Below are 57671 nucleotides of genomic sequence, written 5' to 3' on the forward strand. Positions count from 1 at the left end.
GACGAGGGCGAGGCGGAGGTGGGTGGGTGGTTGTTGGGTTTCGGTGGCGGTGAGGAGCATGTCGAGGAGGGTGGGGACGCTGTTCCAGATTGTGATGTGGTGACGGTTGGTCAGTTCGAGCCAGGCTTGGGCGTCCCGGCGTTGGTCTTCGTGGATGAGGACGAGTGCGCCGCCGGCTGAGAGGGGGCCGAAGATGTCGTAGACGGAGAGGTCGAAGTCGAGTGCGGAGACGGCGAGTACGCGGTCGTCGGGGCCGACGGTGTAGCGGTCGTTGATGTCCTGGACGGTGTTGAGTGCGGCGTGGTGGGTGATTTCGACGCCCTTGGGTTCGCCGGTGGAGCCGGAGGTGAAGATGACGTAGGCGAGCGCGTCACCCGCCACCGCCACCGGACCCGCCAACGGCTCGTACTCGTCGCAGTCCGCGACGGACAGCACGGCGACCCCTTCGGGCGCCTGTTCCTGCCGCGCCGTGCTGGTCAGCACGCAGTCGACCCCGGCGCCACGGTAGAGCCGCGCGCGCCGTGCGGCGGGCTGGTCCACCCCCACCGGCACGTACGCGGCGCCGGCCGCCAACACGCCCAGAACCGCCGCGAGTTGATCCGGACCCTTGGGCAGGTGCACCGCCACCGCGCTGCCCGGACCGACGCCGTACGCGCCGAGCAGCGCGGCGATCCGCCTGGCCCGGAGCGCCAGTGCGCCGTAGCCGAGCCGACCGCCGAGCCGACCGCCGGGCGCGCCGTCCCAGAGGCAGGCCGTCCGGTCCGGCTCCCGCTCGGCGCGCGCGAAGAACGGCTCGTGCAGCGCGCTGCTCGGCAGCGGCCCGGCCGTGGCGTTGACGCGGGCCCGGACGGCGCGCTGCGCCGCAGGCAGCAGGTCGGGTACGGGCGCGTCCCAGTCGGAGTCGGCGAGCCAGTCCAGCAGGCGTCCGTACGCGGCGAACATCGCGTCCAGGACACCGGACGGCAGCAACTGCTCCACCGCGTCCCAGTCGTAGTGCAGCCCCTGGGCCGAGTCGTAGACCTGGTTGTCGAGCCAGGTCTGCGGGGTCTGCGAGACCCCCCAGACCCGGGGCAGCAGCCACTCGGCGAGGTCGAGCGACAGGCCGCGAGGGGTGCCCAGCGCACTGGTGAACACCACCGGCATCGCACGGTCCGGTACGCCCTCGGACCTGGCCAGCTCGCGTGCCACCCGGACCGCCGACCAGGCGCGGTGGCTCAAGTCCCTTCCCAGGCGCTGCTGCAGAGCGCGTGCCCGGTCGAGGAAGCCGGCGCCCGGCTCGGGCTGGTAGGCGACGAGCAGCAGTGAGGTGAAGTCGCCCACGATGTCGTCGACGGCCGGATGGACCTCCTGCCGGTCGAACAGCGTCAGGTTGACCGTGAGATCGGTACGGGTACTCCAACGCCCGAGCACCTCGGCATAGCCGGCCAGCAGGACGGCCGACGGCGTCAGTCCGTGCGCCCGGGCCTGTGCGGCGACGGCCTGCCAACGGGCCGTCGGCAGCAATCCCGACCGTCGGACGAAGTGTGGCGCGGTGACCTCCGACGGGTGGGCGGCGAGCGGCAGTTGGGGCGCCGGCGGCAGGTCGGTGAGCCGGTCCGTCCAGTACCGCTGGGCGGCGTCCAGCTCGGTGGGGGAGGGCGCGATTTGCAGCAGGTAGTCGCGGAACGACAGGCCGTCGACCGGCGGGAGCGAGGCGTCCGGAGCCCGGTAGAGCTGATCGAGCTCGGTGAGCACGATCATCATGCTGCGCCCGTCGAGCACGATGTTCTCCAGGCTCACCCCGAGCCGGACGCGCTGCTCCCCGTCCTGCTGGTAGACCAGCGCTCGCAGGTCGATCAGCGGCCAGTGAGCCGGGTCGCGAACCTGGTGCGACATGGCCGCGCGGAACGCGGCGAGTGCCTCCTCGGCGGTCCCGGAGAGCGCCCGCTCGACCGGGATCGTCACCTGGGGGACGTCAGCGAGGATGCGTTGGTCGCCGTGCTCGTCGAAGACGGCCCGCAGCATTTCGTGACGCTCGATCAGCTGGTTCCAGGCCGCTTCGAGACGGCCGAGATCGAGCCCGGTGCCGTCGAACTCGACGTAGTAGTGAGCGCCCACCCCGCCCAGCGGCAGACTGGCGGCGCGGCCGGTCCAGTAGGCGCGTTGCACGTCGGTGGGTGGGAAGGGGTCGTGACGGTGCTCGGGATCGGCGACGACGGTGGTGACCGGTCCGTCCGATACGCGGGTCACGCGTGTGGCGAGATCCTTCAGGACAGGGGACGAGAACACAGCGGACAGTTCCACGGACAGCCCGGCGTTGCGCAGTCGGCTCACCAGGCGGGTGGCCAGCAGCGAGTCACCGCCCAGGCTGAAGAAGCTCTGCTCGCGGCTCACCCGGGTGAGGCCGAGCACCTCGCACCAGACAGCGGCCACCGCGATCTCCACCGGACCGCTCGGCGGCTCGCCGGCCGTCGGGTCGGCGGGCCCGGCGGCGGGTAGCAGGCGCGCCAGCTCCGGGTGGTCGACCTTGCCGTTGGCGGTGAGTGGTAGGGCAGTGGTGCCGAACACCTGGTCCGGGATCATCGCGGCAGGCAGTCGGGCGGCGAGCCAGTCCCGGATCTCGGCCTCGGTGGGCAGCCCGGCGGCCGGGGCCCTGGTGGCGCGCAGCAGTACGTGCCCGTCGGGGAGGGCCGTCGAACCCTGGCCGCCGCCGGGGTGGGCCGGGGACGGGTCGAGGCCGGTCTCCGCCAGCAGGCGGCGCCAGTCCGCGACCGGCAGCAGCGGGGTGCGGCGTTCACGGCGGGCCGGGTCGAGCCGGGTGAAACCGAGGGTCGGCAGGGCGGCGGCGATCAGGGCGAGCGGCGGGAGTACCGTCCGCTCCAGCGCCAGCAGTAGCCCGCCGGGCGCGAGCAGCAGCGCGGCCAGCCCCACGCCGGTCGCCGGGTCGGCGTACGCGTGCAGGGCGTTGTCGGTCACCACCACGTCGAATCGGCTCAGAAGCTCGCCCGTCAGTTGATTGTTCGTCAACTGACGGTAGGTGAACTCACCTGGGAGATTGGCAAGTAGCTCCGCCGCCGCTCCGAGTCTGGTACTGGACTCGTCGAGCAAGGTGTAGTGGTGGCGGCCGTGTTCGGTGGCCAGTCGCAGTGCGGTGCGCCCGCCACCGGCTCCGAGTACGGCTACCTCCAAGGCTGGCACCCCGTTGGGGAGTTCGGCGGCCAGCGCGTCCAGCGCGCGATCCGCGCCGGGAGAGCAGGCGGCGAGCGATTCGGGCGCCAGCAGCGGGTCGTCGACCAGCGTGAGGGGATCCAACTCGCCTCGTACGGCGGCGGCGAGGTCCGCCAGCCGCTGCTCGAGCCGCTCCGCGACCGTGGCGAGCTTTCCGGTGAAGGGCACCGGGGTGGGGTCGGGACGGCGGGTGATGGCGTAGCCGTGCGGAGACCGCGTAAGCACACCACGGGTGGCGAGCCAGTCGAACCAGAGCCGGAGCAGCGGCTGCCACTCGGGCAACGCGCCCCAGTTCCGGGCCAGTTCGGCGAGTGGGGTGGGTGTGGAGGTGACTCCTGCTTCAGCGGCTGCGAGGCGGGCGAGGAAGGACTCGACCACGCGGGCTTCGGGGTCGGTCAACTCGGCTTCGGTCAAGTCGGCTTCGGTCCACTCCACTTCGAGGGCGTCAGGTTCGGGTCCGTCCACCGTCCGCGGGCCCGGCACCGAGCCGCAGGCGGTGTCGACAGTGTCGGCAGGGTCGACGGGTTCGACGTGGCCGGCTGTGCGGCCGGGCCCGGCCTTCGGCGTGGCCACCGCCACCAGCCGCTTGGCCGCGCCGTCGCCGACCGTGAGGACCGTGCACCGGCCGATCGCGGGGTGCGCCTGGAGCGCGGCCTCGACCTCGCCCAGCTCGGTGCGTACGCCACGGATCTTGACCTGGCGGTCGATCCGGCCCAGGAACTCCAGCGTGCCGTCAGGCCAGTACCGTCCCCGGTCACCCGTCCGGTACCAGCGGCCACCCTCGTGGGTGACGAACCTGTCCGCCGTGAGTGCCGGGTCACCGAGGTAGCCGAGTGCCACGCCCGCGCCTCCGATCCACAGCTCGCCGGCCACCTGGTCGGGGCGGTCGGCGCCGTTCGGTCCGACCACCCGGAAGCGCTGGTTGCGCAGGGGGAACCCGTACGGGACGGACGTCCAGGTCGCGGGGATTTCGGTCACCTCGAACAGGTTCGACCAGATCGACGCCTCGGTCGCACCGCCGAGGGCGACGAAGCGGCAGGTCTTGCTGGTCTGCTGGGCGAGCCGCCCGGGCAGGTCGAGGCCGATCCAGTCGCCGGACACCAGCGCCAGCCGCAGCCGCAGCCGTTCCGGGTCCGGTTCGACCCCGGTCGCGGTCGCGGTTTCGGTTGCGGTGAGCAGCATGTCGAGCAGGACCGGCACCGAGTTCCAGATCGTCACGCGATGACGCGCGATCAGCTCGGCCCAGGCCAGGGGGTCGCGCCGCTGCGCCTCGCCTACGAGCACCAGGGCGCCGCCGGCCGACAGCAGACCGAAGATGTCGTAGACCGACAGGTCGAAGTCGAGCGCGGAGACACCGAGCACCCGGTCGGCGGGACCGACCGCGAAGCGTTCGCCCAGGTCATCGATGGTGTTGACGGCCGCGTCGTGGGCCACCGAGACGCCCTTCGGCTCGCCGGTGGTGCCCGAGGTGAAGATCACGTAGGCGGGCGCATCGGCCGGCACCGGAACGGGCCCCGCGAGCGGCGGGTGCTCGCACGCCGTCGCGATGTCGAGCGCCGACACTGCTACCGGGAGGCCGTTGTCAGCACCGGGCCCGGCCACCAGCAGCCGGACACCGGCTCGTTCCAGGATCCGTTGCCGCCGCCGGGCGGGCTGGTCGATGCCCACGGGTACGTACGTGCCGCCGGCGGCGAGCACCCCGAGCACCGCCGCGATCTGATCGGCACCCCGGGCAACCGAGACGGCCACGGCTTCGCCGACCTGTAGTCCGCGCTCGCGCAGCACGGCGGCCACGCCGAGCGCACGCCGCGCCAGCGTGCCGTAGCTCATCGCCGAGTCGCTGTTGCTGCCGCTGTCGCTTTCGGTGCCCCAGAGCAGTGCGGGGCTGTCCGGCTGCTGCACGGCGCGGTCGAAGAAGCCCTCGTGCAGGCGACGGCCCGAGCGTGGCATGGCGGTGGCGTTGGCACGCGCGCGGACGGCCAGCTGCCGGGGCAGCGGGGCCGGTCGGGCGGGCCCGGTCCAGCCCGCCTCCTCGGCGTCCTCGGCGTCCTCGGCTTTCTCGGAGGCGAGGCGGTCGACCAACTCCCGGTAGCTGTCGAACATGTCGTCGACCAGCCCGGCTGGGAAGAGGTCGTCGACCGAGTCCCAGCACAGCTCGACGCCACCCCGCGACTCGTACACCTGGTGGTCCAGCCATACCTGTGGGGTCTGCGAGATCATCCAGCCCAACTCGCCGATGGTCGACCGTACTTCGCTCTCGACGAGTTCGTCCCCCAGAGTGCAGGCGAATACGACGGGTGCGCGCCTCGGCTCGCCCCCGTGGGCACGGGCCAGGTCGCGCAGCACCTCCACGCCGGAGTAGGCGCTGTGCGCGGCGGCGGCTCTGAACTCGGCCTGCAACGAACGGGCGCGCTCCAGGAACGGCACTTCGGTGGAGACGTCCACTGTGAGCAGCAGAAGATTGGTGAAATCGGCCACCATGCCCTGGACGGCCGGGTGGACCGCGTCGCGGTCGAACAGCGGCAGGCTGAGCAGGAATCGGGGGCTTTCGCTGAACGCTCCGAGCACCTCGGCGTACGCGGCGGCGAGCGCCATCGCCGGAGTCGTACCGCCCTGGCGCGCGCGGTGGCTGAACCGTTGCCAGGCGTCTGGCTCCAGGCGGTGCCGTCGCCGGGTGAAGCGAGGCCTGCCCAGCCGGGCCGGGTCGGCGGCCAGTGGCAGGCCCGGCCCGTCCGGGAGTTCGGCGAGGCGGCCCTGCCAGTACGCCTGCGCTTCCCGGTGCGCTTCGGCGCGGTGGGCCGAGCGGTCGGCGAGGTAGTGCGCGAAGCAGAAGTCGTCTGCCGGCTCGGGGAGTTGAGGGGAATCGGGTGAGCCGTAGGCGCGGGCGAGGTCGGCCAACAGGATCCTGATGCTCTCGACATCCGCGACCAGCAGATCGATACCGAGGTGGATGCGGGTGGCGCCACCGGGCAGCAGCGAGAGCTGGACATCCAGCACCTCGCCCAGCTCCACGCGGAGCCGCTGGTGCGAGAGGGCGTCCCGGACGGCTGCCAGCCGCTCGGACGCCGGCTGCTCCGGCAGGTCCCGGAGCTCGTGCACCACCAGGCCGGGCCACCGGCCGGTCGGCATGATCTGCTGACTGCCGTCCGCCAGGAAGCGGGCCCGGAGCATGCCATGGCGGGCGATCACGGCGCGTACGGCGGTTTCGAGCCGCTCGGGGACGATGCCCGAGCCGTCGAACTCGAAGTAGGCATGGCAGCCCACCGAGCCGAGCACCTGGTCGTCGCGCCGCCCGATCCAGTAGGCGTGCTGAACCGGCGTCAACGGGAAGGGCGCGACCGGATCGACCTCCGCGACGCCCGTCCCGCCGACCCTGGCCGTCCCGTCGGCCGTGCTGCTCCCGCCGACCCCGCCCGTCCTACCGACCCCGCCCGTCCCGCCGACCCCGTCCGTCCCGTCCGCTGCGGCGGACGCGCTCTGCGACCGTGGTTCCGGCACGTGCGCGTCGGTCAGGGCCGACCACTCGGCGATCGTCGGGCATTCCGCCAGCGTGAGGAAGGTGACCGGGACGCCCTGTCGGCGCAGCCAGCCGGCCAGGCTCATCAGCCGGATCGAGTCCATGCCGAGCTCGGCCAGGTTGGCGGTGTCCCCGAGGTCCTGCGGCCTGCAGTCGAGCAGGCCGGCGACCGCATTTCTGATTGCGTCCGGTGCAATCGATTGGCGGAGGGCCGGTAGCGCCTCATGTTCGGTGGCCGAAATCCCATGCTGCGGTGAAAGCATCCCTCGCCCATCGCTCGGATAGCAGTGTACTTGTCCTACTGCGCCACATCGAAGGTTGTCCGTCCAGAAACTAATACACCAACCTTCCCGCTTCCGGCAAAAGCTGTCCCCGTGTGCGGTGCTGAATGAAAATGGCGCTAAAGTGTGGCGGGGCCCGCCAGTTGGATTGTGGACGACTGCATGCGGCCTCTCAATGCGGCTACTCATGGAATATTCGGATAAGTGGGATGAAATCCAGAGCGGGCACCCTTGATGCACTACTGCGCGAGCAGGCCGGGCGGCGCCCCGATCGGCCGGCGCTGGTCTCGCCCGCCGGGCACGTCACCAGCTACGGCGAGCTCGACCGCGCCGTCGGGCGGCTGGCCGGGCGACTGGCCCGGCTGGGCCTGGTGGCCGGCGACCGGATCGTCGTTCAACTCCCCAACTGCGTCGAATTCATACTTCTGATCTTCGCCCTTTTTCGCCTGGGGGTGATTCCGGTCCTCGCCCTGCCGGGGCATCGTAGAAGCGAGATCGATCATCTGTGTAAGATGACCGAGGCGGTGGGCTACGCCATCCCTCGCAGGCATGCCGGATTCGACTTCATTCCCCTGGCGGAGGAGGTGCGCCGGGGGAATTACGGGCTGCGCCATATCCTGGTCGAGGGGAACACGGACAGACCTCTCGCCGCGCATTCCGACGACGTATTCCTACTTCAGGGTGATACCGATCTCCCGCCCGGTCGGGAGGAAACCGAATTCCCCGGACCGAACTCGGCGGACCTGGCGCTGCTCCTGTTGTCGGGTGGGACGACGGGTACGCCGAAACTCATTCCCAGGACGCACCGGGACTACGTCTACAACGTCACGGAGAGTGCCGCACTGTGCGGCCTGGACGAGGCCGGCGTCTACCTGGCGGCGCTGCCCGTCGCGCACAACTTCGCTCTCGGCTGCCCGGGCGTGCTGGGCACGCTGGCGGTCGGTGGCACGGTCGTGCTCGCCCCGGACGCGGCCCCGGACCAGCTGTTCCCGCTGATCGAACGGCAGCGGGTGACGGTGTCCGCGCTCACTCCGCCACTGCTCACGCTCTGGCTGGCGGAGGCCGCCTGGACCGAGGCCGACCTGTCCAGCCTGCGCCTGCTGCAGGTCGGTGGCGCCAGGTTGAGCCGGGCCGACGCCGCGCGGGTCGGGCCGGAGTTGGGCTGCCGGCTCCAGCAGGTGTTCGGCATGGCCGAGGGCCTGCTCTGCTTCACCCGGCCCGATGATCCCGAGGAGACCGTGTTCTCCACCCAGGGCCGCCCCCTCGCGGCAGCGGACGAACTCCGGGTGGTGGACGGCGACGACCACGAGGTCGCGCCCGGTGACGTCGGCCGGCTGCTCGTACGCGGCCCGTACACGATCCGGAGCTACTACCGGGCACCCGAGTACGACGCCACCGCCTTCACCACGGACGGCTACTACCGCACGGGCGACCTGGTACGGATCACTCCGACCGGCCACCTGGTCGTCGAGGGGCGGGTCAAGGACGTCATCAACCGGGGCGGCGAGAAGGTGCCCGCCGCCGAGGTCGAGGACCACCTGTCGGCCCACCCGCTGATCGCCCAGGTCGCGCTCGTCGGTATGCCGGACGGACTGCTCGGTGAACGGACCTGTGCGTACGTCGTACCGCAGGGCACCCCGCCGGCCCTGGGTGAGCTGGCCGCCTTCCTGCGCGGCCGGGGGCTGGCCGCGTACAAGCTGCCCGACCGGCTCGAGGTCGTGGACGTGCTCCCGCGTACCGGCGTGGGCAAGGTCGACAAGCGCGAACTCGCGACCGGTATCGCCGCGAAACTGCGTGCGGAACGCCTCGCGCGCGCGTGAATCCGACCGTGCGTGCATCCGACCAGCGTGATCCGACCGCGCGTGAATCCAACAGAGCGAAGAGCCGTGAGGGAGAAGCCATGACTCCACGTCAGCACTACCGGGAGACCGAGGTCGACGCACCGCACGACCCGCTGCTGGTGGCCGCGCGACTGGCCAGGTCGCACCGGGGCGAGACCCAGGTCGTCCATGAGCGGGGCGACACCTGGAGCTTCGGGGTGGGAACGCTGGCGGAGATCGTGGTCGACCGGCAGCTCGTCCACTACGTCTGCGGCGCGGACCGGCGCAGTATCGTCTGGCACGGCCGGCCCCTGCCCGTGGTCGCCGCCCTGCTCGACGGGCTGCCGGTGGAGGGCTGGCGCGCGTACGGCTGGGCGGCGTTCGACCTGGCGGCCGCCGAGGCCGGCGGGTTCCCGGACGGATTTCCTGATGGTACGTCAACTCCGCTTCTGCACCTGATTGTCCCAAGGGACGAGGTCAGGTTGACGGCCGGTCGGGCGCTGCTCCGGACCACCGGCCAGGACGCACCGGCCCGGCTCGCCGCGCTGATCTCCGAAACGCCGACCGGTCCCGGCCCGGCGGGGGGTGTGCCCGGGCTCGATCTGGCTGCCGACGGCGGCCAGTACCGGAAGTTGGTGGCCGAGGTGCTGGCCGACATCGCCGCCGGATCGGTCGACAAGGTCGTGCTCAGCAGGGTCGTCCCGGTGCCCGGCGCGATCGACCTGGTGGACACCTTCGTACTCGGTCGGCTCAACAACACCCCGGCCCGGTCGTTCCTGCTCGACCTGGGCGGCCTGCGGGCGGCCGGCTTCAGCCCGGAGCTGGTCGTCACGGTCTCCGCCGACGGCCTGGTACGGACCCAGCCACTGGCGGGCACCAGGGCCCGCACCGACTCCGCCGCCGAGAACCAGCGGCTGCGCGCCGAACTGCTCGGCGACGCGAAGGAGATCCACGAACACCGGATCTCGGTGGAGGCCGCGCGCGAGGAGCTCGGCACGGTGTGCGAGGCCGGCAGCGTCACGATCGACGAGTACATGGTCGTCAAGGAGCGCGGTACCGTGCAGCACCTGGCCTCGGGGCTCTCCGGCCGGCTCTCGGCGGGTTTGAACTGCTGGGACGCGTTCACCGCGCTGTTCCCCGCGATCACCGCCACCGGCGTGCCCAAGCCCGCCGCCGTCGCCGCCATCCGACAGTACGAACAGGCTCCACGTGAGATGTACGGGGGCGCGATGCTGACCGTCGACGCCACCGGCGCGCTCGATGCCGCTCTGGTGCTGCGCGCGGTGTACGAGGAAGCCGGACAGGCCTGGCTGCGCGCGGGGGCGGGGATCGTGGCGCAGTCCGTCCCGGCACGCGAGCTGGAGGAGACGTGCGAGAAGCTGCGCAGCGTTGCGGCGTATCTGGTACCTGCCCGCACGTCCTAGCGCCCGGCGCTCCGCCTGGCCCCGGTCTGCGGCGTTCAGGCTGTGAGCAGTGCGGCGGCGGGCATTACGTGACGGCGGGCATTACGTGACGGCGGCTCCATCCGAGTCGGATGGAGCCGCCGTCATTGCGGAAGAAGGGGTGGATCAGCTCTCGACGACGCCGGAGGCCGCGATCTCGATCTTGGCGCGGGTGGAGCCCGAGGGGGAGCCCAGCTTCTCGATCTGCTGGACCAGCTCGGAGCCCTCGACGACCTCGCCGAAGACGACGTGCTTGCCGTCGAGCCACGGGGTGACGACCGTGGTGATGAAGAACTGCGAGCCGTTGGTGTTGCGGCCGGCGTTCGCCATCGACAGCAGGAACGGGCGGTCGTGCTTCAGCTGGAAGTTCTCGTCCGCGAACTTCGCGCCGTAGATGCTCTTGCCGCCGGTGCCGTTCTGGTTGGTGAAGTCGCCACCCTGGAGCATGAACTCCGGGATGACGCGGTGGAACGGCGAGCCCGCGTAGCCGAAGCCGTGCTGGCCGGTGGCGAGCTCGCGGAAGTTCTGGGCGGTCTTCGGGACGACCTCGTCGAAGAGGTTGAAGACGATACGGCCGGCGGCCTCGCCGTTGATGTTGATGTCGAAGTAGACGTTGCTCATGGGGTCCATCCTGTCACTACCCGCACGCGGGTGCGGTAGGTGGTCGACGGTTTCACGCTGTCGGACGCCCCGGGGGTGTCGACTTGTCGCTGATCCGGGCGGTGCGCTGCCGCCGCCCGGGCTGGTGCAGGTGACGGCGATGCCGAGGAACCGGGGCTGCCGGTCCGCTCCGCGCCGGTCGTTCCGGCCGAGGTGGCGGGGCGGGTCGGTCCTGTTGAGCCGGGGGCGCACGATGGTAGTGAGGGCGCAGGCTCTCGACACCACCGGCAAACGACCAGCGGCTGACCGGGTACCGGCCGCCGCGGGACAGAGGACCCCACCATGGCCACTTTGGCTCTCGACGCCACGGCAGTGGAGAAGCTCGTCTCCGCCGCGGCGGCCGCCCCCTCCATCCACAACACCCAGCCCTGGCACTACCGGCCGCGCCCCGAGACCGCCACCCTTGAGGTGCGGGCCGCCCGCGAACGCGCGGTTCCGGACACCGACCCCGGGGGCCGCGCACTGCACATCTCGGTCGGTGCCGCCGTGTTCAACCTGCACACCGCCGCCCGCCACCTCGGCTGGTCGCCGGAGGTGCGGTTGCTGCCGGACCCGGCCGAACCCGACCTGCTGGCAGCCGTCAGGCTGGATGCCCGCTCCGCCGCCGCGCTGCCCGCCACCGACGAGCTGTACCAGGCCATCTGGCACCGGCACACCATCCGCACCCCGTTCACCGGCCCCCCGGTCCCCGCCGCCCTGCTCGACGAGCTGGTCGAGGCCGCCCGTGCCGAGGACGCGACGCTCTACCTGCCGAGCCCCGAGGAGACACACCGGCTGCTGGAACTGACCGCCGAGGCCGAGCGGCGTAGCACCACCGACCCGGCGCGCAGCGCGGAGAGCCGCAGCTGGATCCAGGGCCCGGGCAGCGAGCCGTACGGTATCCCGGCCTCCGCGCTCGGGCCGCAGGACTCCGCCGGACAGTTGCCGATGCGGGACTTCGCCGCTCTCCGCCCGGCCGAGCACATCCCCGCCGCTCCCTTCGAGGCCGAGCCTTGCATCACCGTCCTCGCCACCGACCACGACCGGCCGGCCGACTGGCTGCGCACCGGGATGGCGCTGGAGCACGTCCTGCTCCTGGCCACGGTGCACCAGGTGCGGGCCTCCCTGCTGCACCAGGCCATGGAGTGGCCCTACCTCCGCTGGTCCACCCGTGACCCGGAGCGCGGGCCCGGGCACGTACAGATGCTGATCCGCCTCGGGTACGGACCGGAGGGTGCGGCCACGCCCCGGCTGCCGGTGTCGCGGGTGCTGGACACCGACACCTGAGGAGGTGTCCGACGGCGCGCCGTACCGATCCAGCACCCGCCGACCGGAAGAATCCGAAGTCGATCGACTTCGACGGACGGACGAACGGACGGGAGGAGGTGGACGGTCGTGGATGAGAACACCGCGCCCAGTGACGAGTCGGCCGGGGTGTCGGCCGGCCCCGGCGGCATCGGCCGGCGCATCGCGCTGCGGAGCCAGGCGCTCGGGCTCACCGGCGAGCAGGTGGCGAAGCGGGCGGGGATGTCCCCGCGCTACCTCCAGCACCTGACAGAAGTCGGCACGGACTTCGACCCCGGGGCCCTCCTGCGGGTGGCCGCCGTCCTGCAGGTGACATACCGGGAGCTGCTGGAAGGCCGTACGGACGCTCCGCCGGGGCAGGCTCCGGCCGCGCCGCACCCGGTACTGATGAAGCTCACGACACCCGAATGCTGGGACAGGCTCGGCGAGCACGGAATCGGGCGAGTGGCCCTGTCCGGCGACGCCGGGCCCGCCGTTCTGCCGGTGAACTACCTCGTGGACTCGGGCACGATCGTCTACCGGACGGCACCCGGCCACGTGACGGCGGCGGCCGTGGGCCACGAGGTCGCCTTCGAGGTCGACCACGTGGACGACCAACTGAGCCAGGGCTGGAGCGTCCTGATCGTCGGCACGGCCGAACACCTCACCGACCCGGACACCGTCCAGCGGCTCGCGGAAGTGGACGAGGCCAAGCCGTGGGCGGGTGGCGCGCGAAACCTGTGGATCCGTGTCGTTCCGGCCCGGGTCACCGGCCGCCGCATCGGCACCCTGTGACCTTCACCTGGCAGGGCGGCTCTGCGCCTGCCCTGCCAGGTGCGCGAGCGGCGTCGGCGCGGCGGCCCACCGCCCGGTCCGGCGCCTGGGGCGCTCCCGTTCCCGCTGCCGCCGACCGCCGGGGCGGCCGTCGACGGGCAGACGGAGGGTCAGTTCCGGGCGGTCGCCGGTCGCGGGGTGGTGGTGACCGGGGTCGGGACGGCCCGGCGGCCCGGGACAAGGAGGGCGGCCAGGGCGGCTGCCAGGCAGAACATGGCGAGCAGGGCGAAGCCGTTCGTGTAGCCCGACGCGTAGGGGCGGCCGGAGGGCTGGAGGTGGCCGGTGACCAGGCCGGTCATCAGGGCGGCGCCGATGGAACCGCCGATGGTGCGGATGTTGGCGTTCATGCCGGTGGCCGCGCCGGTCTGCGCCGCCGGGACACTCTGGACGATCAGGTTGCTCATCGAGGCGAAGGCCAGCCCGATGCCGAGGCCGAACACGCCTGCCGCCAGGGCGACCTGCCACGGCTGACCGTGCCAGGCGGCGAGTATCGCGCACGCGACGGAGCCGAGGACGGCGCCCGTGGTGAGCTGCGCCTTGGCGGGGAAGCGGCCGGCCAGCCGTCCACTGAGGACGCCGGCGACGAACATGGCCACGAGCATCGGCAGCATCAGCAGTCCGGCACCCGTGACGCTCGCCCCGAACCCGTAGCCCGCCGAGGACGGGGTCTGCGCGAACCCGGGGAGGAACGCCCAGACCGCGTACATGCCGCCACCGAAGAGCAGCGCGGCGGTGTTGGTCGTCCAGACCGCCGGCAGGCGCATGATGCGCAGGTCGATCAGCGGGTTGCGCGAGCGGGCCTCGGCCAGGCCCCAGAGGGCGAAGAGGACGACGGCCGCCGCGAGCAGGAGGATCACGGTGGCGGAGCCCCAGCCCCATTTCGAGGCCTGGCTGATGGGCAGCAGCAGCGCCACCAGCCAACCCGAAAGCAGTATGGAGGAAAGCCAGTTGACGCTTCCTTCGGTACGGTTCGGCGACTCGGGCACGTACCGGTGGGCGATCAGTGCGGTGATCGCGACGATGATCACGGGGAACCAGAACAGCCAGCGGTAGTCCAGCGCGCCGACGATCGGTCCGGCCAGGACCATGCCGAGGCCGCTGCCCACCGCGATGACAGCGGACAGGTTGCTGATGCTCGCGGGCACCCGTGCGGCGGGGAACTCGTCGCGGATGATGCCGAAGGAGAGCGGGAACAACGCACCGGCGATGCCCTGGATGACCCGGGCGACGATCAGCACGGTGATGTCGGGAGCGACGGCCGCGACGAGGCAGCCGACCAGGAGGGCGACGAGCGCCGCGACGAGTGTGCGCTTCTTGCCGACCAGGTCACCGACCCGGCCGAGGATCGGCGTGAAGATCGAGGCGGAGAGCAGATAGGCGGTCATCACCCACGTGACGGTGGCCTGTGAGGTGTGCATCGCGTGCTGCACCGTCGGCAGGGCGGGCGTGATCAGCGACTGGAGCAGGGCGAACACGCCTGCGCCGGTCGCGAGGACGCCGAAGGTGAGGCGATTGGAGTGCCGGTTCATCGAACCTTCTCGGGACGCGGGAGAGGGGCGGGCAACGGCCCCGGTGGTAAAGTGGAGGTGCGCCTCCAGATTAGCGGAGGCATCCCTCCGTTTCAATCGGATATCCGAAATGAGGTCCTCGTGCCGGAACAGGTCGTCGTCGGCGACTTCCTCGCGGCCCAGCGTCCGCGCCGCGCCGACGCCGCGCGCAACTTCGACGCGCTGCTGGTCGCCGCCCGCGAGGCTTTCGCCGAGCACGGCGCGGAGGCCTCGCTGGAGGACATCGCCCGCCGCGCGGGTGTCGGCATCGGCACCCTCTACCGGAACTTCCCCACTCGCAGGCACCTGTTCGAGGCGGTCTACGCCAACGAGGTCGACGAACTGTGTTTGGTGGCCGAGGAACTGTCCGCCGAGCCGCCATGGGAGGCGCTGACCGGCTGGCTGCGCCGGTTCGTCGCCTACACCGTGACCAAGCGCGCCATCCGGGACGCACTGGAGGGGGAGGAGACCGGCGTCTTCCTGGCCTGCCGCCAGTCGATGTACGACGCGTGCACACCGCTGCTCGAACGTGCACAGGAGGCCGGGGAGGTGCGGTCGGACATGAGCATCGACGACCTGCTGCGTCTCGTCTCCGGCATCAGCTCGGTCGTCTTCCCCGACGACGAACAGCGTGACCGGGTGCTGGGGATCGCCCTGGACGGCGTGCGCGGCGTCCAGCAGATCGGCCGGTAGGCAGCCGATCAGCCACGGACCAGGGCGAGAGGAACTGCGCGATGCGGGAGCCTGCGGGCCAGTGGCCTGCCAGGGTGCCCGTGGTTGTTCGATAGTTGCGGGCGAGCACCGCGGCCTGGATCGGTAGCTCGCCCGCAACTACACGGTCAGTTACTGAAACGCCCGCCTCGGCTGTGCTGACATCCCCGAGTGAGCCTTGGTGTCACTTTCGCCAGAACAGGTGGTGCGTCACGCCGCTCGGGCTGGGCACGACCTCGAGGTGGAACCGGTCGAGCAGCTCATCGGGTGACTCCCAGAGTCGTACTCCGGACCCGAGCTTCACCGGCGAGACCACCACATGCATGGTGTCGACGAGGTCGGCGTCGAGGAACTGCCGGATGGTGGTAACCCCGCCGCCGAGTCGGACGTCCTTGCCCTGCGCCGCTTCCCGCGCCTGTTCGAGGACCGTGGCCGGGTCGCCCTCGACGAAGTGGAACGTGGTGTCGGAGAGCGTGAACGAAGGCCGCTTGTGGTGGGTCATGACGAACACCGGGGTGTGGAACGGGGGCACCTCGCCCCACCAGCCGAGCCAGTCATGGTCCTGCCAGGGCCCGCGCTGGGGTCCGAACTTGTTGCGGCCCATGATCTCGGCGCCGATGTTGCGGGCGAAGTCCCGCGTGAAGTAGTCGTCGAGACCACGGCTCCCGCCGGGCTCGGTGCGGATGGGCCAGCTCGCCGTGGCGCCGGCCCAGGAGAACAGCCTCCCGGGATCGACATGACCGAACGGCCTCTCGAGGGTCTGGTCCTCACCGGCACCGATCCCGTCACTCGAGACGGTGATGTTCTGGACTCTCAGTAGCTGAGCCACGTGTTCCTCCTGTGGTGTCGACAACGGTGGTGAGACTCTCCGGGCCGCGAAAACTCATCGCCGCGTCCGGCACAACAACGATCCCCAACGCTGCTTCGTCTCCATGCATCGTCTCCAGGATGGACCGGTATCCGATGTCGGACACTCCACAGGTCACGTCCGCTGGACCGGTGCGTTCGACGGCCTGCCGGGGAGTACCCCGGACGGCGCAGCCCGGTGGGCAGGCCGGGGGCGTGGTGTGTGACGGTGAGCGCGTGTCCACCTACTTGTTCCGGCTGGCCCAGTGGGCGTTCCGGCGACGGCGCCTGGTGCTGAGCCTGTGGCTCGTCGCCGCAGTTGCCACGATCGCCGTCTCGGTCGCGAGTGGTGGCAAGACGAACGACAACTTCACCATCCCCGGCACCGAGTCGCAGCGGGTCGTGGACCTGCTCACGGCCAAGCTGCCGGCCCTGGCCGGCGGTCAGACGCAGGTCGTCTTCGCCACGCACGGGGCGGCCAAGGTCACCGATCCGGGGCCGAAGGCCGGGATCGAGGCCTCGGTCGCGAATCTGGCAAAGGCCCCGCAGGTGGCCTCGGCCTCGGACCCGTTCCAGGCGAAGGCGGTCTCCCCGAACAGTCAGGTCGCGCTCGGCCAAGTGCAGTTCACCGCGCAGCCGGCCGACGTGACGGACGCCACGCTCAACGCGGTCCAGGCCGCCGTCGCTCCGGCCCGGGAGGCGGGCGTCCAGGTCGAGTACTCCGGCAGCGTCTACCCGGGCTGGCGACTCGCGCCGTCGGAACTCCCGGAACTCGTCGGCCTGGTCGTCGCGTTCATCATCCTGCTGATCACGTTCGGCGCGTTCGTGGCCGCCGGACTGCCGATCCTCACCGCGGTCATCGGCGTGGCCATCACCCTGACCGGCGTCACCGCCATCGCCTCGGTCGTCACCATCGCCTCCGCCTCGACGACCGTCGCCCTGATGCTGGGCCTGTCCTGTGGCATCGACTACGGCCTGTTCATCCTGTCCCGGCACCGCAACAACCTGCTGCAGGGCCGCGCGGTGGAGGAATCGGTGAGCCTGGCGGCCGGCACGGCCGGCAGCTCGGTGGTCTTCGCCGGACTGACCGTCGTCATCGCGCTCTGCGGCCTGTCCGTCGTCGGCATCCCCTTTCTGACCATCATGGGACTGGCCGCGGCCGCAGCGGTGGCCATCGCCCTGCTGATCTCGCTCACCCTGCTCCCCGCCATGCTCGGCTTCGCGGGCGAGAAGGTCACGAACTTCATCAACACACCGCTGCGCCCGGGGCATCACGAGGACGTCGCGGTGACGGCGGCCACCACACCTCAGAAGACCTCTGGCGCTGCTTGGGCCCGGTTCGTCGTCCGCTTCCGGATTCCGGTCCTGATCGGCGGCGTCGCCCTGCTCCTGCTGCTCGCGGTGCCGGCCCTGGACGTGCAGCTGGGACTGCCGAGTGGTTCCTCCAAGCCGACCTCCGACACCTCGCGCAGGGCCTATGACCTGACGACCGCAGCCTTCGGCCCGGGATTCAACGGCCCGCTCCAGGTGGTCGCGGACGGTGTCACCTCGCCCCAGACGGCGCAGACCATGACGACCACGCTGAGCGGGATCCCCGGCGTCGCGGCGGCAACCCAGGTGGCCCTCTCCAACGGGCTCGCGGTCATCCGTGTCGTCCCCACGACCGGCCCGAGCGACCCGGTCACCGCCGACCTGGTCCACACCCTGCGCGACAGTCGGGCCGTGATCGAGGGGACGAGCGGCGCGAACGTCCTCGTCGGCGGTGTCACGGCCTCCAACATCGACGTGTCCGCCAAACTGTCCTCGGCGCTGCCGGTGTTCCTGGTGGTCGTGGTCGGTCTGGCGTTCATCCTGCTGACGTTCGCGTTCCGGACGATCCTGGTCCCGATCAAGTCGATCGTCGGCTTCCTGTTGTCGGTCTCGGCCGCGTTCGGAATGCAGGTCGCGCTGTTCCAGTGGGGTTGGGGCCAGCGGGTCTTCGGCATCACCAAGGCCGAGACGATCAGCTTCCTGCCGATCATCATGCTCGCCATCATCTTCGGCCTCTCCAGCGACTACGAGGTCTTCGTCGTCTCCCGGATCAAGGAGGACTTCACGAAGACCGGTGACGCCCGGGGCGCCGTCGAACGCGGCACCGGTCTGTCGGCACGCGTGGTGACCGCTGCCGCGCTGATCATGTTCTCGATCTTCGTGGCCTTCATGTTCAGCAAGGATCCGACCATCAAGGCCATCGGCTTCAGCTTCGCGGCGGGCGTCTTCCTCGACGCCTTCGTCGTCCGCCTGACCCTGGTGCCCGCCGTACTGGCGATCGTCCGCTCGAAGGTCTGGTACCACCCGCAGTGGTTCGCCAAGTACGTCCCCGACCCCGACATCGAGGGCGAGAAGCTGGAACACCAGCTGGCCCAGGAATGACGGGGTCGTCGCCGGAGACAGGACAGCGGGTTTTACAGCAGCGTCCTCCAGAAGTACCAGAAGCGGTTCAGGATCAGCAGGGCGATCCCCGCGTACCAGAGGGCCGGCACCACCCAGTGGTAACGCCGGGTGAGCCGCGGGAAGTTGTGGAGGGTGGTGTACCAGCAGAGCGGTAGCACCACTGCCCACACGACCATGCAGTACGGGCAGAGCGCCCCGATCTCGTACAGCGCCTGGTAGATCAGCCAGCCGGTGAAGCCGAGCCCCAGCACGCTGCCCAGCTGGAGGCCCAGCCAGAACCAGCGCCGGTACGTCGCGCCCGCCAGCAGCCCGGCGCCGACGGCGATCAGTGCGCCGAACGCGGCCAGCCCCAGCAGCGAGTTGGGGAAGCCGAACGCCTCGGCCTGGGCCGTGCGCATCACCGACCCGCAGCTGATCACGGGGTTGATGTTGCAGTTCGGCGTGTAGTCGGGGTTCTGCAGCAGGCGGATCTTGTCGATGGTCAGGACGGTCGAGGCGGCCAGCCCCAGCACGCCGCAGACGACCAGCAGCACGGCGAAGCCTCGGCTTGCCGCTCCCGTGGATGAACCGGCTCCGGCCGGCGAACCAGCGCCCACCGGCGCAGCGGCGGAGATCGGGGTGCTCTGCGTCATGGTGTCAGCCTCCCGTGGTTCGGCGTACCAGCGCGGTGTACTGCTCGGGGGTGATCGGGGCGTTCTTGCTGTCGAACACCTGGAGCTGCTTGCCGTCGAGGATCAGGGTCGGGGTGCCCTGCACGCCGCTGTCGTTGAAGGTGGCGGCGACCTTGGCGGCCCAGGGCTTGTAGGTGCCTTCCGTGACGGCCTTGGTGAACGCGTCGGTCTTCAGCCCGGGCACCTTGCCCGCCAGGTCCAGCAGGTGGTTGACGTCGCCGAAGCCGTCCACCTGCTCCTCCGGCTGGTTGGCGAAGAGCACGTCGTGGAACTGCTTGAACTTGTCGACACCCTCGTTGAGCGCCGCCCCGGCAGCGGCCAGCGCGGTCGCGGAGCCCTTGCCGCCGAGGCCGTCGTCGAGGAAGGCCGCCAGGTGGTACTCGATCTTGTACGTGCCGTTGTCGGCGAGCTGCTGGACGGTCTTGCCGGTGGACTCCTCAAGCTTGCGGCAGATCGGGCAGCGGAAGTCCTCGTACACCTGGAGGGTGTGCGGGGCGTCCGCGCGGCCGTAGACGATCACGGTGCCGTCCTGGCCACCCGCGTTGGCGGGGGTGACGACGGGCGCCGAGGCGGTGGCGGTGGGCGCGTCGGTGGTGCGGGCCGTGCCGATGGCGACGGCGGCGGCGCCCGCGAGGGCGAGTACGGCGGCGATCGAGACGCCGACCACGACGCGGCGGCGGACGGTGTTGGCGCGGGCCTCGCGGCGCTGGGCCTCCGCCATGCGCTCGCGGGGGGACTGCTTCGTCCGGTGCTGCTTCGTCTGGTTCTGGGGGAGGGTCATGGTGGTCCGTCAACTCCTGGGAGTGCGGGCACGCCGCAGAGCCGCGCGTGGCGCGGGGGCATGCCTGAGGCAGGTGGGCTACGAGAGGTGAGCCGACGGATCGTCCGGCCGGGCGGTGCGGAACCGGGTGGCGTACGCCGTCAGCAGGCGAGCGCGAGAGCCGGCGGGCCGCGCCTGGGCGCAGGGGTGAGCACGACCTCGGACGGCCGGGGCAGCTCCTGCCCGGCGTCCGGTACGGGTGCCAGCGTCAGCGGGCAGCCCGGGAGCGGCGCGAGCAGCCGCAGCACACGCACCGGCGAGGCCAGCAACCGGCCCAGCGCGCGCAGCGCCTCGGCGAGCCCGCTGAGCGCCGCGTCGCCGAGCCGCAGCCAGAGCGCGGCCGAGAGGGCGAGCAGCAGGTGCACCATGAGTACGAGGGCCTGGGCGGTCGCGGGGTTGCCGGTGGCGAGGAACGAGCCGTTCACCGAGCCGCCGCCGCAGACCAGCAGGTCGACGCCGTGGCTGGGGGTAGCTGCGGCACAGGTGTCCTGGCCGAGGTTGAAGGCGGTGTTCAGCAGCAGCTCGACCGGTACCAGCACGGCCGCTATGTGCAGGAAACGCCGCTGGGAGCCGGCGGCGGCCAACGCGACCAGGAAGACGGCGGCCGTGGCCACGGCCACCAGGGTCAGCGGCAGCGCCCGCCCGGTGACGACGACATGCCCGAGCGCGGACAGCGGAACGGCGAGCGCGGTGAACACCGCTGCCCGCAGAGCCCTGGTCGCCTGGGTATCAGTCATCGCATCGGAGTATGTCATGGGGCGCGGCCCGGACACGAGAGGGCGGTAGCCCTCCGTTTACGACCGCGACGACTTAATGTGGCTGCATGGCGCAGCAGGCCGGTCGGACGGCGGGGGCGCTGCTGGCCGCCCGGATCGCGGAGCAGGCCGCCGTACTGGCCGGGCTCGAGGCCGCCGTACGGGCCGACGAGCCGGATGCCGTGCACCGGATGCGGGTCGCCTCCCGGCGGCTGCGCAGCGCGCTGCGCGCGTACGGGCCGCCGCTGCGCGAGGTGGTCGGCGAGCTGCGGTGGCTCGCTTCGGTGCTCGGGCTGGCCCGGGACAGTGAGGTGCTGGGGGCGCGGCTGCTCGCGCAGGCAGGTGCGCTGCCGCCCGAGTGCGGGCGGGACGAACTGGTGACACGGCTCACCCGGTGGTCACGCGAGCTGTCGGAGCGGGCCCGCCCCGAGGTGCAGGCGGCGCTGGACGGCCCTCGGTACGCGGCGCTGCTCGCCCGGCTTGCCGCCGAACCCCCGCCCGGGGACGGGCTGCCCGCCCTCTCCGAGCTCGCCCGCCGTGAGCAGCGCCGGGTGGCCGCCAGGCTGAAGGCGGCCGTGGGCGGCCCGGACGGTGATCGCGAGCTGCACGAGGCGCGGAAGGCCGCGAAGTGGGCCCGCTACCTCGGCGAGACGGCCGGGCTGCCGGCCGACGGGTTCACCGCCCGGATGAAGGCGTTGCAGGAGCTGCTCGGCGAGCACCAGGACTCGGTGGTCGCCCGCGCGGCCCTGCTCGGGCTGGCCCGGGACCACCCGGAGGAGGGCTTCGGCTACGGAGTGCTCTACGGCGGGCAGCTCGCCGTCGCCGAGCGGGTGCGCGAGCGGCTGCCGGACGTCCGGCGCCGGCTGCGGAAGGCCGCGACCTGGGAGTGACCGCTGCGTGGGAGTGACCGCTACCTGGGTGACGGCTACCTGGGAGTGACCGGGAGGCCGGCCGCCCGGGCGGCCGTGCCGAGCAGGTCGGTCAGCATCGCGGTGGTGAGGCGGCCGGTGAAGGTGTTGCGCGGGCTGACGTGGTAGCAGCCGAACAGCTCCAGCGGCGGCCCGCCGTCGGCGGCCGCCAGGGTCACCCGCGCGCCGTGTCCGAAGGCCGGACGCGGCCGGGGCACCGAGTACCCGGCGGCGGACAGCACCGGCAGCAGTGCCTGCCAGGCGAACCCGCCGAGTGCGACCACCACCCGTACGGTGGGCCGCAGGAAGCCCAACTCGCTCACCAGCCAGGGCCGGCAGGTGTCCCGCTCCAGCACGCTGGGCTTGTTGTCGGGCGGCGCGCAGCGGACCGGATCGGTGATCCGCACGCCGTACAGCTCCAGCCCGTCGCCCCGGCGGACCGAGCCGGGCTGTGAGGCCAGCCCCAGTTCGTACAGCGTGGCGTAGAGCAGGTCGCCGGACGGGTCGCCGGTGAAGATCCGGCCGGTCCGGTTGGCGCCGTGCGCGGCCGGGGCCAGCCCGACCAGGACGAGCGCCGCGTCCTCGGGGCCGAAGCCGGGGATCGGCCGGGCCCAGTACTCCCAGTCCAGGAACGCGCGGCGCTTGACCCGGGCGGCCTCCTCGCGCCAGCTCACCAGCCGGGGGCAGGCCCGGCAGCCGGTCACCGCCTCGTCCAGCTCGGCCAGGCTGTGCGCTGCGTCCGGTCCGTCGGCGTGCTGGGCGTGCTCGGGGTGGTCCATGGCGCGATGGTAGGGAATCGGGGCGGAGTAGCGTTGAAACAGGTCTCTGTGGGTTGAGAGTTGCCGAGGTGGCCACGATGATCGTTCTTGACTCGATTCTTGGGGTGGTTGGAGCGGCGGCCGGTCTGGGAGCCATCTGGGCGGCGTTCAGCATCCGGGTGGTGCAGCAGTTCCAGCGCGGTGTGGTCTTCCGGTTCGGGCGGGTCCGTGAGGAGCTCCGGCAGCCCGGGCTGGTGATGCTGATGCCGGTCGCGGACCGGATCAGCAGGGTCAACGTGCAGATCGTCACGATGCCGATCCCGGCGCAGGAGGGCATCACCCGGGACAACGTGACGGTGCGGGTCGACGCGGTGGTGTACTTCAAGGTGGTGGACCCGGTGCGGGCCACGGTCAACGTGCAGGACTACCAGTTCGCCATCTCGCAGGTCGCGCAGACCTCGCTGCGGTCGATCATCGGCAAGAGCGAACTCGACGACCTGCTGGCCAATCGGGAGCCGATCAACCAGGGCCTGGAGCTGATGCTGGACAGCCCGGCGCTCGGCTGGGGCGTCCAGATCGACCGGGTGGAGATCAAGGACGTCGCGCTGCCCGAGTCGATGAAGCGCTCGATGTCCCGGCAGGCCGAGGCGGAGCGTGAGCGGCGGGCCCGGATCATCACGGCGGACGGCGAGTACCAGGCTTCGGCCCGGCTCGCGGAGGCCGCCACGATCATGAGTTCCGCCCCCGCCGCACTTCAACTGCGGCTGCTGCAGACGGTGGTGGAGGTCGCGGCGGAGAAGAACTCGACCCTGGTGCTGCCGTTCCCGGTCGAGCTGCTGCGCTTCCTGGACACCGCGACCAAGTCGACGGCCGCCGCGATGGCCGCCCCCGCCGCCGCCAAGCCTGCAGAGCCGGATTCGGGGTCGGAGCAGGAGTCCGGGGCGGCGCAGTCGCGCGGCGTCGAGCAGCTGGAGTTGCCGCCGCTGGAGGAGGTGTTGGCCAAACCGTTGAACGAGGTGCTGGCCGCCGTGCCGCCGGTCCCGCCGGTCCCCTGAGCCCAGGTGGCGATGGTGTCCGGGCCGGACCACGATGGAGGAGGACGGGGGGCGCCCGACGCCAGGAGGCTGGCCATGACCACCGCGAAAGAGATCATGCACCCCGGCGCCGAGTGCGTCCGGGAGCACGAGACGTTGGCGGACGCCGCCCGGATCATGAAGGAACGGGGCGTCGGCGCACTGCCGATCTGCGGAGAGAACCAGAAGCTGCTGGGCATCCTCACCGACCGCGACATCGTCCTCAGGTGCGTCGCCGAAGGCCACGACCCGGGCAAGGTGACCGCCGGCGAGGTGGCGCAGGGGCGGCCCATGGTGGTCGAGGCGGACGAGGACGCCGAGCAGGTCCTGCGGGTGATGGAGCAGTACCGGGTTCGCCGGCTGCCCGTGATCAACCACCCCGATCACAAGCTGGTCGGCATGATCAGCGAGGCCGACATCGCGCGCGGGATGCCGCAGGAGCGGGTCGCCGAGTTCGTCAGCGCGATCTGCGCCGAGTAGCGCGGGGTACGTGCGGTTCGAGGGGCGCCGGGGTCGGCGCCCCTCGAACGTGCCGTGGGTCAGATCTTCGCGAGGAAGGTGTTCGCGATGACCTGGTAGCCGGTGTCGTTGGCGTGGATGTCACCGCGCGCCATGTTGGTCCACTGCATGATCCGGGCCACGTTGAGCGGGACCTGCTGGCCGTTCAGCGGGACCAGGGGCAGGAACGCGTTGGTGTCGAACGCCCGGCCGACGTCGGCCGTCGGCACTCCGTGGAAGGCGTCGGTGAGCGTGATCGTCGCGTTGAGCACGTCCGCCAGCGGTACGGAGAGACCGGCCTGCACCCTGCCCTGAGCCCCGGTCAGCCAGACGGCGAGGAAGGGGTCGTAGAGGTTCATGCCGACGATCCGGGTGTGCGGGCCGGCCGCCGCCTTGAGCTTGTCGAGGATGCTGCCGAGGTCCGTACGCACCTTGCCGACGCCGGCCAGCGCGCAGGGCAGGTTGACGGTGCCGCCCGTCAGGCAGCCGTCGACGTCGTTGGCGCCGATGTCCAGCGTCACCACCACGTGGTCCCGGTGGTGGGCGTGCAGGAAGGCCACTGCTTCGGCGAGTTGGGAGTCCTGGTACGGGTGCGGGTAGGGGCAGCCGCCGTCGATCATGCTGCCGGTGGTCTCGCCGGGGCAGCCGAGGTCGGTGAAGTCGAAGGCATGTCCGGACGCCGCCGCGCGGGCCGCCAGGGTACGGGCGATGTCCTGGGCGTATCCGCGCCCGGTGACGGCGCCGCCGCCGGGCAGCGTCTGGTAGCCGGCGGCCAGTGAGTCGCCGAGCGCCAGGTAGTAGCGGGGGACGGCGTGGGCGGAGGCGGCGGAGGTACCGGAATCCGCCGCCGAGGCGGGTGCCGACAGGCCGAACAGAGCGGCGGCGGTGGACACCGCGACCACTACGGCGAGTCGGACGTGTCTGAGCAGAGTTGCGCGCATGAACTCTCCAGCGTGACCAGGCGATCGGGCAGGGTGAGGCTACTGCCCGGTAGCGCGGGAGAGTAGGGGTTGGACCGGACTGCCCGGTCCGGGGTGCCGCGCGGCACCCCGGACCGGTGGTCACTCAGGCCGTACGGCGACGCCCGAGGACGGCTGCCAGGGCGCCCGCGAGGCCGACGACGATGCCCACGATGCCCAGGGTGCGGGCGGTGGAGTCGCTGCTGTCGGTCTTCGCGGCGGCCGTTGGCGTGCTGGTCGGGTTGCCGGTCGGGTTGCTGTTGGCGGCCGGGCTCGGGTTGGCGGTCGTGCCCTCGGCGGCGGTCAGTTCGAGCACCGGGGCCGGGTGCTGGGGCTCCGGCTGGCCGTCCTTGGACTCCTCGATCCAGCGGACGATGTTGCCGTTGTTGTAGGTCTGGAGGGCTTTGAAGACCACCTTGTCGGTGCCGGTCGGGAGGGCGCCGAGGTCGACGGTGAAGTCCTGGTAGTGGCCGGGGGCGATCTGGCCGCCCGTCCAGACGACCTGGGAGACGACGTCGGTGATGTCGCCGTCGTCGGTGTGGATCGGGGTGGCGAGCTTGGTGGTCTGGATCTGGTCGGTCCAGCCCGGTACCGGCGCGACGAGGGCGGAGGGGACCGGGTGGTCGGTCGGGAAGTCGACCTCGACCTTCACGGTGCTCGCCTTGTCGTCCTCGTTGGGCACCCGGAACGCGAACGTCTGGTCGGTCGCGTCCTTGGCCACGCTGGACGGCTGGACGGTGACGTGTGCCGACGCGGGGCCGGCGACCAGCAGGACGGTCGTGGCGGCCAGGGCGGTGGCGGCGGCCACGCGGTGCGAACGGGTCTTGAGGTGCTTGCTCATGGCTGGGTGTTCTCCATCGGGGAGATGGCGCGCGCAGGTGGGCGCGGACCGGCGTGACCGGCCCGCGCAGGGCGCTCGCGGCTGTGAACTCAGGACGGGTGGACGGCCGGAGCCGCCGGTGGACCTCGTCTGATCACGGAGTGCCGCAGCAGGACGGGCGACGGCAGCCGCCAGTAGCCGCCCGGCCAGGCGTGCTGCCGGGTCGGAGCGGGCCGGGCGTGCCCGAGGCCGCCCTCGACGGCGGCGAACAGCGCGAGCACGGCGCGCAGCGGTGCCGCGTACGCGTGTGCGGCGGCCGAGGCGGCGTCGGCGGTGCCGCGGACGAGGCGCCACACTGCGGCCTCGCCGCGTCGGAGCCACCAGCCGGCCAGCAGGGTCGCCGCGAGGTGGGCGCCCAGCATCGCGGGGCTCAGCCCGAGCAGCGCGCTGTGGAACCAGAGCGTCGCGTGCGGCACCGCTGCCGTGTAGGGGTGCGCGCCGAGTCCGGTGCCTGCACTGCCCATGCCCGGCATACCTGGCATACCCGCCATACCCGGCATGTCGGCCATCGCCTGCGGCCGTAGGGAGCGCTGAGCGGCCGAGGGCTGCGCCGCGTGGAAGAGGAAGTGGAGGGCCAGTTGTGCGGCGCCGAGCCCACCGGTGATCGCGGGCAGCGAGCGTTCCCGTCGTGCCCCGAGGGCGGCCGCGACAGCCGTGGCGACCCAGCCGAGCAGGATCGCGCTCAGCGGTACCGTACTGCCCGAGGCCGGCATGTGGGCGGCTGCGGCCAGCAGGACGCAGACCGTCGCGAAGGGCAGGGCCCGCAGTACGCGAAGGTCGAGCGCGGCGGCACGTACCGGCGGGGGCACGGCCTCGGGATCATGGGCAGACATGGCGGCCACATCATGACATCCGTGCCCCCGTCCCGTGTAGGGGGCCGGTACAAGGGGCCGGAACGATCCTGCGATCCGCACGGTCCGGGAGCAGTACTAGAATCGCGCCGGTTCCCCGCTCGGGGTAGTTACCGGCCCGGAGTCTGCGACCAGGGAGCGACACAGCGGTATGGCCCGCGAGAGCGTCATCGAGGCTGTTCAGACGGATCAGACGGATCAGACGGATCTGACGGCTCGTACGGAGAGTGCCGCGACCGGGGTGAGGGCCGGCCGGTCGCGTTTCGGTTCGAACTTCGGTTCGCTGGAGCTGCTCGTCGTCGGCATGGTGGTCCTGCTGGTCACCCGGCAGTTGGTGGCCGGGTGGGTGGGGCCGCCGTGGCTGGAGGCGTGGGCTGCGGTCTTCGTGGCGATCTGTGTGCAGGCGCTGCCGTTCCTGCTGTTCGGGGTGGTGCTCTCGGCGTGCATCGCCGCGTTCGTCCCGACCTCGCTGCTGGAGCGGGCGTTGCCGAGGAACCCGGTGCTCGCGGTCCCGATCGCCGGGGTCGCCGGGGTGGTGCTGCCCGGCTGTGAGTGTGCCTCGGTGCCGGTGGCGGACCGGCTGATCGCGCGCGGGGTGGCACCGGCCGCCGCGCTCGCCTTCCTGCTCTCCTCGCCCGCGATCAATCCCGTGGTGCTGGTGGCGACTTCGGTCGCCTTCCGGGGACAGCCGGAGATGGTGCTGGCCCGGCTGGTCGCCTCGCTGGCCACGGCCGTGGTGATGGGTCTGCTGTGGGCCCGCTTCGGCCGCCCCGAGTGGCTGCGGCCCCGGAGCCGGCGCGAGCCGTCGGCGGGTACGGGCGGCTGGGCGAGCTTCCGGGCAACCCTCGAGCACGACTTCCTGCACGCCGGAGGCTTCCTGGTGATCGGCGGCATGACGGCGGCCACGCTGAACGTGGCGGTGCCCAGAGGGCTGCTGAGCAGCCTCGCCGGGCTGCCCGGCATCTCGGTGCTGATGCTGGGGCTGCTCGCCGTGCTGCTGGCGGTGTGTTCGGAGGCGGACGCGTTCGTCGCGGCCGGGCTGAGCGGATTCTCGCCGACCGCGCGGCTGGCGTTCATGGTGGTCGGCCCGATGGTGGACGTGAAACTGATCGCGCTGCAGGCGGGCACGTTCGGGCGGGCGTTCGCGTGGCGGTTCTCCGGGGCGACGTTCGTGGTGGCGCTGCTGTCGTCCGGGCTGGTGGGCTGGTGGCTGCTGTGAGGCGCGGGAGTCCGAACTCGGGGGCCCGGGCGGTCCTGCAGATCCTGCTCGGCGCGGCGGTGCTGCACATCTCGCTGTTCAGTGAGATGTACCTCCGGTACGTGCGGCAGGCGCTGCGGCCGTACCTGGTCGCGAGCGGTGTGCTGCTGGTGCTGGTCGGTCTGGTGGGCGCGGTCGTCGCCGTCCGAGAGGCGTTGCACGGCCGAGTGGAACATCCGGAGCAGTATGAGCACGGCGACGGTGACGGCCACGGGCACAGCCACGGCAGCGGCCCCCGGATCGCGTGGCTGCTGGTCCTGCCGGTGCTGGCGATCTTCCTGCTCGCTCCCGGCGCGCTCGGCGCGTACACGGCGCAGCGCTCGGACAGTACGACCGTCAAACCGGCCGCCGCGAACACCGGCTTCGCGCCGCTGCCCACCACGGACCCGGCCCCGCTGCGGCTGGCCGACTTCGACGCGCGGGCGGTCTGGGACTCCTCGGGGTCGCTGAAGGGCCGTCGGGTCAGGCTGACGGGCTTCGCCACCTCGAAGGACGGCGGCGGCTGGTACCTCACCCGGTTGACGATCACCTGCTGCGCCGCCGATGCCCGGAGCAGCAAGGTCGAGATCCGGGGTGGCGGTGCGCCGCCGCCGCAGGGCAGTTGGGTGGAGGTCACCGGCGTCTGGCAGTCCGACAGCGAGGCCGGCCGGGACAACGCGATCCCGTCACTGGCGGCCGAACGGGTGAGTGCGACCTCGGAGCCGGACAATCCGTACGAGTGATCGATCCGCCGTGGATACGCCCGTTCCCGCTCGGTAATTGAGTCTGCCTAAGGAAGGTCGAGTGTGAGGTCCGCTCGTGGTTCAGCCGCCCTGGTCGTGGCCGGCGTGGTCCTCGCGCTCGCCTTCATGCCCGCGGGCCCCGATGCCGCAGCCAGGCGGAGCCGTCCGTCCGCCGCTGCCGGGCCGAGTGCCGGTGCGAGTGCCGGCACCGACGGGGACGGCACGGTGAGCGTCCTCGGTGACGGTTCGACCGCCGACGCCGGGCCGCAGCCCCTGCAGCCCCCGGTCGAGAAGCTCAGGCCGGGGCAGCGGCCGCCGCAGTTCGTCGTCTTCTCCTTCGACGGCGCGCGGGAGGGCAGCGACCAACTGTTTTCGCGTGCCCGCACGGCGGCCAAGGCGAGCGGCGCCGAGGTGACGTTCTTCCCGCGTGGGATCGATCTGCTGCAGGCGGCGAACCGGACGGTCTACCAGCCGCCCCAGCACCCGGCGGGCGCCGCCGCGATCCCGTTCCCGACGGACAGTCAGATCCAGGCGACGCTGCAGCAGTTGGGCCGGGCCTGGCAGGACGGCGACGAGATCGGCACCGACTTCAACGGCCAGTTCTGCGGCGCCAAGGGCGCCCGGGACTGGAGCACCGAGGACTGGAAGAGCGAGATCAGCCAGGTCGACTCGTTCGTCAACTTCTGGAAGACGGGGAGCAGTTTCACCGATCTCGCCCCGCTGCCCTTCGACTACCAGTCCGAGCTGGTCGGCGGCCGGGCGCCCTGCCTGGAGGGCCAGCAGAACCTCATCCCGGCGGAGAAGGACGCCGGCTGGCGGTACGACGCGAGTTCCGCCGGGGACTCGCAACGCTGGCCGGCCCAGCTCGACGGCATCTGGAACTTCCCGCTGCAGCGGGTGCCTTACCCCGGTCTGCCCGACGGCGTTCTGTCGGGCGACAGCAGCCTGCTCGCCGTCCAGTCGGGCGCCGTCCGGCAGTCGGGTGCCGTCCGGTCGGGTGTCGGCCCGGCTGCGGATCCGGCGCAGTACGCCCGGTGGGAGCAGCAGGCCCGCGACGCGTACCTCGCCGGATTCGACCGGGTGCGCTCCGGCAGCCGGGCGCCGCTCTTCATCGGGACCCACCTGGAGAAGCTGAACGGTGGCATCTATCTGCAGGCCGCCGAGGACGTCATGAAGACCGTCTGCCACCAGGACGGCGTCCGCTGCGTCTCGTTCCGCCAACTGGCCGACTGGCTCGACGCGCAGGACCCGCAGCTGCTGGCCCGGCTGCGCACCCTCGACCCGGCGGCGAAGGCCCCGGACTGGTCCACCTTCGCGAAGTAGGATCGACCGGCGATCGCCGGTCGGTCCATTGGGTCACCGGCCGGGCCGCGCATCCCGGCCGGCGACCCGGTGCCCCGATGCGTCAGCAGCTACGCAACTCGGGCGTCTGGTTGAGCAGTTGGGCGCGCAGCGAGGTGAACGTGCGGTACTCGTCGCTCTCTTCGGTGCCGGGGCGGAAGGCGGCGACCCGGTGGCAGTTCATGAAGGCCAGCCGCACCCCGAAGTGGCGCTCCAGGCTGCCCCGGATGGCGTCGCTGGCCAGGGCACGCAGGAGTTGGCCGCGCTCGGCGTCCGACGGCGTGGTGTTGTCGTCGACGAACGGTGTCGCGGCCGCTGCCGTGCCGAGTTCGGAGCTGAGGCCGGCGACCACCTGGTAGGCGTAGGGGAGCGAGGTGCGGACAGTGTCGACGAAGTCGGCCTCGGTGACCTCGCCGGCTTCGGCCTGGGCGAGGATGGCAGGGGGGACGTCGAGAGACATGGGGGATCCCTTCAGCGGGCCGGGGCACTGCAATCCCGGTCCTGTTGAATATGAAAACCGTTACGGGATTGACTGTCCGTCATGTCCGGACGCGCTGTCAAGTCGCCCTGCCGTAGCCAAGTCGCCCTGCCGGGGCGCGAATCGCGCGGCGGCTTCAGGCAGAGGTTCCAGGAGGAGGTCTCAGGCGGCGGCGGCCCCGGCGAGGGTGGCCCAGACCACCTGCGGGTGGCGGATGTCGCTGTGCGCGCCCGCGAACGGGGACAGGTCGGCGGCGATCACCGCGTCGCTCCGCAGCCGGTAGAACCTGCCCGGCTGGAACCCGTACGGGGTACCCGCGTCGAGCAGGTCGAGCTGCTGCGCGTCGGCCTGCTGGAAGCCGTCGTGCCCCATGCCGCCCCAGCGGTAGGTGAGGTCCTCGGCGCTCTCGGAGTCGCTGTGGCTGAGCATCGAGGCGGCCGGGTACCACCAGCCGACTGCTCGGTCGGCGGCCGAGAAGGTCGAGAGCAGCGGCCCGCCGACCTGGCTGCCGAGACCGGCCAGGAAGCCGCTGCGTGCGGCGTCCACCGGCAGCGGGGCGGCGAAGCCGAAGTGCGAGAAGGCGCCCTGGATGAGCAGCAGCGAGGTCACCGGGCTCGGCGTGCCCGCCGGGAGCCCGGTCAGTGCGAAGGAGATCAGCCGGGCGCCGAAGCTGTGGCCCAGCAGGTGCACGCGCAGCCCGTTGGCGGCCAGGCGCCCGAGCAGCGGGCCGAGGCCGTCGCGGCCGATCACTCCGGCGCGGTTCTTCATCTCGTAATAGCTGGCGGTTCGGAGCGCCTCGCGGGCGCCGTGCCAGAGGGTGGTGAACGGGTTCGGCAGGGCCTCGGCGTCGGACTGCTGCTTCGACAGGGCGGAGAGGGTGCCGAAGACCTGGGCCGTGGGGCCGGTGATCACGCTCTGCTCGCCGCTGTCCTCCGCCCCGAGCGCGGGGGAGGTGACCAGGCTGCCGATCAGGTCGTGGCAGTGCTGGAGGTCGGCCGGATTCTGCGGTTGGCTGTCCAGCAGCGTGGTGACCTGGCCGAGCGTGCTCTGCTGCGCGGGGGCGAAGGCGGGGGTCAGCGCAGCTGCCAACTGGGCGCCCGTGGAAGGGGTCTGCGGTGCGGTCGGGTCGTCCTCGGGGAAGAGCAGGGACGGCCACAGTACGCCCACCAGGCCGGTCCTCCCCTTCAGTGCGGGCGCGAACGCGTCGATCTGGCACGAGAGTTCACCGAAGATGTCCTGGTAGAGCTGCTGGGCGCCGGCCGTCGAGCTGTTCCAGCCGTGCGAGAAGACGAAGAGCTCGCTCACCCCGGAGGCGGGCAGCCCGCCCGGCAGCCCGCCGTCGTCGAGGACTCCGCCGTCGGCGCCGAAGGTGACCTCCCAGTAGGGGAGTCCGGCAATCGGGTCGGCCATCACGACCCCACCTTCCCCGAGTCGGAGGTTCCCCGACTCAGACGTTGGACATCACCCGCATCAGGTCGACCAGACCGTGCCCCTCCAGGAAGTGGTCGCGGCCGAGTGACGTGGCGTTCGCGCAGAAGATCTCCTTCACCTCCCTCGGCCGCCCGATGAACTCCTGCCGGGCGGACAGGAACGCGGCGATCGCACCGGAGACGTGCGGAGCCGCCGTCGAGGTGCCGCTCTCCTCCACGTACGTCGGCAGGCCGGCGGGGTCGACGCCCTCGGGCAGCAGCGAGACCAGCTGGTCCCGGAGGCCGCCGGTGGCGCAGGAGGTGATGTGCTCGCCCGGCGCCAGGAGGTCCGGCTTCGGGCGGCCGTCCAGGGTCGGGCCCTTGGAGGAGCTGTAGGTCACGCCGAACTCGTGCGGCCGGTCGCGGTGGGTCGAGCCGACGGTGATCGCGCCGTCCGCGTTGCCCGGGTCGGTGATGGTGGCGAGCACCGCGCGGGTGTCCGAACCGCCCTCGCCGGGGGCGGCCGCCCCGCCGAAGCCGTCGTTGCCCGCGCTCACCACGACCACCACGCCGCTGGCGGCCAGCAGGTTCACCTCGCGGCAGAGCGGGCTCTGCCCGCACGCGTAGTCCCGGGGGTCCCACGGGCAGCCGAAGCTCAGGTTGACGCCGTGGACCAGCAGCAGCCGCCCGCCGGTGTTGAGCGTCTCCCGGACGTAGTAGAGCGCCTCGATCACCGCGCTGGACGAGGTGATCAGCTCGCCGCCGCGCTCGGCCAGCACCCTGAGGCTCACCAGCCGGGTCAGCGGGGCCATCCCGGCCAGCGACCGGCCCGTCGTCAGTTGGCGCGAGGTCCAGCTGGGCAGGTCGTCGGCCACCGTCTCGACACTGCCGATGACCGGTTCGTACTTCTCGGACAGCCGGCCCGCGATGATGCCCGCGACATGGGTGCCGTGGCCCGCCGGGTCCTCCAGCGGGAGGTCCCTGGGCGGGTCGGGGGCGGGTACCACCAGGTCGGTGAAGTCCCGGTGCAGCCGCTCCACCGGGCCGGTCAGCGTGCCGTCGGCGAAGTGCGGGTGTTTGGCGTCCACCCCGCTGTCCAACACTCCCCAGACCACGCCTTCGCCGGTCGCCGCGTACGCCCGGAGCACCGCGTCCGACTTGATGGTGGACACCGAGCGGTCGATGTGGGCGTGCAGGGTGTAGTCGGGCCAGACCCGGAAGACCGTGCGCGGGCCCTTGCCGTCGGCGCCCCGGTCCTCGGCCACCAACTGCTGGATCTCCTCGGGTCCGAGAACGCAGGAGACGTAGCCGGCGGCGATCGGGCGGGGCCCGGTCGGCGGGCGGGAGTCCGTGGGGAAGGTGCGGTCGAAGACGTCGGCGAAGTCCAACCGCGTCTGGTCGGTGGACGGGTCCCTGGTGAGGTCCAGCTCGACCAGCACCGGACTGCGACTGTCCGGCAGCACCTGCACGACCTTCTCGCGGACCTCGCGCGGCGTCCTGGCATGCAGCGCCGGGCTGACCGCGCAGTACCCGGCCGCTCGTGGGTGTTCGGCCCTGCTCATCGCGCGCCCCTCGGTCAGGAGTCGGTGCGCCCCCCTCCACCATGCGCCCGCTGCTCACGGATGGCGCGCTGGAGCAGCTCGGCGAGGTGCACCGCCCGGCGTCCGCCGGAGAGTTGGGCGATCTGGGTGCGGCAGCTGAAGCCGTCGGCGAGCAGTACGGTGGCGGGATCGGCGGCGCGGACGGCGGGGAGCAGGACGCGTTCGGCCGCCGCCACCGAGACCTCGTAGTGGCCGCGTTCGAAGCCGAAGTTCCCGGCCAGTCCGCAGCAGCCGGAGTCGAGGACGTCGTTGCCGAGCCCGATCCGGGCGTCGATCCGGCGGTCCGCGTCGGTGCCGAGAACGGCGTGTTGGTGGCAGTGCACCTGGGTGATCGCCGGGCCGGGCGCGTACGGGAGTTCGACCTCGGAGTCGTCCAGGAACTCGGCCAGGGTGCGGACCCGCGCGGGGGTGTCCCCGGCGTCGGCGCCGAGGTGCCGGGGGAGCTCCTCGCGCAGGGTGGCGGTGCAGCTGGGGTCGAGGCCGATCACCGGCAGGCCGGGCGGCAGGGCGCGGAGGCTGCGGCGCATCACCCGGCGGGCGGTGCCGAGTTGGCCGGTGGAGAGCCAGGTGAGGCCGCAGCAGACCGGGCCGGTGGGGAGGCGGACGGCGAAGCCGAGGTGTTCGAGTACCTCGACGGCGGCCCGGGCGGGTGCGGGGTCGAGCAGGTTGGTGAAGGTGTCGGGCCAGAGCAGTACGGGCCGGGCGCCGGGCTGCTCCGGGTGCGCGGCGCGGTGGTGGCGGAACCAGCGTTCGAAGGTCTGCGCGGGTAGGGCGGGGAGGTCGCGGCGGGGTTCGATGCCGCCCAGGCGTTTGAGGAGCGCGGCGGCGCGCGGGGAGCGGAACAGGCGATTCACCGCGCCGGGGGCGTACGCGCCGGCGCGCAGGGTCAGTGGCAGCCAGCCCATCGAGTAGTGCGGGAGCGGGCGGAGCCGGTGGCGGTAGTGCTGGTGCAGGAACTCGGTCTTGTAGGTCGCCATGTCGACATGGACCGGACAGTCGCTGGCACACCCCTTGCAGCCGAGGCAGAGGTCGAGCGCCTCGCGGACCTCTTCGGAGCGCCAGCCGTCGGTGATCACCTCGCCGCGCAGCATCTCGGCGAGCAGCCGGGCCCGGCCCCGGGTGGAGTGGCGTTCCTCACCGGTGGCCATGTAGCTGGGGCACATCACGCCGGTGCTGGTGTCGACGCACTTGGCGACGCCCACGCAGCGGTGCACGGCCTTGAGCAGGCTGCCGCCGTCGCGCTCGTAGGGGAGCGCGAGCGGGAGCAGGTCGCGGCCGGTGAAGCGCAGGTCGGCGTCGAGCGGGCGCGGGTCGACCAGAGCACCCGGGTTGAGCAGACCGGCGGGGTCGAAGATCCGCTTGAAGCGGCCGAAGAGGTCGATGATCTCCGCCGGGTACATCCGGGGCAGCAGCTCGGAGCGGGCCTGCCCGTCGCCGTGCTCTCCGGAGGGTGAACCACCGTAGGAGACCACGAGATCGGTGGCCTGTTCCATGAACGCCCGGAACTCCGGCAGTCTCTGACGGTTCGTCAGGGGAAAGTCGAGACGCAGGTGTACGCAGCCCTCGCCGAAGTGCCCGTACGGGACGCCGCGCAGCCCGTGCGTGGCGAGCAGCGTCCGCAGGTCACGCAGGTAGCCGCCGAGCCGCTCGACCGGGACGGCGGAGTCCTCCCACCCGGGCCACGCCTCCGTACCGTCCGCCAAGCGCGTGACGATGCCGGCCCCGGCCTCGCGGACGGACCAGAGTTGGCGCTGCTCGGCAGGGTCGGTGACGACGGTGGTGGTGGCGTGGGGTGCGCGGCGGACGGCTTCGGCGAGCGTGCGGGCGGAGTCCAGGGCCTCGGCGGGGGTGGCGCCGCCGGTCTCCAGGAAGAGCCAACAGCCGCCCTCGGGAAGACGGTTGAGTGCGGGCGGGCGCGGGCCGGCCGCGAGCAGGGCGGCGATCAGGTCGGCGGCCATGCCCTCGACGGTGAGCGGGCGCAGCGGCAGCAGGGCGGGCACGGCGTCGGCGGCGGCGCTCTCGTCCGGGTACCCGGCCACCACCAGGGCGCGGGCGGGCGGGACTTGGACCAGCTTGACGGTGGCGCCGAGCAGGACGGCGCAGCTGCCCTCGGTGCCGGTCAGGGCGCGGGCCAGGTCGTAGCCGTGTTCGGGCAGCAGGGCGTCGAGGGCGTAGCCGGAGGTGCGGCGGGGGAGGTCTGGCATGCCCCGGCGCAGGGTGGTGAGGTTCGCGGCGGTGAGGTCCTGGAGTGCGCGGTGCAGTTCGCCCTCGCGGCCGGGGCGGGTGCGCAGCCCGTCGCGCTCGGCGGCGGTGAGTGGTCCGGTGACGGTCAGTTCGGTGCCGTCGGCGAGCAGCAGGTCCAGTGATTCGAGGTTGTCGGCGGTACGGCCCCAGGCCACCGAGTGCGCGCCGCACGCGTTGTTGCCGATCATGCCGCCGAGCGTGCAGCGGCTGTGCGTGGACGGGTCGGGCCCGAACCGCAGCCCGTACGGGCGGGCGGCGGCCTGCAGGTCGTCCAGGACGGCGCCGGGCTCGACCCGGGCCGTCCGGCGCTCGGGGTCCACGCTCAGCACCCGGTTGACGTGCCGTCGGAAGTCCAGGACCACCGCGCCGGGCCCGATCGCCTGCCCGCCGATGCTGGTCCCGGCCCCGCGCGGGACGACCGGCACGCCGTACTCGCGGCAGAGGGCGAGCGCCGCGCGGACGTCGTCGGTGTCCGCCGGTTTCACCACACCCAGCGGCAGGTGGCGGTAGTTGGAGGCGTCGTGGCTGTAGACGGCCCGCTCGGCGGTGCCGAAACGGACCTCCCCGCGCAGGGCCGCACGGAGTGCTCGGGCGAGTTCGGAGGCCATGGGGGGATCATCGCAGCGCCGGGCCCCGGCGGGCAGCGGGCCACGCCCGCCGCTCGTACCGTCGGGCCGGATTCGGGCCGGACTCGGGCCGGATTCGGACCCGGCTCAGGCCCGGCGGCCGACCGCGCTCCGGGCGATGTGGGAGAGCTTCGCGAGTTCGAACGCCGCGTAGGCGCCGCTCGCCAGCAGCGAGAACTTGATGCCCTCCCGGCCGTCGGGCCGCTTGTAGTCCTCCGGCAGGTAGGTCCGGTAGTGCTCGGCGGCGCGCTGGAAGAACTGGGGGCGCTGCGAGCGCGGCACGCAACCGGCGAGGTCGAACACAAAGAGGTAGTGGCGGATCATCCTGGTGAACAGGAACGGCAGTGCCGGGGCCAGCTCGGGACGGTCCGCCACCAGCTCGAAGCTCCGCTGGTACTGCTCGAAGATGTCGAAGTGGCTGCTGCCGGGGGAGCCGGTCGGGTGCAGGGTGTGGCGGCGGCGGATCTGGACGCACTCCCGGTCCAGCACCGCGACCCGCTCCGCCGTCAGCAGCGCGTGGTGCGCGACCGGCACCTCCTCGTAGTGGCCCTCCGGGAAGGGCGGCACGATGTCCCGGCGCAGCAGCCGGTCCCAGACCATCGGCGGCGCGCCGAGCAGCTCCGGCCGGGCGAGCGGGCCGAGCACCTCCGGGCCGGCGGCGGCGAGCAGCTCGGCGGCGGCGCCGGGCCAGCTGCGCCCCCGGTACTCGCGGTTGTGGCCGAACAGCAGCACGTCCACCGGCCCGGTCTCCGCCAACCGGTCCGCGATCGCCTGCAGTGCGTCGGGGTCGAGCAGGTGGTCGCTGTCCAGGAACAGCAGGTACTCGCCGGTGGCCTTGGCCGCGCCGGCGTCCCGGCTGCGGCCGATGCCGACGGCCGCGTTCAGCCGCAGGACGTTCACGCGCGGATCACGCATCTCGTACGCCTCGGCGAGCCGCTCCGGGCACTCCGGCGAGCGGTCGACGACCAGGACGATCTCGAAGTCGCGGAAGGACTGCGCGAGCAGCGAGTCCAGGCAGTCCTTCAGGTGTTCCTGCTGGTCGTAGGCGGGCAGAACGACGGTGATCAGAGCGGAGGGCATGGGCGGGAGGCTAAGGGCGTGTACACGTCCAGGCAAAGGCGAGAATTCCGGCGAACCGGCGCAATGCCGGGCAAAGCTCGGCAGGCGTACGCGATATCTTCACGTGGCGTTACTTCCCGCTCACGGCTGTCGAACGCCGCAGGGGCGGCACCTCCACCCCGTGCTCCGGGAGGAGGTGCCGCCCCTGCGGGGTGGGGAGTCCGGGGACTCAGTACGCGCTGTGGACCTGCCAGAACGCCCAGGCGCCGCACGGGCTGCCGTAGGTGGCGTTCATGTAGCTCAGGCCCCACTTGATCTGGGTCGCCGGGTTGGTCTGCCAGTCGGAACCGGCGGCGGCCATCTTGTTGCCGGGCAGGGACTGCACCAGGCCGTACGCGCCGGAGGACGGGTTGGTGGCCGTGACGTTCCAGCCGCTCTCGCGCTGGACGATGTTGTCGAAGCACTGCAGCTGGCTGGCCGGCACAATCTGTGCGGCGATCTGCTGCGGCGAGCCGCTGGGTGCGGCGGGCGTCGCGTTCAGGACCGCGCGCTGCTGCGAGCGGGAGGCCGCGTCGGCCTTCGCCTTGGCGGCCGCCTGGGCCTTCGCCCCGGCGTTCGCGTCCGCCTGGGCCTGAGCCTGGGCCGCTGCCTCCGCCTTGGCCTTCGCCGCCGCGTCGGCCTGCGCCTTGGCCTCGGCCTGGGCCTTCGCCTGGGCGTCCGCCTGGGCCTTGGCCTGGGCGTCGGCGAAGCTCTTGGCCTCGGTGGCCGCGAGCTGCTGCGCCTCGGTGGCGGCGGAGCTGGCGACGCTGCTGGTGGCGACGGTCTGCGGCACGGCGGCCACGGCGGAGGAGGAGTCCTGCGGCAGGGCCAGGGCGACGGTCGCGGTGCCGAGCACGGCGAACGTGGCGACACCGGTGATCAGGGCTTTGCGGCGGTTCTTGAGCAGCTGCATGGAGGGGGACAACCTCTTCCGTCGGGCGGGGCCGTGTATCGGGCACACGGGTATCGCGAAGCGTGTTCGGGGAAAACAGGCCCCGCGAGCCGTTTCGGACGGCCATGGCACCCCGGCTGTGGCCCGGGATGGGCGGGATGCGCGGGCTGGTCCCGACGGGAGGTCCGTGGAGCCGCCGCGCTGCCTTGCGACGTGCACATTCTTGGCAGACGCGCCGGGCGGGGGTCAATGAGCCCACGTACTACTGCCGGTAGTAGTCACGGCAGCGGAACCCAGGGAGGGAAGTGGGCGATTTGCCCGGGTTTACCCCACTCCTACATTTGCTAAACCCCAGAGCTGTGATCGGCCGGGACAGGCGGCCTGACCAGTGCCGTTGGTCCTGTCCACGCCGGGTCGGCCGCCTCTGGAGCGAGGTGCCTCCGCCCAGGGCCGGGTCCACCGACTATCGAGGGCAGTAGTCACCGGGAGCCGTGTGGTCGGGCTCACAGGAACCGCACAGGCAGTTCCCGGATGCGTGACCGGTTGCTCACGTTTGAAACACCCGGTGCCATGCCAGGAATGGGGGATGACCGAGCTTCCTGCCTCTCCGCGTGTCTCACCCGCCGCTTCCCTCTCCCCCCTTCACTCCCCGCTTCGGCTCTCCGACGAGGTGCGTGACGCGCTCGCCCGCCGCACACCCGTGGTCGCGCTGGAGTCGACGATCATCGCTCACGGCCTGCCCCGGCCCCGGAACCTCCAGGTGGCGCGGGAGCTGGAGGACCTCGTCCGGGCGGCGGGGGCCGTCCCCGCGACCGTCGCCGTCCTGGACGGCGTCCCGCACATTGGCCTCGGCAAGGAGGCGCTGGACCGGGTCGCGAACGACACCACGCTGCGCAAACTCGGCTTCCGCGATCTCGCCCCCGCGCTGGCGACGGGCGTGAGCGGGGCGACCACGGTGTCCGGCACGGCCTTCCTCGCCGCCCGGGCCGGCATCCGGGTCTTCGCCACCGGTGGCCTCGGCGGGGTGCACCGGGAGTGGGTGACCACCCAGGACGAGTCGGCCGACCTCGGCCTGCTGTCCCGTACCCGGATCACGGTGGTCTGCGCGGGCGTCAAGTCGATCCTGGACGTGCCCGCCACCCTGGAGCGGCTGGAGACGCTGGGCGTCGCGGTGCTCGGCTTCCGCACCGCCGAGTTCCCGGGCTTCTACCTCACCCGGTCGGGCCGTCCGGTCGACTGGACCGTACGGGAGGCGTCCGAGGTCGCGGACGTGATGCGCGCGCAGGACGCCCTCGGCGGCCTGGACTCCGCGCTGATCGTGGCCAACCCCGTACCCGAGGCCGAGCAGCTCGACCCCGCGCTGCACGACCGGGTGCTCGCCGAGGCGCTGGCGGCGGCCGAGCGGGAGGGGGTCACCGGGCAGGCCACCACACCCTTCCTGCTCTCCTACCTCACCGAGCGGACCGGCGGCGCCTCGCTGGAGGCCAACCTGGCGGCCGTCCGGGGCAACGTACGGCTCGCCGCCGAGATCGCCACGCACTGGGCCTCGGCCGGGGAGGGGCGGAAATGACCGCGCTGCTCGTCATCGGCGACGTCGTCACCGACATCGTCGCGCTGCACGGGCGGCCGATCGCCCCGCAGACCGACACCGCCGCCCGGATAGCCGTCCGGCCCGGCGGCTCGGCCGCCAACACCGCCGCCTGGGCGGCCCGCGCGGGCGCGGGCGACGTACGGCTGCTGTCCCGCGTCGGCGCGGACTCCGCCGAGTGGCACCGGGCCGAGCTGCTCGCCGCCGGGGTCCGGCCGAGGCTGGCCGTGGACGGGGAGCTGGCGACGGCCGTGGTGATCTGCCTGGTGGACGGCGCGGCCGAGCGCACCTTCGTCACCGACACCGGTGCGGCCGGCCGTCTCGGCCCCGACGACTGGGTACCGGGCCTGCTCGAAGGCGTCGGCCGGATCCACCTCTCCGGATACCTCCTCTTCACCGAGCCCGGACGGCGGCTGGCCGCGCTGGTCATCGCGGCGGCCGTGGCCGCGCGGGTGCCGGTCAGCGTCGACCCGGCCTCCACCGGCTTCATCGAGCGGCTCGGCGTACGTGAGTTCCTGGCGGCGGCCGAGGGAACGGCGCTGCTGCTGCCCAACCTCGCCGAGGCCCGGCTGCTGACCGGGACGGACGATTCCGTCGCCGCCGCCGAGCGGCTCAGCGCGAGCTGGGGCGAGGCCGTGGTCAAGCTCGGCCCGCAGGGCGCGGTGGCCGCGCGGGGCGGGACGGTCCTCGCCCACGTCCCGGCCGCCGACGGCGAGGCGGTGGACACCACCGGCGCGGGCGACGCCTTCGCGGGCGGCTTCCTGGCCGCGCGGCTGGCCGGCGCGGACCTGGCCGAGGCGGCGGTGGCCGGCTGCCGGTTTGGGGCTGCCGCCGTCGGGGTGATCGGGGGGCGGCCGCCGCGGTGAGCCATTCTCCGGGGGGCGCGTGGGGAACTGTGCGAAGTGGGAAGCTGCGGGTTGTTGCCTTCCGGTTTCGCGCAGTTCCCCGCGCCCCTGGTGGTTATCCGCAGCGCTGCTGGACGTCGAGGGTGAGGTAGCCGTGGTCGGCGGCGATGCGGTGGTCGTAGCAGCCGTCGTCGGGGGTTCGGGCGTGGTAGTGCTCGGTGGCGCTGCCGTCGGCCTGGGTGGTGGTGCCGGACCGGCGCTCCAGGATGCCGGTCGCGGTGACCTCGTCGTCGGTGGAGTCCTGGGGGCGCCAGTGCTCGCCCTGGCGGGTCTGGTCGGAGAGGTGGCGGGCCACCGTGACCTGGCCGCTGGCCAGGAAGCTGTCCGCCGTGGCGCCGGGGACGTAGGTGCTGGTGACGTCGATCGGGTAGGACCAGGTGCTGCGGGCCGCCTGCGGGTGCTGGTGGCCGCGCTGGGTGGTGGTCTGCGTCCAGCCGCTGTCGCGCTGTGAAGTGACCTGCTGCTGGCCCTGGTTGGCGATGGTGTTGCGGTTGGAGTACTCGCCGTGGTGGTCGATCCGGGTGGTGATCCGGCCGTGCGAGGTGTCCAGGTAGCCCGCGACGGACCAGTCCCGGGCGGCGGTGGCGGTGATCAGGTCGCTGCCGTCCGGCTGGGTGGTCTCGGCCGTGGTGAGCTGCGGCGCGGGCTGGATGGTGTCGATGGTGACGGCGCCGGAGGTCTGCTGCCGCTGGTGGTCGGTGGTGAGGAAGAGGCTGCCGTCCATGGTCCAGAGGTCGCTGATGCCGGCCGGCGGGACGAGGGTGACGGTGTGCGGCCTGCCATCGGTGAGCGTGCCCGCGAACGGCGTCAGGTCGACGTCGTACGGGAGGGTCCGGAACGCGTCGATGCTGGGGATCGGCCGCCACATCAGCGGGCTGATGCCGCCGGTGTAGATGGCGGGGAAGGGCTGGACCGTCCCGGCGGCGCGGCCGTCCACCAGGACCTGGACCTCGCGGTAGGTGCCGCCGCCGCACATGCCGTAGTCGGGGTGCCTGGCCGCGTAGTCGTCCGGCACGTTGGAGTACCAGAACTCCTCGCAGCCGCCGCCGCGCGCGTACACCTGGAGGTGGGCGCCGGTCAGGTTGCGGGGGAAGGTGAGGGTGGAGGTGGCCACCTGGCCCTTGCCGAGGTTCCACCAGCCGGGGGCGGTGGTCGACTGGGAGACCGGGAGCACCTGGTCGGCGGTGTCGGCCGCCGGGTACCGGCGGTCCGCCTGGTAGTAGGTGACCGTCATCGTCATGTGATAAGTGCCGGTGTACGTCGAGTTGACGATGTTCCCGAGGTCGACCACCAGTGGCTGCGGGCTGCGCAGCAGCGGGATGAAGCTGCTCAGGTCGGTGTCGACGTGCCACTTGATGCCGGCCGGGTCGGGCTCCGGGGTGCTGGTGCGGAGCACCTCCGAGCCGCCGATCCAGACCCCTGCCAGCCGGTCGTACTGGCGGCCCGCGACGCTGCCGGACCAGTCCAGGACCACCTTGGACCAGGGGCCGGGGCAGTCGGTGGGCGGGGTGAGGGTGCCGGTGAAGGGCTGGCCGTAGCTGTTGGCGAAGTCGTGCTGCATGGCCGTCACGGTGCAGTGCGCGGTGTCCGGGCGGCTGACCGGGGGGAGTGCGGTGACGGGGTCGCCGTAGTTGGTCTCGACCTGGCCGGCGGCCTGCGCGGCGAGCCGGGCGGCCGGAGCGGCGGTGACCCGGGCGGTGGCGGAGGCTGGGGCGGTGGGCAGGGCGATGGCTACGGCCAGCGCCAACGCCGTGGCGGCGGGCGCGAGTCGGCCGAGGGGCCGGGATATGTTCATGAGCCTTCCTGGGTAGGGGAGTTCAGCCGGTGACGGCGATGCCGTCGGGTACGTTGCCGACGGTGATCGGCGGGCCTGCGGTGCCGGTGGCCGGGTCCACCGGCCGGATGTCGTTGACGTTGGAGTCCACCGTCCAGAGCAGGCCGCCGTCGGGCGAGTTCGGGGATTTCGGCGAGTTCGGGGCGAAGGCCAGCGCGTACGCGCCGCCGCCGGTGGGGATCAGCGCTCCGGGCGTACCGGTCGCGGTCTCGATCGGCGTGACGCCGCCCGGCCCGCTCGCCGCGACGTAGGCGGTCTTCCCGTCCGGTGCGACGGCCACGTACTCGGGGCCGGAGCCGACCGGCACGGTGGCCACGGCCGTGTACGTACCGGTGTCGATCACGGACACCGTCCCCGAGCCGTTGTTGCTGACGTACGCGCGGCTGCCGTCGGGGGTGAACGCGATGCCGAACGGCGCGGCCCCCACCGGGACGGTCCTGGTCACGGCCCTGGTCGCGAGGTTCACCACGCTGACCGTGCCGTCGCCCTGGTCGGCGACCCACAGCTCGCCGCCGCCGGGGCGGATCCGCAGCCGTTCGGGCTGGCCGCCGACCTTGACCGGAGCCCCTGCGGTGAGGGTCGCGGTGTCGATGGGCTGGACCGTGCCGTCGCCGAAGTTGCTGACCCAGACGGTCTTCCCGTCCGGCGTCGGCGCGACGTCGGCTGCCGTACCGCCGACCTTGACGGTCGCGGTCACGGCGTTGGTGGCGAGGTCGACCACCGTGACGTCGTTGGTGTTGTTGTTCGCGACGAACAGCCGCGCGGCGGCGGTGGCCATGCCGTCGGGCCCGCTGCCGACCGGGATCGGCGGCCCGGCGTTCCGGGTGCGGGTGTCCACCGGAGTGACCGTGTTGTCGCTGTAGTTGGAGACGTAGGCGGTCGGGATGGCCTGGCCCGGCTGCGCGACGGTGACCAGCAGGTGGGTCCGGGCGAGCACCGCGCCGTTCGCGGCGTGCGCGGTGATCCCGACCTGGTAGTAGCCGGTGGCGAGGCCGGCGGTGGCGTTCAGGGTGACGGCGGTCGGGACGGTGGCGCCGGGCGGCGCGGTGACCGTCGCGCCGGCCGGGCCCGCCGTCAGGCCGGCCGGGGTGTCGGCCTGCCAGGTGACGGTGGCGGGCGTGCTCCCGGCCGTGTTGTCGACCTTGACGGCGACGGTCGTGCTGCCGCCGGGGGCGAACCGGACCTGACCGGGGTCGGTGGTCAGCGAGGCGCGGGTGGTCGGCGGGAACACCGCCTTGCCGGCGCCGAAGGAGGGCGGGGCGTCCTCCGGGCGGCTGCCCCACCGGGTGTCGGGGGAGGTGCCGAGGGTGAAGTCGAGCTGGTGTACGCGGTCGATGTCGACCCAGGTGTGCGAGGAGGTGCGGCCGTCCACGGCGAGGTGCTGGACGTAGGTGTCCCCGGCGCCGGTGGCGTCGACCGTCAGGTCGCGGTCGTGCGCGCGGTGGATCACCGCGTGCGGGAAGAGTGGGCTGCCGACCACCAGCATCGGCACGCCCGGGGTCTGCGGGTAGAGGCCGAGCGCGGCCCACACGTACCAGGAGCTCATCGCCCCGAGGTCGTCGTTGCCCGGCTCGCCGCCGGGGCCGAGGACGTACAGGGTGTCCATGATCTTCCGGACGGTGGCCTGGGTCTGCCAGGGCTGCCCGGCGCTGTCGTACGCCCAGGGGGTCCCGAAGGCGGGCTCGTTGCCCTGCCAGTGGTACGGCAGGTTCGGGCCCGCGTTGAGCTGGGTGAAGTAGTCGTCGAGCCGGGCGGCCGCCGCCTGGTCGCCGCCCATCCCGTCGATCAGCGCCCGCAGGTTCTGCGGCACCAGCCAGGTGTACTGGGCCGCATTGCCCTCCTGGAAGCCGCTCTGTCCGAAGCCGCCGCTGGTCTGCACGGGCGCGCCGGGCGGGAAGGCCCCGTCGGCGTCACGCGGGCGCAGGTACCCGGTGGCGGTGTCGAAGAGGTTCGCCCAGTTCTGCGAGCGCTGCCGGAAGCGCGCGGCGGTCTCCGACTCGCCGAGGGAGGAGGCGAGTTGGCCGACCGAGAAGTCGGCGAGCGCGTACTCCAGCGTCTCCGAGGCGCCGTTGGGTACCGGGCTGATCGAGTCGGAGCCGACGTTGGGTACGTAGCCCCGGCTCAAGTAGTCGGCGCCGTGCGGGCGTTCGACGTACCAGCCCTGCCCGGGGGTGCTGGTGGTGTCCTCCGCACCGTGCACCATGGCCCGTAGCGCGTGCCGCGCGTCGAAGCCGCGCGCGCCGAAGGCGTAGGCGCTCGCCAGGATCGGGTCCGCCGCGTCGCCGTTCATGACGCCCGTATAGCCGTTGGCCACCGGCCACTTGGGCAGCCAGCCGCCCTGGTCCGCGTCGTTCAGGAGTGAGGTGGCGATGTCGCTGGTCTCGTCCGGCGCGAGCAGGGCGAGCAGCGGGATCTGCGAGCGGTAGACGTCCCAGCCCGAGACGTTGGCGTACTGGGCATGGCCCGGCGCGGCGGTGTGGACGGCGCCGTCGAAGCCCGGATACCGGCCGTCGGCGTCGCTGAACAGGTTCGGGTGCAGCAGGGAGTGGTAGAGCGCGGTGTAGAAGGTGGCTTGCTGGGCACGGGTGCCACCGGCGACGGACAGCTTGCGCAGCTGGCGGTTCCAGAGCTCCTTGCCCTGCGCGGCGACCTTGCCGACATCCCAACTACGGGCCTCGGCAGCGAGGTTGGCCTCGGCGCCCTGGACGCTGACGTACGAGACGGCGACCTGCATGCCGATGGCGGGGTTGGCCCGGGTGTCGAAGGTCAGCCAGCCGCCCGCCACCACGCCGGTCTGCGGGCTCGCCGGGGCGGCCTTCGCGGCTGCCGGGCGCTGGACGCCGCTGACGGCCACGCTGCTGCTGCCGGCGGCTACCCGGACGGCGGACGCGGTCTGGCCGCCCCAGGTGCCGGAGGTGGTGAACGGGCGGTCGAAGCGGGCGGCGAAGTGCACGGTATAGGTGTCCGACTGGCCGCAGAAGTGACCGCTGGTGACGGACCCGGTGATCTCACGGTCGCCGACGGCCTGGAAGGCCGCCGCCGAGCCGCCGTTCTCGCTGCCGGCGGCCTTCACCAGCAGGCGGGCCTGGTCGGTCGCGGGGAAGTCGAAGCGCGCCACCCCGGTACGCGCGGTGGTGGCCAGCTCGGTGCGTACGCCACCGGCGGTGGTCGCGTACGAGCCCGGGTGGGCGGTCTCCGCCGCGTGGTCGAAGGGCGCGGTCGCCGAACTCGGGTCGGCGGGGAGCGGTCCGGTCAGCGGGAGGAACGGGAAGTCCCCGGCGATGCCGCAGCCCGGCCCGGACAGGTGGGTGAGGCTGAAGCCGGAGATCGAGGAGTCCTCGATGTTGTAGCCGCCGCCGGGTGGACGTGACGGTGTGTCAGGACTCCACTGCACCATGCCGAACGGCACGTCGGCGCCGGGAAAGGTGTCCACCTGCCCGACCACGCCACCGCCGCTGCCGGTCCCGGCGAACGGGTCGACCAACGAGGCGGGGTCGGCGACGGCGGCCGGTGCGAGGCCCGCCGCGTGCGCGGCGGGGGTGAGGCTAAGCGCTGCGATGACGGCACCCGCGAGTACGAGGACACGGGTGCGCAGTAGGGCGCGGGACAAACGGCCACCTCTTCCGGAGCTTCGAGAGCTTCGAACTGGTCGGGGCGATTCAGGAGTTGCAGTCGGCCTTGTAGAGGAACCGGGCGGTGGCCGGGTCGTGCAGGTTGTCCCGGGTGATGCTGGCCAGGTTGGTCCGGATGTTGTCGGTGACCGGCTTCTTCCCGATCGCGTTGCCCAGCTGATCGACGGCCTGCTGCCCGATCCCGTACGGGTCCTGGGAGATCAGCGCGTCCACCGCGCCGCTCTCCAGCGCCTGGACCTGCTGCGGGCCGGCGTCGAACGACACCACCTTGACCTTGCCCTGCTTGCCAGCGTTCTTCAGGCCGGTGCCGACGCCCTCCCCGGTCTGCGAGTTGGCGGTGAAGATCCCGGCCAGGGCGGGGTGCGCGGACAGTTCGTCGCCGACGGCGGAGGCCGCGCCCTGGGCCGTGTCGCCGACCTGGCGGACGTCGTCGAGCTTCAGCCCCGGGTACTTGGCGGCGAGCTCCTGCTTGAAGCCGTCGATCCGGGCGTTGGTGGTCGTGGTGGTGAGGTCGGGTGTCAGCACGGCGATCTCGCCTGTGGCGCCGACGAGTTGGCCCATGGTGTCGGCGGCCTGCCCGCCGCCCTGGAGGTTGTTCGAGGAGATGTGGGTGACGCCGATCGAGGCGTCGGTCAGCGAGGTGTCCACGATCGCGACCTTGGCCCCGGCCTGCTGGAGGGTCTTGACCGGCACGGCCAGCGAGTTGGGGTCCACCGGGGAGATCAGTACGCCGCCCGGGCGGTTGGCGGTGACGCTGTTCACCACGCCGACCTGCTCGGGGACACTCCAGTCGGCCGAGCCGGTGGCGCTGAAGCGGTAGCCGAGCTTCTTCGCCTCGGCGCTCGCCCCGCACTTCATCGTGATGTAGAACGGGTCGCCGGTCTTGCCCGCCACGAACGCGATGCTCGGGGCTCCGCCGGACGACCCGCTGCTGCTGTCGCAACCGGCGATCGCGGCCAGCGCGAGCACGGCGACCGCGCCGGTCACAAGGAGGTTTCTCGGGGGCACGTCGGTCTCCTGGATCTCGAAGTAGCCGGAGTTCTGGATCAACTGGTCTGGCTGTCAAGCCTGTTGGCGTCTGCGGCGGCGCAGCTGGTCGGAGTAGACGGCGGCCACCAGCACGGCGCCCACCGCGACGGTCTGCCAGAACGACTGGACCTGAAGGATGGCGAAGCCGCTCTCCAGCACCGCCGGGATGAAGACGCCGATGACCGTCCCGATCACCGAGCCGGTGCCGCCGAACAGGCTGGTGCCGCCGAGGACGACGGCGGCGATGGCGTTCAGGTTGTCCTGGGTGCCGCTGGTCAGGGTGGTGCTGCTGAAGTGGGCCAGGTTCAGCACTCCCGCGAGACCGGCGAGCAGGCCGGAGAGCGCGTAGACCTTGATCAGGTGCCGGTCCGCCCGGATGCCGACCCGTCCGGCGGCCTCGGCGTTGGAGCCGATCGCCCGGGTGTACCGGCCGAACCGGGTCAGTGCGAGCCCGGACGCGGCGGCGGCCACCACCAGGACGGCGACGACGATCAGCCAGGGGATGCCCAGCACGCTGCCGCTGCCGACCGTGTCGGCGAGCGCCGAGGGCACGTTGCCGATGTCGATGCCGTGGGTGAGGATCTGGCCGAACCCCAGCGCCATGCCCAGCGTCCCGAGCGTGACGATCAGCGGCGGCACCTTGGCCTTGGCGATCAGGAACCCGTTGAGCGCGCCCCAGCCGAGCCCCGCCGCCAGGCCCGCGCCGGTACCGGCGGCGATCACCCCCCAGCCCGCGTGCGGGCCGCTGTCCAGGGCGTTCATCGTCCGCACCGCGACCACGCCGGAGAAGATCAGCACCGAGCCGACCGAGAGGTCGATCCCGGCGGTGACGATGACGAAGGTCTGGCCGACCGCGAGCAGTACCAGGATCGCCGATTCGGTCGCGATGCTGCGGAACTCGAAGACGGTGGCGAAGGCGTTCGGCCGCAGTATCGAGAAGACCAGGACGAGGACGGCCAGGACCAGGAAGGTCCACACGGTGTTCTGGCCCCGCAGCCGCCTCAGTGCCTCGCGTGCGTGGTTCATGCCGCGTCCCCCTCGTTCTCCTCGTTCGGTGGCGCGCCGTCCATCGCGCCGGTCATCGCGGCGACCAACTCCTCCAGCGAGGTCTCGGCCGCCTCGAACCGCGCGACCCGGCGGCCCAGCCGCAGCACCTCGACCCGGTCGGCCACCGACAGCACCTCGGGCATGTTGTGGCTGATCAGCACGACCGAGACCCCTCGGTCCCGGACCCGCCGGACCAGGTCCAGCACCCGCCCGCGCTGGACCACCCCGAGCGCGGCGGTCGGCTCGTCCATGAAGACCACCCGGGAGGCCCAGGCCACCGAGCGCGCGATGGCCACGCTCTGCCGCTGCCCGCCGGAGAGCGTGGCCACCGGGGCGCCGATGTCCCCCAGCTGGACGCCGAGTTCGGCGAACGCCTCGACGGCGCGGTCGCGCATCGCCCGCTTGTCCAGCACCCCGAGCGCGCCGAGCAGCCCGCCGCGCAGCTGCTCCCGGCCCAGGAACAGGTTGGCCGCCGCGTCCAGATCGGCGGCCAGCGCCAGGTCCTGGTAGACGGTCTCGATACCGAGTGCCTGCGCGTCCCGGGGGCTGCCGAACGACGTCGGCCGCCCGTCGAGCAGGATCTGCCCGCCGTCCGGGGTGACCGCTCCGACGAGTGTTTTGACCAGGGTCGACTTCCCGGCGCCGTTGTCACCGACCAGCGCCACCACCTCGCCCGGGTACACGGCGAAGTTCGCCCCGCTCAGCGCCTCCACCTGACCGTACGTCTTGACCAACCCGCGCGCCTCCAGCAGGGGTTCGGGCACTGTTCCCTCCTCGCGTCGCCGCACCGACAACGTTGTCGCGCTTGGCATGTACTCATGCGCCGTCGGCTGCTGTCAAGGGTTCGGTCCGTAACTCCTCCGGCCCATACGTCACTCAAGTACTCATCAGCACAAGCCGTTTGACTGATGAGCCGTCCGCCGGAGGGCTACACTCCCGGAAGCGCTCGACAACGTTGTCAGTCCCGAGGTGGCGTCAGATGCCCGACGAGCTGGGACGGCCCGCACCGGAGACGGCGGGACGGCCGACGATGAAGGACGTGGCGGCCGTCGCCGGCGTCGGGCTGAAGACCGTCTCCCGGGTGGTCAACGGCGAGCCGGGCGTGCGCGAGGAGACGGCGGAGCGCGTCCGGCTGGCCGTCGCGCAGCTCGGCTTCCGGCGCAACGACGGCGCCCGGCTGCTGCGCCAGGGGCGCCGTACGGGCAGTGTCGGACTCATCGTCGAGGACGTCTCGGACCCGTTCTACTCCCTGCTGAACCGGGCGGTCGAGGAGGTGGCCCGGGCACACGGATCACTGCTCTTCACCGGATCGTCGGCGGAGGACCCCGAGCGTGAACGGGAGTTGGCGCTCGCGTTCTGCGCCAGGCGGGCGGACGGTCTGATCATCGTCCCGACCGCCGCCGACCACGGGTACCTGGCCCTGGAGATGGCGGCGGGCACGGCCGTGGTCGCGGTCGACCGGCCGGTCGCGGGCCTCGCGGCGGACACCGTGCTCAGCGACAACCGGGGCGGCAGCCGGACGGGCGTCGAACACCTGCTCAGACAGGGCCACCGCCGGATCGGGTACCTCGGCGACGCACCGGGGATCTTCACCGCCGCCGAGCGGCTGCTCGGCTACCGGCAGGCGATGGCGGCCGCCGGACACCCCGTCGGCAGGAACTGGGTCTCGATGGGGACGCCCGACCCGGTCGGCATCCGGCTCGCCCTGGACCGGATGCTCTCCGGCCGCCGACCGGTCACCGCGCTGGTCTGCGGCAACAACCGCACCAGCGTCGCCGTCCTGCGCGAGCTCGGAACCCGCCAGCAGCGCCCGGCTCTCGTGGGTTTCGACGACTTCGAGCTGGCGGACCTGCTCGCGACCCCGGTCACCGTCGTCGCCCAGGACCCGGCCCGGCTCGGCCGGACGGCCGCCGAACTGCTCTTCCGCCGCCTGGGCGGCGAGCACGGCCGCCCCCAGCGGATCGAACTCCCGACCCGCCTCATCCCCCGGGGCAGCGGCGAACTCACAGCCGGTCCGTGACGGGGGTCGGTAGGGGCGCGAGGTGGAACCCCGCGCCCCTGGGAGGCCCGAATCAGTGGAGCTGGACGACCTGGTGCATGCCGAGGAAGGCGTGCGGAATCCCGAGCTGGTCATCGGGCACGAAGCAGAGCAGCACGTAGGTGCCCGGCTGCAGTCCGTGGGTCTCGAGCAGCACGGTGTGGTCGGGCGAGATGGCGCTGAGGCCTGCGGGCGGCCCGGTGAACGGCGCCGGCGGCGGCGTCGTGCCGTGGGCGATCGCGTCGAAGTACGCCTGGATCTGGGCGTCGGTCGTGCCGGGGGCCACCGGCTGGAGCTCCATCTCGTGCAGCTCGGGCGCCGCATTGTGCACCAGGATGGCCCCGTTGGCGCGGTCCACGTCTTCGGCCTCGAAGCGCGGTCCGGCGGTGGTCTCGCGCTGGATCACGATGCCGTGCGGGAAGTGCGCCAGGTGGCGGCCGTTCGAGCCGCACAGTTCGAGGGACTTCAGCACTGGCTCGGTGGGGTTGGCGAGGAAGGCCGTGAAGTCCAGCAGGTAGACCGGCCCGTCCGAGATCTCCTGGGTGAACTCCTCGGGGGCCTGCGGGGTGACGAAGGCCCCGCCGAGCGCCTCCGCCTCGCCCTCGACCGCGCGGATCCCGGCTGCGGCGGTGGCGGGTGTGTTGCTGACCGCGTCGGCCAGGTCGTGCAGCACCTGGTCGATCGACACGCCCAGGTGCGGCCGGATGACCTGCAACTGACGACCGGCCGGGTCGTCGGTCTTCACCCGGAAGCTGACCGGACCACCGTCATGGCTGCCCGGAGCCTGGATGCCCGCCGCGCCCAGCGACACCTCGATCGGGGCGTCCCCGGGCGGGCCGGCGACGGCCGCGCCCGATCCGCCGATCGTCGTGAGGAAGGCGAGGGCGGCGACGGCTGCCATCCTCGAACCGCGCCTGAGTACCTGACTGCGCATGAATGTCCTTTCGGCTGAGACCTGAACCCCCCGTCACGCAGGATCACCAGCCAGGCGCGCGGCGAAGCGGCAACCGGCCGGAACCGAGCCGGACGGTCTAAGACCGACCGGCAGATGGTGGGCGGCGTCGCGACGCCCGGGCTGTCTCCCCCAGCCTTCGGCCGGGAGGTGCCCCCATCGTCGGCACCGCCCAGACTCGGCCCGACCGCCGCTCCTTCATCCGCCCACCATCTGCCGGTCGGTCCAGCGCGTTGGCCTCCCGGGGCCAATCGGGGTAGACATAGCCTCATGGTCCGGTTGACGGTCCGATCCTCGGCGTCCCCGCCCACCGACCGGCGCCGACGCCCCGTCCGGGGCATTCGCAGTGTCGCCGGTCAGGTCTTCGCGCTGCAGGTGGTCGTGGTGTTGCTGCTCGTCGTGGCGGCGGTGCTGGCACTCGTTCTGCAGTCGCGGCGCGACAGCACCCAGGAGGCCACCAGCCGCTCGGTCGCCGTCGCCCAGACCTTCGCCAACTCGCCGGGCATCGTGGACGCCCTGCGATCCCCGAACCCCACCGCGATCCTCCAGCCGAAGGCGGAGGCCGCCCGGATGGCGTCCGGAGTGGACTTCATCGTCGTGCTGAACACCGACGGCATCCGCTACACCCACCCGAACCCGGACCGGATCGGGAAGAAGTTCGTCGGCAACTACGAACCGGCCCTGCACGGCCAGGTGGTCACTGAGCAGATCACCGGCACCATCGGACCGCTCGTCCAGGCCATCGTCCCGGTCCCCGACGCCAACGGCACGGTGGTCGGCGCGGTCTCCGCCGGGATCACGATCAGCAAGGTCAGCGGGGTCGTCGACCGTCAGCTGCCGCTGCTGGTCGGCGCGGCGGCCGCCGCCCTCGTGCTGGCGACGGTCGGTACGGCCCTCGCCAGCAGACGCCTGCTGCGCCAGACGCGCGGCCTCGGCCCGTCCGAGATGACCCGGATGTACGAGCACCACGACGCGGTGCTGCACGCGGTCCGTGAGGGCGTGCTCATCGTCGGCGGGGACGGCCGGCTGCTGCTCGCCAACGACGAGGCGCGCCGCCTGCTGGAGCTGCCCGCGAACGCCGAGGGACGCTACGTCACCGACCTGGCCCGCGATCCGGGCGGCGTGAAGGTCGACCTGAAGGGCGGCTTGAACGGCCGGGAGCATGGTCCGGAGCACGGCCGCGAGCTCGGCCTCGACCCCGAGGTGGCCGAACTGCTGGCCTCGGGACGGACGGTCAGCGACGAGATGGTGCTCGCCGGGGACCGGCTGCTGCTGGTCAACATCCGGCCCACCGATCGCAACGGCGGGCCGCCCGGCAGCGTGGCGACCCTGCGGGACTCCACCGAGCTGCACGCGCTCTCCGGAAAGGCCGCGTCCGCCCGAAGACGCCTCAAACTTCTGTACGACGCCAGCGTGGCCATCGGCACCACCCTCGACGTGACGCGCACGGCCGAGGAGCTCGCGCAGGTGGCCGTCCCGAGGTTCGCCGACTTCGTCACCGTCGACCTCGCCGAACCCGTGCTGGCCGGTGCGGAGGCCCGCCTCGACGACGCCGGCCGGATGCGCCGGGTCGCGGTCCACGGCATCCGCGACGACGTGCCGCTCTACCCGGTCGGTGAGGCCATCACGCTGCTCCCCGCCACGCCGCAGGCCTGGAGCCTGGGGACCGGGCAGGCCGTCTTCGACTCCGACCTCGCCTCCTCCAGTGACTGGAAGGTGCAGGACCCCGAACGGGCCGCGCGGGTCGTCGAGTACGGCATCCACTCGGTGGTCCGGGTCCCGGTGCTGGCCCGGGGCGTGCTGCTGGGGATGGCCAAGTTCTGGCGCTCGGACCGGTCGGAACGCTTCGACGAGGACGACCTCTCGCTCGCCGAGGAGCTGACCGCCCGCGCGGCCGTCTGCATCGACAACGCCCGCCGTTACACCCGCGAGCACGCGATGGCCGTGACCCTCCAGCACAGTCTGCTGCCGCACGGCCTGCCCCAGCAGAACGCGGTCGAGGCCGCGTACCGGTACCTGCCCGCCCAGGCCGGGGTGGGCGGGGACTGGTTCGACGTCATCCCGCTGCCGGGTGCGCGGGTCGCACTGGTGGTCGGCGACGTGGTCGGCCACGGTCTGCACGCCGCCGCCACGATGGGACGGCTGCGCACGGCGGTGCACAACTTCTCGACGCTCGACCTGCCGCCGGACGAACTCCTGGGACACCTCGACGACCTGGTCAACCGCATCGACCAGGACCAGACGGCGGCCGGTCCGGGCGACGACGTCACGGGGGCCAGCTGTCTGTACGCCATCTACGACCCGGTCTCGCGCCTGTGCACCATCGCCCGGGCGGGCCACCCGCCGCCCGTACTGGTCCACCCCGACGGCACGGTGGAGTTCCCGGAGATCCCGGCCGGCCCGCCGCTCGGCATCGGCGGTCTGCCGTTCTCGACGGCCGAGATCCGGCTGGCCGAGGGCAGTCGCCTGGTGCTCTACACCGACGGACTGGTCGAGGACCGTGAACGGGACCTCGACGACGGCCTCGAACTGCTCCGCAGCTCGCTCCAGTCGGGTCCCCCGGATGGGGGGCCCGATGGGGGAGCCGCCCGGACGCCCGACGAGACCTGCGAGGCGGTGATCGCAGCCCTGCTGCCCGCCCGCCAGACGGACGACATCGCGCTGCTCGTCGCCCGCACCCGGGTCCTGCCGGCCGACCGGATCGCGGAGTGGGACGTGCCGGCCGACCCGGCGGCCGTGTCGGGCGTCCGGGCGGCGGTCAGCAGGCAGCTGTCCGGGTGGGGGCTGGACGAGGCGTCGTTCGTGACCGAGCTGATTCTCAGCGAGCTCGTCACCAATGCCATCCGTTACGGCTCGGAGCCGATCAGGGTCCGCCTGCTCCTCGACCGCACCCTGATCTGCGAGGTCTCCGACACCAGCAGCACCGCCCCGCACCTCCGCTACGCCGCGACGACGGACGAGGGCGGGCGCGGGCTCTTCCTGGTCGCCCAGCTCGCCGAGCGTTGGGGCACCCGCTACACGGCGGCCGGCAAGGTGATCTGGACCGAGCAGTTGCTCGGGTAGGACCGAAGGGTGTGGATCAGCCCAGGTGGAGCGACTGGCCCGGGAGGATCAGGTTGGGGTTGCCACCGACGACGGACCGGTTCTCCTGGTAGACGTGCTGCCAGCCGCCGAGGTGGTGGCTGTCGGAGATGCCGGACAGCGTGTCGCCGCGGACGACGGTGTAGTCGCTCGCGATGCCCGGGGCGCCCGGGGCCGGCGCGGCGGCCGGGGCCTGCGCTTGGGAGACGGGCGCGGGGGTGGTGGCCGCAGGGGTGCCGGGGGTGGGCTGGGCTGGGAGCGGGGACACCGGGGTGGTGGGTGTGGTGGGTACGCCGGGGGCGGTGGTGGGGGCCGCGAGGGTCGGGGCCGGGGCGGTGGGCGCGGCGGGGTACTGGGGGGTTTGAACCCCAGGAGGCGTGCTGGGCGTGGTGGGCGTGCTCGGCACGGTCACCGGAGCCGGGGTGACCGGGGTGACCGGGGTGGCTGTCGGGATGCTGGGCGAGGCAGTGGTCGCCGGTGCGCCGGTGGTCGGTGCGGTGGCGGTCTGGGGGGTTTGGGGGGCCTGACTCTGGGCGTCGGGGCTCTGGAAGGCGGGGCTCTGTGCAGCGGGGCTCTGTGCGGCCGGGCTCTGGACGGTGAGGCCGCCCGTGGTCACGCAGCTGGGCCAGACGGTCGGGCCCTGGGCGGCGAGTACCCTCTCGGCCACCGCGATCTGCTGGGCCTTGGTCGCGTGGTCGGGCTGGACCGCGTACTGGTCGCCGCCGTTGGCGTCCCAGGTGCGCAGGGACAGGTGCAGGCCGCCGTAGCCCCCGTCGCCGGGGTTCGCGGTCCAGTCGCCGCCGCTCGCGCACTGGGCGACGGAGTCCCAGGTGGAGACCGGTACGGCGTGCGCCCCGGCGGCGGTGAGCAGTGGCAGTGCCAGGCCGACGCCCGCAGCGCCGGCGACGGCGACCGCCCGGTCGGTCTGGGTGGGGCGACGATGACGTCCGGAGCCCGAAAAGACCATCAGATGTCCCTCTCCGCACGCCTACGAGGTGAGCTGTCGGGTTCGGACCGAGAGGTGGCCCGGCCGCGCGGCAAGCGCGGCTTCACCCCAAGCCGTGGGGACGGCGATGAAACCTGGGTCCCCCGCCCCTGCCCAGGGGTCTGTTCGTGGTCCCGGTGTGAGCGGTGGGCAGGGTTTGGCGTGCCGCGCACCGGGCGCCCGCATCGGCGGGCTGCTGGGAGACTAGAGGGATCATCACTCGGATAACAAGCCCGCATCCTGAACGTCACATAATCATCACGAGATCCGGCGCGCGTGACACCGGGTCACTCCGACCGGGTTGGGTCAGATCCCGTCAACCCGTCGCGCTCAGGGCCGCATCGGCCTTGGTGAGGTTCTCATGCAGACGGTCCAGGTAGGAGCGCGCCGCCGAACCCGGTGTCACACCACGGGCGAACGCCAGCATGTTCCCGGCGCCGGTGTTGTAGCCCAGCGCGAGCAACTCGTCCTCGTTGAACGGCGCTGAGCGGTGTGCGGGGAGTTGGTCGGCGAGGTCGTGCAGGTACCAGGCCGCAGCCTCGATCGCGAGGTCCGGGTCGTCGGGCAGCTCGTCCCAGTTGCGGGTGGCGAAGTCGTGGCCCTGCTTGGTCTCGTCGAACGCCGCCCGGTGCATGTTGGCGATGCCGAAGGCGGAATCCGGTTTGAGCCGCTGCCAGGCGCGTTCGAGTTGGGGGTCGTGCGGCTTGTAGTCCTCGTTGTAGAGGATCGCCATCAGCAGGCGCGGGTCGATGCCCGCCTGGCCCGCCCGGGTGCGGACCTGGGTGGCGAAGTGCGCCGGGTCGTAGGAGTCGCTCCACTTCGAGTTCGAGGCGGACGGACTGGGTGCCGCGCTCCGGTCGGCGGTCGGCGTGGGTGATTGGGGCGTGGCACCCGTACCGGGGTGCGCGGGGGTGTGACCGCCGCGTGCCACGAGCCAGACGGCGACCACAGCCACCACCAGGGCCAGCGCCCGTCCGTACTTCCGTTGCGGGCCCACCACGTGCCTCCCCGGGAATCGATGCTGCCCATCCTGCCCGATCCGGCGTGGCGGCGGACTCGGTCGGTGGTGGGCCCGTTCCGCCCAGTGCGCGCCACCCGAGTGGGTGAACACCGGGTGTTTCGGGCTCGATCGGCAATCCGGGAGGGGGTCGGGCACCGAACGTGTGATTGGTGGGCCCGTAAACAGGAAGCGGGCCGGGAAACGAGACGGGGCATCATGCTCGCAGCACACACCGACCGCTCGGGGGCTACAACCGCTGCCCGGTTGCGCCTGGCCTTCGGCGCCCTGCTGCTCACCCTCGCGGTCAGCGCGTGCTCGAGCAGCTCCAGCGGATCGGGTACTGCCTCGGCCACCCCGAGCATCTCCGCTGCTGCCTCCGCGTCAGGGTCCTCCGCTGCGGCTTCGAGTACCAGTGCTGCTGCTCAGATCAGCATCAAGAACTTCCTCTTCAGCCCGGTCACCCTCACCGTGCAGCCCGGTGCGACGGTCACCGTCGTCAACAACGACTCCACAGCACACACCCTGACCGCCTCGGACAAGTCCTTCGACACCGGCGCGATCGATGCCGGTAAGTCCGCGACCTTCACCGCCCCGACCAAACCAGGCAGTTACCCCTACAGCTGCTCGATCCACCCGTTCATGCACGGCACCCTCACCGTCAGCTGACCGTCGTGACCACTCCTGGAACCAACGGGCGCCGGTACCGGCGCCGGGCCGTCGTCCGTGGTGTCCTCCGCGTGCTGGCCGCCGCCGGTCTCGCCGTGGACGCCGCCGTGCACGCCCGCCTCGCCGGTCAGTACGACGCGGTCACAGCCTCCGTCAGCGAGGGCGACCTGTTCCGCGTCGAGGCGGCGGCGGCGAGCCTGGCCGTCCTGCTGGTCCTGCTGTGGCGCCACCGGATCGGCGACGCCTTCGCCTGGTTGGTCGCGGCCGGTGGCCTCGCCGCACTGCTGCTCTACCGCTATGTCGACGTCGGTGCGCACGGGCCGCTGCCGGACATGTACGAACCCGTCTGGTCCACCGACAAGCTCACCGCCGTGTGGGCCCAGGCCGTCGCGGTGCTGGCGCTGACCGCGCTGCTGGCGTCCCGCAGGACGGGTAGGGAGCGTGGAACGCCGACAGCCGGGCGGGCACAGTGATGATGTGCCCGCCCGGCTGTCGGCGTACCGGAGGTCCT

At 72.2% G+C, this 57671-nt stretch carries 43 protein-coding genes and 1 riboswitch; of the genes, 18 read left to right on the top strand and 25 right to left on the bottom strand.

The window, feature by feature from the left end; all coding sequences use genetic code 11:
* Positions 1-7194 (bottom strand): amino acid adenylation domain-containing protein (locus tag P3T29_RS17255; RefSeq protein ID WP_348532836.1); only part of this gene is annotated, 7194 nt, incomplete at its 3' end.
* A 20-nt stretch (positions 7195-7214) separates the two neighbouring features.
* On the opposite strand from P3T29_RS17255, the gene P3T29_RS17260 reads away from it, so the two are divergent.
* On the top strand, positions 7215-8825 hold the full coding sequence (locus tag P3T29_RS17260) for an AMP-binding protein (RefSeq protein WP_280717370.1): 1611 nt from the start codon (positions 7215-7217) through the stop codon (positions 8823-8825).
* 80 nt (positions 8826-8905) lie between these two features.
* Positions 8906-10249 carry a salicylate synthase gene (locus tag P3T29_RS17265; protein WP_280717371.1) on the top strand — a complete coding sequence of 448 codons (1344 nt, stop codon included), beginning with the start codon at positions 8906-8908 and terminating at the stop codon, positions 10247-10249.
* 144 nt (positions 10250-10393) lie between these two features.
* On the opposite strand, the gene P3T29_RS17270 is transcribed toward P3T29_RS17265, so the two are convergent.
* Positions 10394-10888, bottom strand: a complete 495-nt coding sequence (locus P3T29_RS17270) for a peptidylprolyl isomerase (RefSeq protein ID WP_280717372.1) — start codon at positions 10886-10888, stop codon at positions 10394-10396.
* Between the two features lie 321 nt (positions 10889-11209).
* Here P3T29_RS17270 and P3T29_RS17275 point away from each other — a divergent pair, with 321 nt between their 5' ends.
* A complete protein-coding gene (locus tag P3T29_RS17275) occupies positions 11210-12193 on the top strand; it encodes a hypothetical protein (RefSeq protein WP_280717373.1) in 984 nt (327 codons plus the stop codon).
* Between the two features lie 108 nt (positions 12194-12301).
* Complete coding sequence (locus P3T29_RS17280; protein WP_280717374.1) at positions 12302-12985, top strand: pyridoxamine 5'-phosphate oxidase family protein; 684 nt, start codon at positions 12302-12304, stop codon at positions 12983-12985.
* Positions 12986-13134: 149 nt separating this feature from the next.
* Here P3T29_RS17280 and P3T29_RS17285 read toward each other — a convergent pair whose 3' ends face one another.
* Positions 13135-14553 (bottom strand): MFS transporter, encoded by a 1419-nt coding sequence (locus P3T29_RS17285; RefSeq protein WP_280717375.1) that lies wholly within the window; start codon positions 14551-14553, stop codon positions 13135-13137.
* Between the two features lie 120 nt (positions 14554-14673).
* Here P3T29_RS17285 and P3T29_RS17290 point away from each other — a divergent pair, with 120 nt between their 5' ends.
* Positions 14674-15264, top strand: coding sequence for a helix-turn-helix domain-containing protein (locus P3T29_RS17290; RefSeq protein WP_280717376.1), 591 nt, complete (start codon positions 14674-14676; stop codon positions 15262-15264).
* Positions 15265-15466: 202 nt separating this feature from the next.
* Here the strand turns inward: P3T29_RS17290 and P3T29_RS17295 are convergent, their stop codons facing one another.
* Complete coding sequence (locus P3T29_RS17295; protein WP_280717377.1) at positions 15467-16111, bottom strand: dihydrofolate reductase family protein; 645 nt, start codon at positions 16109-16111, stop codon at positions 15467-15469.
* A gap of 254 nt (positions 16112-16365) precedes the next feature.
* On the opposite strand from P3T29_RS17295, the gene P3T29_RS17300 reads away from it, so the two are divergent.
* Complete coding sequence (locus tag P3T29_RS17300) at positions 16366-18540, top strand: MMPL family transporter (protein WP_280717378.1); 2175 nt, start codon at positions 16366-16368, stop codon at positions 18538-18540.
* Between the two features lie 32 nt (positions 18541-18572).
* Here P3T29_RS17300 and P3T29_RS17305 read toward each other — a convergent pair whose 3' ends face one another.
* The 3 genes from P3T29_RS17305 to P3T29_RS17315 form a co-directional block, all read right to left on the bottom strand.
* Positions 18573-19193 carry a vitamin K epoxide reductase family protein gene (locus P3T29_RS17305; protein ID WP_280717379.1) on the bottom strand — a complete coding sequence of 207 codons (621 nt, stop codon included), beginning with the start codon at positions 19191-19193 and terminating at the stop codon, positions 18573-18575.
* A gap of 4 nt (positions 19194-19197) precedes the next feature.
* Positions 19198-20013 carry a thioredoxin domain-containing protein gene (locus P3T29_RS17310; protein WP_280717380.1) on the bottom strand — a complete coding sequence of 272 codons (816 nt, stop codon included), beginning with the start codon at positions 20011-20013 and terminating at the stop codon, positions 19198-19200.
* A gap of 140 nt (positions 20014-20153) precedes the next feature.
* Positions 20154-20789, bottom strand: a complete 636-nt coding sequence (locus P3T29_RS17315; protein WP_280717381.1) for a hypothetical protein — start codon at positions 20787-20789, stop codon at positions 20154-20156.
* Positions 20790-20875: 86 nt separating this feature from the next.
* Between P3T29_RS17315 and P3T29_RS17320 the strand changes: the two genes are divergently transcribed.
* The gene (locus P3T29_RS17320) at positions 20876-21697 is read left to right on the top strand and encodes a CHAD domain-containing protein (RefSeq protein WP_280717382.1); all 822 of its coding nucleotides are present in this window, start codon (positions 20876-20878) and stop codon (positions 21695-21697) included.
* A gap of 35 nt (positions 21698-21732) precedes the next feature.
* Here P3T29_RS17320 and P3T29_RS17325 read toward each other — a convergent pair whose 3' ends face one another.
* Positions 21733-22494, bottom strand: coding sequence for a uracil-DNA glycosylase (locus tag P3T29_RS17325; RefSeq protein ID WP_280717383.1), 762 nt, complete (start codon positions 22492-22494; stop codon positions 21733-21735).
* 77 nt (positions 22495-22571) lie between these two features.
* Between P3T29_RS17325 and P3T29_RS17330 the strand changes: the two genes are divergently transcribed.
* On the top strand, positions 22572-23528 hold the full coding sequence (locus P3T29_RS17330) for a slipin family protein (protein ID WP_280717384.1): 957 nt from the start codon (positions 22572-22574) through the stop codon (positions 23526-23528).
* A gap of 75 nt (positions 23529-23603) precedes the next feature.
* On the top strand, positions 23604-24026 hold the full coding sequence (locus P3T29_RS17335) for a CBS domain-containing protein (RefSeq protein ID WP_280717385.1): 423 nt from the start codon (positions 23604-23606) through the stop codon (positions 24024-24026).
* A 59-nt stretch (positions 24027-24085) separates the two neighbouring features.
* On the opposite strand, the gene P3T29_RS17340 is transcribed toward P3T29_RS17335, so the two are convergent.
* From P3T29_RS17340 to P3T29_RS17350, 3 genes are all read right to left on the bottom strand, one after another.
* Positions 24086-24985 carry an SGNH/GDSL hydrolase family protein gene (locus tag P3T29_RS17340; RefSeq protein ID WP_280717386.1) on the bottom strand — a complete coding sequence of 300 codons (900 nt, stop codon included), beginning with the start codon at positions 24983-24985 and terminating at the stop codon, positions 24086-24088.
* A gap of 124 nt (positions 24986-25109) precedes the next feature.
* A complete protein-coding gene (locus P3T29_RS17345) occupies positions 25110-25844 on the bottom strand; it encodes a YcnI family protein (protein ID WP_280717388.1) in 735 nt (244 codons plus the stop codon).
* A gap of 89 nt (positions 25845-25933) precedes the next feature.
* Complete coding sequence (locus tag P3T29_RS17350) at positions 25934-26716, bottom strand: hypothetical protein (RefSeq protein ID WP_280717389.1); 783 nt, start codon at positions 26714-26716, stop codon at positions 25934-25936.
* A 169-nt stretch (positions 26717-26885) separates the two neighbouring features.
* Between P3T29_RS17350 and P3T29_RS17355 the strand changes: the two genes are divergently transcribed.
* The 3 genes from P3T29_RS17355 to P3T29_RS17365 all read left to right on the top strand — a co-directional run bounded on the left by P3T29_RS17355 (position 26886) and on the right by P3T29_RS17365 (position 30037).
* Entirely contained in the window at positions 26886-27953 is a 1068-nt protein-coding gene (locus tag P3T29_RS17355) for a permease (protein WP_280717390.1), read from the top strand.
* Complete coding sequence (locus P3T29_RS17360) at positions 27950-28714, top strand: TIGR03943 family protein (protein ID WP_280717391.1); 765 nt, start codon at positions 27950-27952, stop codon at positions 28712-28714. The genes P3T29_RS17355 and P3T29_RS17360 overlap by 4 nt, the downstream gene beginning before the upstream one ends.
* Before the next feature lie 63 nt (positions 28715-28777).
* Positions 28778-30037 carry a hypothetical protein gene (locus tag P3T29_RS17365; protein WP_280717392.1) on the top strand — a complete coding sequence of 420 codons (1260 nt, stop codon included), beginning with the start codon at positions 28778-28780 and terminating at the stop codon, positions 30035-30037.
* A gap of 82 nt (positions 30038-30119) precedes the next feature.
* On the opposite strand, the gene P3T29_RS17370 is transcribed toward P3T29_RS17365, so the two are convergent.
* From P3T29_RS17370 to P3T29_RS17395, 6 genes are all read right to left on the bottom strand, one after another.
* The gene (locus P3T29_RS17370; RefSeq protein WP_280717393.1) at positions 30120-30515 is read right to left on the bottom strand and encodes an SCO5389 family protein; all 396 of its coding nucleotides are present in this window, start codon (positions 30513-30515) and stop codon (positions 30120-30122) included.
* A 180-nt stretch (positions 30516-30695) separates the two neighbouring features.
* A complete protein-coding gene (locus tag P3T29_RS17375) occupies positions 30696-31943 on the bottom strand; it encodes a serine-threonine protein kinase (RefSeq protein ID WP_280717394.1) in 1248 nt (415 codons plus the stop codon).
* 37 nt (positions 31944-31980) lie between these two features.
* Complete coding sequence (locus P3T29_RS17380) at positions 31981-33504, bottom strand: S8 family serine peptidase (protein WP_280717395.1); 1524 nt, start codon at positions 33502-33504, stop codon at positions 31981-31983.
* A 14-nt stretch (positions 33505-33518) separates the two neighbouring features.
* The gene (locus tag P3T29_RS17385; RefSeq protein WP_280717396.1) at positions 33519-36395 is read right to left on the bottom strand and encodes an FAD-binding and (Fe-S)-binding domain-containing protein; all 2877 of its coding nucleotides are present in this window, start codon (positions 36393-36395) and stop codon (positions 33519-33521) included.
* Positions 36396-36500: 105 nt separating this feature from the next.
* The gene (locus P3T29_RS17390) at positions 36501-37493 is read right to left on the bottom strand and encodes a glycosyltransferase family A protein (RefSeq protein WP_280717397.1); all 993 of its coding nucleotides are present in this window, start codon (positions 37491-37493) and stop codon (positions 36501-36503) included.
* A gap of 208 nt (positions 37494-37701) precedes the next feature.
* Positions 37702-38424: a lytic transglycosylase domain-containing protein gene (locus P3T29_RS17395; RefSeq protein WP_280717398.1), complete on the bottom strand. Its 723-nt coding sequence runs from the start codon at positions 38422-38424 to the stop codon at positions 37702-37704.
* A 565-nt stretch (positions 38425-38989) separates the two neighbouring features.
* Here P3T29_RS17395 and P3T29_RS17400 point away from each other — a divergent pair.
* Both P3T29_RS17400 and P3T29_RS17405 read left to right on the top strand, forming a co-directional pair.
* Positions 38990-39973 (top strand): pseudouridine-5'-phosphate glycosidase, encoded by a 984-nt coding sequence (locus tag P3T29_RS17400; RefSeq protein WP_280717399.1) that lies wholly within the window; start codon positions 38990-38992, stop codon positions 39971-39973.
* Positions 39970-40857, top strand: coding sequence for a PfkB family carbohydrate kinase (locus P3T29_RS17405; RefSeq protein WP_280717400.1), 888 nt, complete (start codon positions 39970-39972; stop codon positions 40855-40857). Before P3T29_RS17400 ends, P3T29_RS17405 begins: the two co-directional genes overlap by 4 nt.
* A gap of 94 nt (positions 40858-40951) precedes the next feature.
* Here the strand turns inward: P3T29_RS17405 and P3T29_RS17410 are convergent, their stop codons facing one another.
* Genes P3T29_RS17410 through P3T29_RS17430 form a run of 5 tightly spaced genes read right to left on the bottom strand, consistent with a single transcriptional unit; the run spans position 40952 to position 49202 of the window.
* Positions 40952-42691, bottom strand: a complete 1740-nt coding sequence (locus tag P3T29_RS17410; protein ID WP_280717401.1) for a peptide-N4-asparagine amidase — start codon at positions 42689-42691, stop codon at positions 40952-40954.
* A 22-nt stretch (positions 42692-42713) separates the two neighbouring features.
* The gene (locus tag P3T29_RS17415) at positions 42714-46340 is read right to left on the bottom strand and encodes a GH92 family glycosyl hydrolase (protein WP_280717402.1); all 3627 of its coding nucleotides are present in this window, start codon (positions 46338-46340) and stop codon (positions 42714-42716) included.
* 49 nt (positions 46341-46389) lie between these two features.
* Positions 46390-47412, bottom strand: a complete 1023-nt coding sequence (locus P3T29_RS17420) for an ABC transporter substrate-binding protein (RefSeq protein ID WP_280717403.1) — start codon at positions 47410-47412, stop codon at positions 46390-46392.
* 12 nt (positions 47413-47424) lie between these two features.
* Complete coding sequence (locus P3T29_RS17425) at positions 47425-48417, bottom strand: ABC transporter permease (RefSeq protein WP_280717404.1); 993 nt, start codon at positions 48415-48417, stop codon at positions 47425-47427.
* Positions 48414-49202, bottom strand: a complete 789-nt coding sequence (locus P3T29_RS17430) for an ATP-binding cassette domain-containing protein (protein ID WP_280717405.1) — start codon at positions 49200-49202, stop codon at positions 48414-48416. Before P3T29_RS17430 ends, P3T29_RS17425 begins: the two co-directional genes overlap by 4 nt.
* 215 nt (positions 49203-49417) lie before the next feature.
* On the opposite strand from P3T29_RS17430, the gene P3T29_RS17435 reads away from it, so the two are divergent.
* Entirely contained in the window at positions 49418-50458 is a 1041-nt protein-coding gene (locus P3T29_RS17435; RefSeq protein ID WP_280717406.1) for a LacI family DNA-binding transcriptional regulator, read from the top strand.
* Positions 50459-50510: 52 nt separating this feature from the next.
* On the opposite strand, the gene P3T29_RS17440 is transcribed toward P3T29_RS17435, so the two are convergent.
* Positions 50511-51410 carry a hypothetical protein gene (locus P3T29_RS17440; protein ID WP_280717407.1) on the bottom strand — a complete coding sequence of 300 codons (900 nt, stop codon included), beginning with the start codon at positions 51408-51410 and terminating at the stop codon, positions 50511-50513.
* A 357-nt stretch (positions 51411-51767) separates the two neighbouring features.
* Here P3T29_RS17440 and P3T29_RS17445 point away from each other — a divergent pair, with 357 nt between their 5' ends.
* Positions 51768-54491: a SpoIIE family protein phosphatase gene (locus P3T29_RS17445; RefSeq protein WP_280717472.1), complete on the top strand. Its 2724-nt coding sequence runs from the start codon at positions 51768-51770 to the stop codon at positions 54489-54491.
* A gap of 16 nt (positions 54492-54507) precedes the next feature.
* Here P3T29_RS17445 and P3T29_RS17450 read toward each other — a convergent pair whose 3' ends face one another.
* Together P3T29_RS17450 and P3T29_RS17455 are read right to left on the bottom strand one after the other, a co-directional pair.
* The gene (locus P3T29_RS17450) at positions 54508-55476 is read right to left on the bottom strand and encodes a transglycosylase family protein (protein ID WP_280717408.1); all 969 of its coding nucleotides are present in this window, start codon (positions 55474-55476) and stop codon (positions 54508-54510) included.
* A 4-nt stretch (positions 55477-55480) separates the two neighbouring features.
* A riboswitch (cyclic di-AMP (ydaO/yuaA leader) is annotated at positions 55481-55627 on the bottom strand.
* Positions 55628-55810: 183 nt separating this feature from the next.
* Positions 55811-56491, bottom strand: coding sequence for a transglycosylase SLT domain-containing protein (locus P3T29_RS17455; protein WP_280717409.1), 681 nt, complete (start codon positions 56489-56491; stop codon positions 55811-55813).
* Between the two features lie 219 nt (positions 56492-56710).
* Here P3T29_RS17455 and P3T29_RS17460 point away from each other — a divergent pair, with 219 nt between their 5' ends.
* Together P3T29_RS17460 and P3T29_RS17465 are read left to right on the top strand one after the other, a co-directional pair.
* Positions 56711-57160: a cupredoxin domain-containing protein gene (locus tag P3T29_RS17460; RefSeq protein ID WP_280717410.1), complete on the top strand. Its 450-nt coding sequence runs from the start codon at positions 56711-56713 to the stop codon at positions 57158-57160.
* A gap of 5 nt (positions 57161-57165) precedes the next feature.
* Complete coding sequence (locus P3T29_RS17465) at positions 57166-57633, top strand: hypothetical protein (RefSeq protein WP_280717411.1); 468 nt, start codon at positions 57166-57168, stop codon at positions 57631-57633.
* Positions 57634-57671 lie beyond the last annotated feature (38 nt).

This window comes from Kitasatospora sp. MAP5-34 (assembly GCF_029894335.1).
Classification (GTDB): Bacteria; Actinomycetota; Actinomycetes; order Streptomycetales; family Streptomycetaceae; genus Kitasatospora.

Bases quoted from the DNA above. Each gene is read 5' to 3' on its own strand.
- P3T29_RS17260 (WP_280717370.1), top strand. From the start codon at position 7,215: ATGAAATCCAGAGCGGGCACCCTTGATGCACTACTGCGCGAGCAGGCC.
- P3T29_RS17265 (WP_280717371.1), top strand. From the start codon at position 8,906: ATGACTCCACGTCAGCACTACCGGGAGACCGAGGTCGACGCACCGCAC.
- P3T29_RS17270 (WP_280717372.1), bottom strand. From the start codon at position 10,888: ATGAGCAACGTCTACTTCGACATCAACATCAACGGCGAGGCCGCCGGC.
- P3T29_RS17275 (WP_280717373.1), top strand. From the start codon at position 11,210: ATGGCCACTTTGGCTCTCGACGCCACGGCAGTGGAGAAGCTCGTCTCC.
- P3T29_RS17285 (WP_280717375.1), bottom strand. From the start codon at position 14,553: ATGAACCGGCACTCCAATCGCCTCACCTTCGGCGTCCTCGCGACCGGC.
- P3T29_RS17305 (WP_280717379.1), bottom strand. From the start codon at position 19,193: ATGACGCAGAGCACCCCGATCTCCGCCGCTGCGCCGGTGGGCGCTGGT.
- P3T29_RS17310 (WP_280717380.1), bottom strand. From the start codon at position 20,013: ATGACCCTCCCCCAGAACCAGACGAAGCAGCACCGGACGAAGCAGTCC.
- P3T29_RS17315 (WP_280717381.1), bottom strand. From the start codon at position 20,789: ATGACTGATACCCAGGCGACCAGGGCTCTGCGGGCAGCGGTGTTCACC.
- P3T29_RS17320 (WP_280717382.1), top strand. From the start codon at position 20,876: ATGGCGCAGCAGGCCGGTCGGACGGCGGGGGCGCTGCTGGCCGCCCGG.
- P3T29_RS17325 (WP_280717383.1), bottom strand. From the start codon at position 22,494: ATGGACCACCCCGAGCACGCCCAGCACGCCGACGGACCGGACGCAGCG.
- P3T29_RS17330 (WP_280717384.1), top strand. From the start codon at position 22,572: ATGATCGTTCTTGACTCGATTCTTGGGGTGGTTGGAGCGGCGGCCGGT.
- P3T29_RS17335 (WP_280717385.1), top strand. From the start codon at position 23,604: ATGACCACCGCGAAAGAGATCATGCACCCCGGCGCCGAGTGCGTCCGG.
- P3T29_RS17340 (WP_280717386.1), bottom strand. From the start codon at position 24,985: ATGCGCGCAACTCTGCTCAGACACGTCCGACTCGCCGTAGTGGTCGCG.
- P3T29_RS17345 (WP_280717388.1), bottom strand. From the start codon at position 25,844: ATGAGCAAGCACCTCAAGACCCGTTCGCACCGCGTGGCCGCCGCCACC.
- P3T29_RS17350 (WP_280717389.1), bottom strand. From the start codon at position 26,716: ATGTCTGCCCATGATCCCGAGGCCGTGCCCCCGCCGGTACGTGCCGCC.
- P3T29_RS17355 (WP_280717390.1), top strand. From the start codon at position 26,886: ATGGCCCGCGAGAGCGTCATCGAGGCTGTTCAGACGGATCAGACGGAT.
- P3T29_RS17370 (WP_280717393.1), bottom strand. From the start codon at position 30,515: ATGTCTCTCGACGTCCCCCCTGCCATCCTCGCCCAGGCCGAAGCCGGC.
- P3T29_RS17375 (WP_280717394.1), bottom strand. From the start codon at position 31,943: ATGGCCGACCCGATTGCCGGACTCCCCTACTGGGAGGTCACCTTCGGC.
- P3T29_RS17380 (WP_280717395.1), bottom strand. From the start codon at position 33,504: ATGAGCAGGGCCGAACACCCACGAGCGGCCGGGTACTGCGCGGTCAGC.
- P3T29_RS17385 (WP_280717396.1), bottom strand. From the start codon at position 36,395: ATGGCCTCCGAACTCGCCCGAGCACTCCGTGCGGCCCTGCGCGGGGAG.
- P3T29_RS17390 (WP_280717397.1), bottom strand. From the start codon at position 37,493: ATGCCCTCCGCTCTGATCACCGTCGTTCTGCCCGCCTACGACCAGCAG.
- P3T29_RS17395 (WP_280717398.1), bottom strand. From the start codon at position 38,424: ATGCAGCTGCTCAAGAACCGCCGCAAAGCCCTGATCACCGGTGTCGCC.
- P3T29_RS17400 (WP_280717399.1), top strand. From the start codon at position 38,990: ATGACCGAGCTTCCTGCCTCTCCGCGTGTCTCACCCGCCGCTTCCCTC.
- P3T29_RS17405 (WP_280717400.1), top strand. From the start codon at position 39,970: ATGACCGCGCTGCTCGTCATCGGCGACGTCGTCACCGACATCGTCGCG.
- P3T29_RS17410 (WP_280717401.1), bottom strand. From the start codon at position 42,691: ATGAACATATCCCGGCCCCTCGGCCGACTCGCGCCCGCCGCCACGGCG.
- P3T29_RS17425 (WP_280717404.1), bottom strand. From the start codon at position 48,417: ATGAACCACGCACGCGAGGCACTGAGGCGGCTGCGGGGCCAGAACACC.
- P3T29_RS17435 (WP_280717406.1), top strand. From the start codon at position 49,418: ATGCCCGACGAGCTGGGACGGCCCGCACCGGAGACGGCGGGACGGCCG.
- P3T29_RS17440 (WP_280717407.1), bottom strand. From the start codon at position 51,410: ATGCGCAGTCAGGTACTCAGGCGCGGTTCGAGGATGGCAGCCGTCGCC.
- P3T29_RS17450 (WP_280717408.1), bottom strand. From the start codon at position 55,476: ATGGTCTTTTCGGGCTCCGGACGTCATCGTCGCCCCACCCAGACCGAC.
- P3T29_RS17460 (WP_280717410.1), top strand. From the start codon at position 56,711: ATGCTCGCAGCACACACCGACCGCTCGGGGGCTACAACCGCTGCCCGG.